Origin of the sequence: Streptomyces sp. NBC_00358, assembly GCF_036099295.1 — a bacterium.
Classification (GTDB): Bacteria; Actinomycetota; Actinomycetes; order Streptomycetales; family Streptomycetaceae; genus Streptomyces.
Map to the genome: position 1 here is coordinate 2,587,625 of NZ_CP107976.1, position 57,078 is coordinate 2,644,702.

At 72.1% G+C, this 57,078-nt stretch carries 46 protein-coding genes (2 of these 46 only partly in view); 18 read left to right on the top strand and 28 right to left on the bottom strand.

Annotated elements, in window-relative coordinates; genetic code table 11:
* Positions 1 to 1,450 carry the 3' portion of a GH92 family glycosyl hydrolase gene (locus OHT01_RS10670; RefSeq protein ID WP_443043381.1) on the top strand. 2,381 nt of this gene lie to the left of the window's left edge, so only the last 1,450 of its 3,831 coding nucleotides appear in the window; its start codon lies off the left edge, out of view; the stop codon is at positions 1,448 to 1,450.
* Between the two features lie 97 nt (positions 1,451 to 1,547).
* Here OHT01_RS10670 and OHT01_RS10675 read toward each other — a convergent pair whose 3' ends face one another.
* Complete coding sequence (locus OHT01_RS10675) at positions 1,548 to 4,826, bottom strand: GH92 family glycosyl hydrolase (RefSeq protein ID WP_328552905.1); 3,279 nt, start codon at positions 4,824 to 4,826, stop codon at positions 1,548 to 1,550.
* A 515-nt stretch (positions 4,827 to 5,341) separates the two neighbouring features.
* Positions 5,342 to 6,451, bottom strand: a complete 1,110-nt coding sequence (locus tag OHT01_RS10680) for a lytic polysaccharide monooxygenase auxiliary activity family 9 protein (RefSeq protein WP_443043382.1) — start codon at positions 6,449 to 6,451, stop codon at positions 5,342 to 5,344.
* A 437-nt stretch (positions 6,452 to 6,888) separates the two neighbouring features.
* Here OHT01_RS10680 and OHT01_RS10685 point away from each other — a divergent pair, with 437 nt between their 5' ends.
* Positions 6,889 to 7,248 (top strand): hypothetical protein, encoded by a 360-nt coding sequence (locus tag OHT01_RS10685; protein WP_328552906.1) that lies wholly within the window; start codon positions 6,889 to 6,891, stop codon positions 7,246 to 7,248.
* A gap of 689 nt (positions 7,249 to 7,937) precedes the next feature.
* Here the strand turns inward: OHT01_RS10685 and OHT01_RS10690 are convergent.
* Both OHT01_RS10690 and acnA read right to left on the bottom strand, forming a co-directional pair.
* A complete protein-coding gene (locus OHT01_RS10690; RefSeq protein WP_328558081.1) occupies positions 7,938 to 9,413 on the bottom strand; it encodes a sensor histidine kinase in 1,476 nt (491 codons plus the stop codon).
* A gap of 699 nt (positions 9,414 to 10,112) precedes the next feature.
* On the bottom strand, positions 10,113 to 12,827 hold the full coding sequence (gene acnA, locus OHT01_RS10695) for an aconitate hydratase AcnA (protein ID WP_328552907.1): 2,715 nt from the start codon (positions 12,825 to 12,827) through the stop codon (positions 10,113 to 10,115).
* A 740-nt stretch (positions 12,828 to 13,567) separates the two neighbouring features.
* Here acnA and OHT01_RS10700 point away from each other — a divergent pair.
* From OHT01_RS10700 to OHT01_RS10710, 3 genes are all read left to right on the top strand, one after another.
* Complete coding sequence (locus tag OHT01_RS10700) at positions 13,568 to 13,762, top strand: DUF4236 domain-containing protein (RefSeq protein ID WP_326784988.1); 195 nt, start codon at positions 13,568 to 13,570, stop codon at positions 13,760 to 13,762.
* A 229-nt stretch (positions 13,763 to 13,991) separates the two neighbouring features.
* Complete coding sequence (locus OHT01_RS10705) at positions 13,992 to 15,521, top strand: helix-turn-helix domain-containing protein (protein ID WP_328552908.1); 1,530 nt, start codon at positions 13,992 to 13,994, stop codon at positions 15,519 to 15,521.
* A 222-nt stretch (positions 15,522 to 15,743) separates the two neighbouring features.
* Positions 15,744 to 16,403, top strand: a complete 660-nt coding sequence (locus OHT01_RS10710) for an MSMEG_1061 family FMN-dependent PPOX-type flavoprotein (RefSeq protein WP_328552909.1) — start codon at positions 15,744 to 15,746, stop codon at positions 16,401 to 16,403.
* Positions 16,404 to 16,723: 320 nt separating this feature from the next.
* Here OHT01_RS10710 and OHT01_RS10715 read toward each other — a convergent pair whose 3' ends face one another.
* The gene (locus OHT01_RS10715) at positions 16,724 to 17,173 is read right to left on the bottom strand and encodes a DUF6299 family protein (RefSeq protein WP_328552910.1); all 450 of its coding nucleotides are present in this window, start codon (positions 17,171 to 17,173) and stop codon (positions 16,724 to 16,726) included.
* Positions 17,174 to 17,424: 251 nt separating this feature from the next.
* Between OHT01_RS10715 and OHT01_RS10720 the strand changes: the two genes are divergently transcribed.
* Positions 17,425 to 17,619 carry a DUF5999 family protein gene (locus tag OHT01_RS10720; protein ID WP_328552911.1) on the top strand — a complete coding sequence of 65 codons (195 nt, stop codon included), beginning with the start codon at positions 17,425 to 17,427 and terminating at the stop codon, positions 17,617 to 17,619.
* 24 nt (positions 17,620 to 17,643) lie between these two features.
* On the opposite strand, the gene OHT01_RS10725 is transcribed toward OHT01_RS10720, so the two are convergent.
* Entirely contained in the window at positions 17,644 to 18,042 is a 399-nt protein-coding gene (locus tag OHT01_RS10725) for a RidA family protein (RefSeq protein ID WP_328552912.1), read from the bottom strand.
* 101 nt (positions 18,043 to 18,143) lie between these two features.
* Positions 18,144 to 19,301, bottom strand: coding sequence for an acyl-CoA dehydrogenase family protein (locus OHT01_RS10730; protein WP_328552913.1), 1,158 nt, complete (start codon positions 19,299 to 19,301; stop codon positions 18,144 to 18,146).
* A 127-nt stretch (positions 19,302 to 19,428) separates the two neighbouring features.
* On the opposite strand from OHT01_RS10730, the gene OHT01_RS10735 reads away from it, so the two are divergent.
* On the top strand, positions 19,429 to 21,276 hold the full coding sequence (locus tag OHT01_RS10735) for an AMP-binding protein (RefSeq protein WP_405915871.1): 1,848 nt from the start codon (positions 19,429 to 19,431) through the stop codon (positions 21,274 to 21,276).
* On the top strand, positions 21,273 to 22,115 hold the full coding sequence (locus OHT01_RS10740; protein WP_328552914.1) for a PaaX family transcriptional regulator: 843 nt from the start codon (positions 21,273 to 21,275) through the stop codon (positions 22,113 to 22,115). The genes OHT01_RS10735 and OHT01_RS10740 overlap by 4 nt, the downstream gene beginning before the upstream one ends.
* A 5-nt stretch (positions 22,116 to 22,120) precedes the next feature.
* Here the strand turns inward: OHT01_RS10740 and OHT01_RS10745 are convergent, their stop codons facing one another.
* Together OHT01_RS10745 and OHT01_RS10750 are read right to left on the bottom strand one after the other, a co-directional pair.
* A complete protein-coding gene (locus OHT01_RS10745; protein WP_328552915.1) occupies positions 22,121 to 24,463 on the bottom strand; it encodes a bifunctional salicylyl-CoA 5-hydroxylase/oxidoreductase in 2,343 nt (780 codons plus the stop codon).
* 7 nt (positions 24,464 to 24,470) lie between these two features.
* Positions 24,471 to 25,298, bottom strand: a complete 828-nt coding sequence (locus tag OHT01_RS10750) for an enoyl-CoA hydratase family protein (protein ID WP_328552916.1) — start codon at positions 25,296 to 25,298, stop codon at positions 24,471 to 24,473.
* Positions 25,299 to 25,836: 538 nt separating this feature from the next.
* On the opposite strand from OHT01_RS10750, the gene OHT01_RS10755 reads away from it, so the two are divergent.
* Positions 25,837 to 26,277: an ATP-binding protein gene (locus OHT01_RS10755; protein WP_328552917.1), complete on the top strand. Its 441-nt coding sequence runs from the start codon at positions 25,837 to 25,839 to the stop codon at positions 26,275 to 26,277.
* Here OHT01_RS10755 and OHT01_RS10760 read toward each other — a convergent pair.
* The 3 genes from OHT01_RS10760 to OHT01_RS10770 form a co-directional block, all read right to left on the bottom strand.
* On the bottom strand, positions 26,234 to 27,703 hold the full coding sequence (locus tag OHT01_RS10760; protein ID WP_328552918.1) for an amino acid permease: 1,470 nt from the start codon (positions 27,701 to 27,703) through the stop codon (positions 26,234 to 26,236). The genes OHT01_RS10755 and OHT01_RS10760 overlap by 44 nt on opposite strands.
* Positions 27,704 to 27,842: 139 nt before the next feature.
* Positions 27,843 to 28,850, bottom strand: coding sequence for an ornithine carbamoyltransferase (argF, locus tag OHT01_RS10765; RefSeq protein WP_328552919.1), 1,008 nt, complete (start codon positions 28,848 to 28,850; stop codon positions 27,843 to 27,845).
* A 98-nt stretch (positions 28,851 to 28,948) separates the two neighbouring features.
* Positions 28,949 to 30,172 (bottom strand): arginine deiminase, encoded by a 1,224-nt coding sequence (locus OHT01_RS10770; protein ID WP_328552920.1) that lies wholly within the window; start codon positions 30,170 to 30,172, stop codon positions 28,949 to 28,951.
* Positions 30,173 to 30,366: 194 nt separating this feature from the next.
* Between OHT01_RS10770 and OHT01_RS10775 the strand changes: the two genes are divergently transcribed.
* Positions 30,367 to 31,446 carry an SPFH domain-containing protein gene (locus OHT01_RS10775; protein WP_328552921.1) on the top strand — a complete coding sequence of 360 codons (1,080 nt, stop codon included), beginning with the start codon at positions 30,367 to 30,369 and terminating at the stop codon, positions 31,444 to 31,446.
* On the top strand, positions 31,443 to 32,336 hold the full coding sequence (locus tag OHT01_RS10780) for a hypothetical protein (protein WP_328552922.1): 894 nt from the start codon (positions 31,443 to 31,445) through the stop codon (positions 32,334 to 32,336). Before OHT01_RS10775 ends, OHT01_RS10780 begins: the two co-directional genes overlap by 4 nt.
* Before the next feature lie 712 nt (positions 32,337 to 33,048).
* On the opposite strand, the gene OHT01_RS10785 is transcribed toward OHT01_RS10780, so the two are convergent.
* The 3 genes from OHT01_RS10785 to OHT01_RS10795 all read right to left on the bottom strand — a co-directional run bounded on the left by OHT01_RS10785 (position 33,049) and on the right by OHT01_RS10795 (position 37,995).
* On the bottom strand, positions 33,049 to 35,592 hold the full coding sequence (locus OHT01_RS10785; protein WP_328552923.1) for a polynucleotide kinase-phosphatase: 2,544 nt from the start codon (positions 35,590 to 35,592) through the stop codon (positions 33,049 to 33,051).
* A complete protein-coding gene (locus OHT01_RS10790; RefSeq protein WP_328552924.1) occupies positions 35,589 to 37,088 on the bottom strand; it encodes a 3' terminal RNA ribose 2'-O-methyltransferase Hen1 in 1,500 nt (499 codons plus the stop codon). The genes OHT01_RS10785 and OHT01_RS10790 overlap by 4 nt, the downstream gene beginning before the upstream one ends.
* A gap of 283 nt (positions 37,089 to 37,371) precedes the next feature.
* Complete coding sequence (locus OHT01_RS10795; RefSeq protein WP_328552925.1) at positions 37,372 to 37,995, bottom strand: TetR/AcrR family transcriptional regulator; 624 nt, start codon at positions 37,993 to 37,995, stop codon at positions 37,372 to 37,374.
* A gap of 142 nt (positions 37,996 to 38,137) precedes the next feature.
* Between OHT01_RS10795 and OHT01_RS10800 the strand changes: the two genes are divergently transcribed.
* Positions 38,138 to 38,845: an SDR family oxidoreductase gene (locus tag OHT01_RS10800; protein ID WP_328552926.1), complete on the top strand. Its 708-nt coding sequence runs from the start codon at positions 38,138 to 38,140 to the stop codon at positions 38,843 to 38,845.
* A 238-nt stretch (positions 38,846 to 39,083) separates the two neighbouring features.
* Entirely contained in the window at positions 39,084 to 40,007 is a 924-nt protein-coding gene (locus OHT01_RS10805; protein WP_328552927.1) for an LLM class F420-dependent oxidoreductase, read from the top strand.
* Positions 40,008 to 40,072: 65 nt separating this feature from the next.
* On the opposite strand, the gene OHT01_RS10810 is transcribed toward OHT01_RS10805, so the two are convergent.
* The 4 genes from OHT01_RS10810 to OHT01_RS10825 form a co-directional block, all read right to left on the bottom strand.
* On the bottom strand, positions 40,073 to 40,552 hold the full coding sequence (locus OHT01_RS10810) for a DUF6099 family protein (protein ID WP_328552928.1): 480 nt from the start codon (positions 40,550 to 40,552) through the stop codon (positions 40,073 to 40,075).
* Positions 40,553 to 40,743: 191 nt separating this feature from the next.
* The gene (locus tag OHT01_RS10815; protein WP_328552929.1) at positions 40,744 to 41,073 is read right to left on the bottom strand and encodes a nucleotide pyrophosphohydrolase; all 330 of its coding nucleotides are present in this window, start codon (positions 41,071 to 41,073) and stop codon (positions 40,744 to 40,746) included.
* Complete coding sequence (locus tag OHT01_RS10820; protein ID WP_328552930.1) at positions 41,070 to 42,227, bottom strand: AAA family ATPase; 1,158 nt, start codon at positions 42,225 to 42,227, stop codon at positions 41,070 to 41,072. Before OHT01_RS10820 ends, OHT01_RS10815 begins: the two co-directional genes overlap by 4 nt.
* A 219-nt stretch (positions 42,228 to 42,446) precedes the next feature.
* On the bottom strand, positions 42,447 to 42,836 hold the full coding sequence (locus tag OHT01_RS10825; RefSeq protein WP_328552931.1) for a cell division protein SepF: 390 nt from the start codon (positions 42,834 to 42,836) through the stop codon (positions 42,447 to 42,449).
* A gap of 176 nt (positions 42,837 to 43,012) precedes the next feature.
* On the opposite strand from OHT01_RS10825, the gene OHT01_RS10830 reads away from it, so the two are divergent.
* The 4 genes from OHT01_RS10830 (at position 43,013) to OHT01_RS10845 (ending at position 46,405) form a co-directional block, all read left to right on the top strand.
* On the top strand, positions 43,013 to 43,432 hold the full coding sequence (locus tag OHT01_RS10830; RefSeq protein WP_328552932.1) for a TOBE domain-containing protein: 420 nt from the start codon (positions 43,013 to 43,015) through the stop codon (positions 43,430 to 43,432).
* Positions 43,433 to 43,597: 165 nt separating this feature from the next.
* Positions 43,598 to 45,274, top strand: coding sequence for a hypothetical protein (locus tag OHT01_RS10835; RefSeq protein ID WP_328558082.1), 1,677 nt, complete (start codon positions 43,598 to 43,600; stop codon positions 45,272 to 45,274).
* A 145-nt stretch (positions 45,275 to 45,419) separates the two neighbouring features.
* On the top strand, positions 45,420 to 45,608 hold the full coding sequence (locus OHT01_RS10840) for an acyl-CoA dehydrogenase family protein (protein ID WP_443043385.1): 189 nt from the start codon (positions 45,420 to 45,422) through the stop codon (positions 45,606 to 45,608).
* Positions 45,609 to 45,613: 5 nt separating this feature from the next.
* Positions 45,614 to 46,405, top strand: coding sequence for an SDR family NAD(P)-dependent oxidoreductase (locus OHT01_RS10845; protein WP_328552933.1), 792 nt, complete (start codon positions 45,614 to 45,616; stop codon positions 46,403 to 46,405).
* A 236-nt stretch (positions 46,406 to 46,641) separates the two neighbouring features.
* On the opposite strand, the gene OHT01_RS10850 is transcribed toward OHT01_RS10845, so the two are convergent.
* From OHT01_RS10850 to OHT01_RS10885, 8 genes are all read right to left on the bottom strand, one after another.
* Entirely contained in the window at positions 46,642 to 47,901 is a 1,260-nt protein-coding gene (locus OHT01_RS10850) for a vWA domain-containing protein (protein ID WP_328552934.1), read from the bottom strand.
* Positions 47,898 to 49,160 (bottom strand): AAA family ATPase, encoded by a 1,263-nt coding sequence (locus OHT01_RS10855; protein ID WP_328552935.1) that lies wholly within the window; start codon positions 49,158 to 49,160, stop codon positions 47,898 to 47,900. The genes OHT01_RS10850 and OHT01_RS10855 overlap by 4 nt, the downstream gene beginning before the upstream one ends.
* 189 nt (positions 49,161 to 49,349) lie before the next feature.
* On the bottom strand, positions 49,350 to 50,777 hold the full coding sequence (locus OHT01_RS10860) for a hypothetical protein (RefSeq protein ID WP_328552936.1): 1,428 nt from the start codon (positions 50,775 to 50,777) through the stop codon (positions 49,350 to 49,352).
* 271 nt (positions 50,778 to 51,048) lie between these two features.
* The gene (locus tag OHT01_RS10865) at positions 51,049 to 52,398 is read right to left on the bottom strand and encodes a hypothetical protein (protein WP_328552937.1); all 1,350 of its coding nucleotides are present in this window, start codon (positions 52,396 to 52,398) and stop codon (positions 51,049 to 51,051) included.
* A gap of 279 nt (positions 52,399 to 52,677) precedes the next feature.
* A complete protein-coding gene (locus tag OHT01_RS10870) occupies positions 52,678 to 53,211 on the bottom strand; it encodes a DUF7144 family membrane protein (protein ID WP_405915886.1) in 534 nt (177 codons plus the stop codon).
* 257 nt (positions 53,212 to 53,468) lie between these two features.
* On the bottom strand, positions 53,469 to 54,530 hold the full coding sequence (locus OHT01_RS10875; protein WP_328552938.1) for an LLM class flavin-dependent oxidoreductase: 1,062 nt from the start codon (positions 54,528 to 54,530) through the stop codon (positions 53,469 to 53,471).
* A complete protein-coding gene (locus OHT01_RS10880) occupies positions 54,530 to 55,054 on the bottom strand; it encodes an SRPBCC family protein (RefSeq protein ID WP_328552939.1) in 525 nt (174 codons plus the stop codon). Before OHT01_RS10880 ends, OHT01_RS10875 begins: the two co-directional genes overlap by 1 nt.
* Before the next feature lie 265 nt (positions 55,055 to 55,319).
* Positions 55,320 to 55,817: a winged helix-turn-helix transcriptional regulator gene (locus OHT01_RS10885; protein WP_328552940.1), complete on the bottom strand. Its 498-nt coding sequence runs from the start codon at positions 55,815 to 55,817 to the stop codon at positions 55,320 to 55,322.
* Positions 55,818 to 55,966: 149 nt separating this feature from the next.
* On the opposite strand from OHT01_RS10885, the gene OHT01_RS10890 reads away from it, so the two are divergent.
* Positions 55,967 to 56,542 (top strand): hypothetical protein, encoded by a 576-nt coding sequence (locus OHT01_RS10890; protein ID WP_328552941.1) that lies wholly within the window; start codon positions 55,967 to 55,969, stop codon positions 56,540 to 56,542.
* 38 nt (positions 56,543 to 56,580) lie between these two features.
* On the opposite strand, the gene OHT01_RS10895 is transcribed toward OHT01_RS10890, so the two are convergent.
* Positions 56,581 to 57,078, bottom strand: partial view of a glycosyl hydrolase gene (locus OHT01_RS10895; RefSeq protein ID WP_328552942.1) — the 3' end only. The gene runs 2,166 nt beyond the window's last position; 498 of the gene's 2,664 nt are visible here — the last part of the coding sequence; its start codon lies off the right edge, out of view — the gene reads right to left on this strand; the stop codon is at positions 56,581 to 56,583.

Genomic DNA, 57,078 nt, shown 5'->3' on the forward strand with positions numbered 1-57,078 from the left:
GGCGTTCGCGGACGCGTACGTCAAGGGTGTCGACTTCGACGCGAAATCGGCGTACGAGGCGGCGCTGAAGAACGCGACGGTCGTCCCCCCGACCTCCGGCGTGGGCCGCAAGGGCATGGCCACCTCCCCCTTCCTCGGCTACACGAGCACCGCCACGGGCGAGGGCCTGTCGTGGGCCATGGAGGGCTACGTCAACGACTACGGCATCGCCGAGATGGGCAAGGCGCTCTACAGGAAGACCGGCGAGAAGCGCTACAAGGAGGAGTCGGACTACTTCCTCAACCGCTCCCAGGACTACGTGAACCTCTTCGACTCCAAGGCCGGCTTCTTCCAGGGCCGGGACGCGAAGGGCGACTGGCGGGTCGACTCCGCGAAGTACGATCCGCGCGTGTGGGGTTACGACTACACGGAGACCGACGGCTGGGGGTACGCCTTCACCGCGCCGCAGGACTCGCGGGGCCTGGCGAACCTCTACGGCGGCCGCAGTGCGCTCGCGCAGAAGCTCGACACGTACTTCGCGACCCCCGAGACCGCCTCGCCGGACACCGTGGGCTCCTACGGCGGGGTCATCCACGAGATGACCGAGGCCCGGGACGTACGGATGGGCCAGTACGGGCACTCCAACCAGGTGGCCCACCACGTGAACTACATGTACGACGCGGCCGGGCAGCCCTGGAAGGCCCAGAAGAACATCCGCGAGGTCCTCTCCCGTCTCTACACCGGCAGCGAGATCGGACAGGGCTACCACGGTGACGAGGACAACGGCGAGCAGTCGGCCTGGTACCTCTTCTCCTCGCTCGGCTTCTACCCGCTGGTGATGGGCAGCGGCGAATACGCCATCGGCTCACCGCTGTTCACGAAGGCGACGGTCCACCTGGAGAACGGCCACGACCTGGTGATCAAGGCGCCGCGGAACAGCACGAGGAACGTGTACGTGCAGGGCGTGCGGTTCAACGGCAAGCGGTGGAACTCGACTTCGCTCCCCCACTCGCTGATCACCCGGGGCGGAGTGCTGGAGTTCGACATGGGCGCCAAGCCGTCCTCGTGGGGCACCGGCCAGGACGCCGCGCCGGTGTCGGTCACCCAGGACGACAAGGTGCCGTCGCCGCGCGCGGACGTTCTCAAGGGGGACGGCGCGCTGTTCGACAACACCTCGGCGACGGACGCCACCGTCACCTCGGTCGACCTGCCGGTCGGCGCCGGCACCGGCACCGAGGGAGTTCAGTACACGCTGACGTCCTCGGACCACACGAAGGCCCCGACCGGGTGGACCCTGCAGGGTTCCTCGGACGGGACGACCTGGACGGACCTCGACAAGCGCTCCGGTGAGTCCTTCCCCTGGGACAGACAGACCCGGGCGTTCACGGTCGCGGACCCGGGCTCGTACAGCCACTACCGTCTCGTCCTCGACGGTGAGTCGACCCTCGCGGAGGTGGAACTGCTGGCCTGAGCTGGGACCCGGACGGAAAGGGGCGGGCCCGGAGGAGACTCCGGGCCCGCCCCGCGTTCATGGGAGGTTCAGATCAGCGGCCCAACGATGCACCGGCTCAAGGGCTCACCGCGAGGGTGAAGACGTGCAGATCGGCGTCGTCCGGGAGGGTGACGCTCCTGATGGTCCTGCCCGCCGGTGCCGTGAAGGGCTTGGTGGCGAAGACGTAGGTGGCCACCGGGTCCTTGTCGGCGCCGGCGACATTGCGGTAGGCGGCCTTGGCGATGGTCTCGTTGCCGTACTGGACGGTGCCGCCCCCGCCGCCGACGGTCCAGTCGGTGAAGGACAGGTCGACGGAGTCGGTGCCGCCGTCGGTGTAGGTGACGGTCGCCCGGGTCTCCTGGTTGCCGTTCACGGCGCTGCCGATGAAGGACAACCGGCTCGCCGGGTCGCTCAGTTCGATGCTCTGCGAGGTCGCCGAGGCGTTGTCGGGGCGGCCGGACGGCGACTTCGGCCAGGTGTAGGCCAGACCGTCGACCGTGCCCCGGCCGCCCGGAGTGAGGCCCGCGTCGGCGAGGGCCTGGCGGGAGTAGCTCCAGCCACCGCCGTCGTAGTCGGCCTCGGAGTGGTCACCCGTGTCGTCGGAGACACCGGTGTTGTCGTAGGCCGCGAGGAGGGAACCCGGGGCCGCGACCGTCAGGGCCACCGGTTGGGCGTACGACGTGTCCGCGGAGGTCACCGTCACCTTGACGTCGTAGAAACCCTGTTCGGCGTCGTCCGCCGCGGTGAGGGCGATCCGCTGGGCGCCGTCGGTCACCGTGCCCTCCGCGGGCGAGGCCGTCACGCCCGCGGGCACGTCCACGTGAAAGCGCACCTCCGGCCCGGCGCCGCCACCGAGGGTCAGGGCGCGGATGTCGAGCGCGGTGCTTGCGCCGGGGGCGAGCGTCGCGGCGGTCGGGCCCACCCCGATCTGGTACGGCTGCTCGCCGGTGCGGAAGGAGGGCGGCGCGTCCTTCTCGGCGCTGCCCCAGGTCGTGTCGGGCGCGGCGGACAGCGTGTAGTCGAGCGTGCCGCCGTCACGGACGAAGGAGGCGGGGAGCCAAGGCCGTTCACTGGTACGGCCGTCGACCCTCAGCGACTGGACGTAGGGGGCGTCCGCCGCCGCGCCCCGGGCCCGGATCGCGATGTCGGCGCCGCCGGGGCGCTCGATCTCGATCCTGGGGAACAGCGGCGAGGCCAGGGTGAGTTCGGCGCGCGAGGGCACCTGGGGGTACATGCCGAGCGCGGAGAAGACGTACCAGGACGACATCTCACCGAGGTCGTCGTTGCCGGGGATGCCGCCCGGCTGCGTCGACCACAGCCCGCTCATCGCCGCACGGACGGTCTCCTGCGCCTTGTAGGGCGCGCCCGCGTAGTCGTACAGGTAAGGCACGTTGACCGAAGGCTCGTTGTCCAGTTCGGACTTGTCTCCGCCGCTGCCGGTGAACGCCCAGCCGCCGTCCGCGTCGTGGAAGAACGTGTCGAGGCGGTCGAGGGCCTTCGCGCGACCGCCCATGGCGGCGAAGAGGCCGGCGGGGTCGTGCTGCACCATCCAGGTGTACTGGGCGGCCGTGCCCTCCACGAAACCGTTGCCGGTCGAAGGGGTGAAGCCGGTGACCCAGCTCCCGTCGGCCTTGCGGTTGGCGATGTAGCCGCCGCCGGGGTCGGCCGCGATGTTGAAGTTGTTCTGCCAGTACTGGGAGCGCTCGGCGAAGTCGGCCGCCGTCCTCTTCTCCCCCGCCGCCTTGGCCAGTTGGGAGATCGCGAAGTCGGCGCCGGACATCTCCAGGGTCTCGGCGGCGCCGCCCCAGGCGTTGGACACGGACGGCATGTAGTGGTGTTCGAGGTACTTGTCGAGCGAGGGGCGCTGTCCGGCCGAGAGCAGCGGTTTGCCCGCCGGGGACAGGTCCTGCTCGGTCGGTACGGTCGCGGCCTTCACCAGGGAGCCGAGCGCGCCGCGCAGGTCGAAGTCCGTGCCGCCGAAGGCGCGGATGCCCGCGAGGGCGGGGGCCGACGGATCGCCGTTCATGACGTGCGTGCCGCTCGCGCCGTGCAGCCAGCGGTCCCAGACTCCCCCGTTCTGCCGGGCGAGTTCGAGCAGCGACTGTGCGATGTCGGAGCCGGTGTCCGGGTCGAGGAGGGTAAGCAGCTGAACCTGGGAGCGGTAGACGTCCCAGCCGGAGAAGGTGCCGTACTGCGCTTCGTGGCCCCGGCCCACGGTGTGCACCTTGTCGTCGGCGCCGCGGTATCTGCGGTCGGCGTCACTGATGACGTTCGGGTGCAGGAGGGCGTGGTAGAGCGCGGTGTAGAAGGTCGTGCGGTCGGTGTCGGTGCCGCCGCCGACACCGATCGCACGGAGCCGCTCGCGCCAGGCACGGTGGGCGGCGCGCTGGACGGAGGCGAAGGAGCGGGAAGGCGGGTTCTCGGCCGCGAGGTTGGCGGCGGCGCCCTCCTGACTGACGTACGAGATACCGACCTTGACGTTCACCGGGTCGGTGCCGGGCGCGAACTCCACATAGCCGCCGGCCCCCTTGCCCGCGACGGGACGGCCGCCCTGCGCGAAGCCTCCGGTGCCGCCGCTCGCCTCGGTGGCCCCCGGGCTCAGCCGGTCGTCCTGCCAGGTGCCGGTGGTCTTGAAGTCGCGGTCGAAGCGTGCGGTGAAGTACAGCGTGTAGTAGGGGCGTTGGCCCTCGGGGTCGAGGTAGCCGCAGAAGTTCCCCGAGGTGACCGAGCCGGAGACCGTGCGGGTCCCGGGGTCGATGCGCACGGTCGAGTCGGTGGACCCGACCTCGGAGTTGGCGGTGCGGATCAGCAGCGAGGCGGGCTTGTCGGCCGGGAAGGTGAAGCGGCCCGAGCCGGTGCGCGCCGTCGCCGTGAGGTCGGCGGTGACACCGGAGGAGAGGCCGACCCGGTAGTGACCGGGCTCGGCCCGCTCGTCGGCGTGCGTGAAGCCGGACGCGTAGACGGCGTCCTTGGTGTCGCTCGCCGGGGAGGAGGTGACCTCACCCGCGTACGGGAAGAACGGGATGTCGCCACTGCCGCCCGCGCATCCCGTTCCGGACATGTGGGTGAGGCTGAAGCCCCGGACGCGTGTGGCGTCGTACTGGTAACCGCCGGGCGCGGCCGTGCGGGTGGCGTCCCCGCGGGTGTTCTCCGGGCTCCAGGAGAGCATGCCGAAGGGGGTGACGGCGCCCGGGAAGACATTGCCGCCGTTCTTGGTGCCGATGAGCGGGTCGACGTACGCGGTGGGGTCCTTGACGAGTTCCGGCGGACCCGACGGGGGTGCGGCGAGCGCCGGAGTGGCGCCGGCCACCGTCAGGGCGACGGCGAGCAGGACGGATGACGGACGGAAACGCATGACGCGGCCCCTCCTCCTTCGGACGGGTCGCGCACCACAGGTCGCACAAGCCGCAGGGACAGTAACGTGCGCCACGGGTACCACGGAAGACCGCCTGCGCCACCGGGACGCGCCCGGCACTCACGCCTATGGCGCCCGGGCGGACCTGCCCGTGCCCCCACCTCGTCCGCACCACCGGAAACGCCCCGGAACGCGAGGGAACGCACCCGTCGCCCGCGCGACGGGGCCGCCCGGCGTTCCGGCTCGGCGGCCCGGTCCGGCACGGCGGCGGGGCACGGCGGCTCGATGGGTAGCACGGCCGGCAGTCCGGTCCGGGTCGAGGTCGGCCGCCAACTGTCTTGACATCGTTGTCCGTTGAGGCGATAGAGTCGGACGCAGACCGTTCGACAACGTTGTCGTGCACGATGGTCGCCACAGGCCGAACCATCCCGGGCGGGGCCTCCCCCGCCCCGTCCGGGCTCGCGGACCGGGCGGGTCCGAACCCACCCACCCGGTCCGCCCCGAGCGTTCCCCGTTCAACCGACCCGGCAGGGCAGGGCCGTCGACGGATCGTCGCCCGAGCCCGAGACGACGTACCCGAAGGTGGTCGTGCCGCCTGGACTCAGTGAGCCGTTCCAGTCGACGTTGTGCACCATCACGTCCTGCCCGCTGTAGGTCGCGTTGCCGTTCCACAGACTGGCGACCGACTGACCGCCCGGCAGCGTCCAGTCGACCATCCAGCCGAGCATCGGCACGGCGCCGGTGTTGGTGACGGTCACCTCGGACTGGTAGCCGCCGGGCCAACTGTTGGTGGTCCTGCGGGTCGCCGAGCAGATGCCGGGGGGCGGTTCGGTCGGGTTGCCGGGATCATGGATGCCCGTGACCTCGCCGTTCCCGCCGTCGAAGACGACGTCGGAGCAGGAGTAGAAGGTCTCCGTGCTGTCGGAGCGCTGCCAGACCATGTAGATGATGTGGCGGCCGGACTTGCCCTCCGGCAGCTTGCCGCTCCAGGAGTAGTTGGCCTCGACCGTGCCCGGAGTGCCGTTGAGCGGCGGGTGGTCGACTGTGAGGAACGGCTGGTCCTCCATGGCGTCCCAGGTGAGCGGCCGGGTCGGGTCGAAGCCGTCCTTGGTGATGTAGACGTAGAACCAACCGGGGTGCGCCGCCCAGGCGTTGTACGCGAAGTCGACGGTCGCGCCCGCGGTGAGGTGGGTCAACGGCCAGTCGGAGCGCGGCAGATCGAAGCCCGTGAAGTTGGGGTTGCCGCCGCTGCACAACTGGCCGTCCGGCACGAATCCCCGGGTGCGCCCGGCGCCGTCCGAGCGCAGCACCGAGAACCAGTTGTAGAACGGCGTGGTCCCACCGACCTGTTGCGCCGCCTTGCAGGCCGGGTTCACCGGCTTGATCTCGCCGGTGTCGGTCAGGCCGTCCTGCCAGCACAGGAACGTACGGCTGCCGGGCTTCATGGGGGTGCCGTGCGCCTCCGCCCGGCCGCCGGTCACGACGATCAGGGCGAGGGCCGGAAGCATGGCCAGCAGGGCGAGCAGTACGAGGAAGGGGGCGGGGGCCGGGTGGCGGCGTCCCGGGAGCCGTAATCGGGGGAACGGCCGACGCGGCCCCGTCGAGGGCGGTTTTGTTAAGTACATGACAATCTGCTCCTTCGCCGGGGTCGTGCGGGATCGGGGCGAGGTGGGAGCGGTACCGGGGGCGGGTTCCGGTCCGCCCTTGTGGGAGCGCTCCCACCTCATGGGGAAATTAGCGCGCATACGAAACCCTGTAAACGTCTGGCGCACGGCGCGCGCCCGTGGCCCCACCCAGCACGTCACGGGTACGGCCCTGGCGCGGGACCGCGTTCCCGGAACCTCGCGGGCTCCCACGCCCTCTAGTTGGGAAAACGGCGCGTGCCAACGGGAGCGCGGGAGGAGGTGGGCCGATGCGGGACTCCGGGGGTGACGGGAGTCGCCGGAGCGGCGGGCTGCGCACGGGACGCTGCGCGCGCACCGGCCGCTTTGGCCGCACCGGCCGCTTTGGCCGCGGTGGCCGCGGTAGCCCCGGTGGCCCCGGTGGCCCCGGTGGCCCCGGGGTGCGTACCGGACGCGGCGGACCCGGCGGTGGCCTCGGCCGCGCCCTGTCGGCGGCCGCGTTCGCGAACCTGCTGATCGGAGGGGTCGGGATCGTTCCCGGCCTGTGCGTGCGGTGGCTGCTGACCCGCTTCCCGTCCGTCCACTGCGACGGCCCCTTCGGCTGCCACCGGGAGACATCCGACAACGCCCTGGGCCTGATCGCCGGCGCGGTGCTGGGCGGCGGCTTCGTCCTCGGCATGGTGCTGGTGGTGGACATCCTGATGCCCTACCAGGAGGGCCGCCCGATGGGCCCCTGGCTCAGCATGACCGCCCTCGTCCCGGCACCGCTCCTGCTGGGGCAGGCGGTGGGGTGGTTCTGAGGCGGGTCGGGGCCGGGGGTCCGGCCCCTGGGTCCGCACGGGGGTCCGCCCCGGGGCCGGGCCGTCGAGCCCGTGGGCCGTCGGCCGGGTGTCGTCGGGACCGGGGAGTGGACGGTGGCTTCGTCTCCGGGGTGGGGGCGGGTGTGTGGTCCCGCGGGGCCGCCGCCGTCTCCGGGCCCGGCGAGGGCCGGAGTCGGGCCGGGGCCGTAGGCCGGGGGCCAGGAGCCGGAGGCCGGGAGTCAGGAGCCGGAGGCCGGGGGCCAGGGGTCGAGGCCGGGAGCCGAAGGCCAGGAGCCGGGGCCGGAGGCCAGGAGCCGGAGGCCGGGGGCCAGGGGTCGAGGCCGGGGCCCGTGGGTCATCGGGCGGACGTCATCGCATCCGAGGGAAGGCGGTGGCCCCCGGGGCGGGGCGCGGGTGCGCGCTCCCGCGGACGCCCCACCGGGCCCGGCGAGAGCACGGGCCTGGTGCCGGGGCCGTGGGTCATCGGCCGGGAGCCGGGGATCGTGGGCCGTCGGCCCGGAAGCCGGGGCCCGTGGGCCCGGGCCGTCGGCCCGGGCCGGGGGGCCGGGGGCCGTCTGCCAGGGCCAGGGCCATCGTCGGGGGCGAGGGCCGAGGAGCGAGGCCCGAGGGTCGTCGGCCCCGGCCCCCGCCCTGGGTCGTCGGCCGTCGGCCGTCGGACGGGTGCCGTCTCAGCCGGGGTGGACGGTGGCTTCCTCTCCGGGGTGGGGGGCGGGTGTGTGGTCCGCCGGGCCCGGAGATGGTGGCGGCTCCACGGGGGGCGCGGGGTGCGCGGCCGGGAGTTCGACGGTGAACTCCGTGCGGCCCGGGGTGCTCTCGGCGTGGATGCGGCCTTGGTGGGCCGTGGTGATCGCGGCGGCGACGGCGAGGCCGAGACCCGAGCCGCCGTGTCCGGGCGAGACACGGGAGCGGGAGGGGTCGGCCCGGCTGAAGGGTTCGAAGACCCTGGGCAGCAGGGCGGGCGGGATGCCGGGGCCGTCGTCGCGGACCCGGATCACCCAGGACGTACCGGTGGCCTCCACCGTGGCGACGACCGTCGTGCCCGCCGGCGTGTGCGCGCGTGCGTTGGCCAGCAGCCGCGACACCGCCTGGCGGAGCCCTGCCTCGTCGCCGGCCACCACGGCCGGGGAGTCCAGGGGCAGGGCCAACTGCCAGGTGTGCTCCTCCCCCGCGGCCCGCGCGTCCCGCACCGCCTCGGCGACCAGCGCCGCCAGGTCCACCTCCGCCGACGGCCAAGGCCGCCCCTCGTCGAGCCGGGCGAGCAGCAGCAGATCCTCGACGAGGCCCGTCATCCGCGCCGACTCGGCGGACACCCGCCGCCAGGCCAGCGCCGCGTCGACCCGCCCGGCGCCCCGGTTCATCAGTTCGGCGAATCCGGCGATGGACGCCAGCGGCGTACGGAGTTCATGGCTCGCGTCGGCGAGGAAGCGGCGCACGCGCTCCTCACCGCGGCGTGCCTCCTCCTCGCCGCGCAGGCGTTCCGCGCGGGAGGTCTGGGCGTGGTCGATCAGCCGGTTGAGCGCGGCGCCGACCTGGCCGGCCTCGCTGCCGGGGTCCGCGTCCTGTTCGGGTACCCGGGGCGGGCCGGTCACCCCGCCGGGCCCGAGCGGCGACCGGGAGACCTCGGCGGCGACGGCCGCCACCCGTTCGAGTGGGCGCAGTTGACGCCGGACGACGACCGCGCAGACGCAGCCCACGACGGTGAGACCCGCGGCCGCCACCACGCCCTCGACCACGACCAGACCACGGATCGTGTCCTGTACGTCGTCCATCGGCAGGGCGGTGAGCACGGGCCGTCCGCCGCCGTCGAGCGCGGTGAACCGGTAGGTGCCGAGCCCGGGAACCGACCGGGTGTGCAGGGTCCCGTCCGGCGCCGCACCGGCGAGCGCGGAGCGCTGGGCCGGGCCGAGTTCACGCGGCGCGCCGGAGCGGGTGACCAACTCGGCCGTGAGGACGGCTCCGCCGCCGTCGAGCCGGGCGGTGATCGTGCCGGTCGGCTGCCCGCGCTCGTCGAGGGACCCGGGGCCCGTCCCCGCGGCCGCCCCGGCCGGCACGGCGCTCCGGCTGCGCTCGGCGGCGTCGCCGACCCGTCGGTCCAAGTCGCCGAGCAGGTGGGCGCGTTGCTCGAGGACCGTGGCGAACCCCATGGTCACGCAGACCGCGAGAAGCGCCAGTACGACGAGGCCGAGAAGCCGCGCGCGCAGGGATCGGACCCCGGCCGATCGGGAGCTGGTGGATCGGGAGCTGGTGAATCGGGAGCTGGTGAATCGGCCGGTGGATAGGGAGCCAGTGGATCGGGGGCCGGTGAATCGGCCGGTGGATCGGAGGCCGGTGGATCGCTTTGGCTGGGGCGTCGGGCAAAGGGGCCGCTTCCGGCGGGACCGTCCGCGCCACCGTGTCCGCGGTGACCGGCGTGCGCCGGGCAGGGTGCTCATCTCCCGTTCTCCGGCGGCCTGACGGCGTACCTGGAGCCGCGCACCGTACGGACCGGGGCCGCCCGCCCGGTGCCGCGTCCACGGCGCGTACGGGCGACGGACGGCAGACCGGCGCGTACCGGATCGTCGTGGACGATCGGCACACGGACACGGACGTGACCGACAAGGAACCCAGATGCGCCATACATGGGGCAATCGTGGCCCGGCCCGCTGGGGGAAGCCTGTGTTCCACCTGAGCAACGCCGATGTCCTGAAGCCGGGTTCGGGGGCGACGGCGTAGGTGACGGCGCAGGCAGCCTCGACGGGCACGGCGGAGGGCCGCACCCCCGTCACCGGGGATGCGGCCCTCACCTGCCTTGGAGCTGCCCTGCCGCTGTGGTCGGGCTGTCCTGCAACTGCCCTACCGGACGCTTAGTTGCGGATCAGGTTGCGCAGCACGTACTGCATGATGCCGCCGTTGCGGTAGTAGTCCGCCTCGCCGGGGGTGTCGATGCGCACGACCGCGTCGAACTCGACGCCGGTGTCGGTGGCGACCTTCACCGTGCGCGGGGTGGTGCCGTTGTTGAGCTCCTCGACACCGGTGAAGGAGAAGGTCTCCTCGCCGGTCAGTCCGAGGGACTCGGCCGTGGCGCCCTCCGGGAACTGGAGCGGCAGCACGCCCATGCCGATGAGGTTCGAGCGGTGGATGCGCTCGTACGACTCGGCGATGACGGCCTTGACGCCGAGGAGCGCGGTGCCCTTGGCGGCCCAGTCGCGGGACGAGCCGGAGCCGTACTCCTTGCCCGCCAGGATGACCAGCGGGATGCCCTGGTCGATGTAGTTGCGCGAGGCGTCGTAGATGAAGGAGACGGGGGCGCCGTCCTTCGTGAAGTCGCGGGTGTAGCCGCCCTCGGTGCCCGGCGCGATCTGGTTGCGCAGGCGGATGTTGGCGAACGTACCGCGGATCATGACCTCGTGGTTGCCGCGGCGCGAGCCGTAGCTGTTGAAGTCACGACGCTCGACACCGTGCTCCGTGAGGTACTTGCCTCCGGGGGTGTCGGCCTTGATCGCACCGGCCGGGGAGATGTGGTCGGTGGTGACCGAGTCGCCGAGCTTGGCGAGGACGCGCGCGCCGGCGATGTCCGAGACCGGGGTGGTCTCCATCGTCATGCCCTCGAAGTAAGGGGGCTTGCGGACGTACGTCGACTGCGGGTCCCACTCGAAGGTGTTGCCCTCGGGGATCGGCAGCGCCTGCCACTGGGCGTCGCCCGCGAAGACGTCCTGGTAGGACTTGTTGAACATGTCCTCGCCGATGGCGTTCGCCACGACGTCGTTGACCTCGGCCTCGGAGGGCCAGATGTCGGCCAGGTAGACCGGCTTGCCCTCGGTGTCGGTGCCGAGCGCGTCGCGGGTGATGTCCACCTTCATGGAACCCGCGAGGGCGTAGGCGACGACCAGCGGCGGGGAGGCCAGGTAGTTCATCTTGACGTCGGGGTTGATACGGCCCTCGAAGTTCCGGTTGCCGGAGAGGACCGAGGTGACCGCGAGGTCGTGGTCGTTGACGGCCTTGGAGACCTCGTCCGGCAGCGGGCCGGAGTTGCCGATGCAGGTGGTGCAGCCGTAGCCGACCAGGTTGAAGCCGACCTTGTCGAGGTAGGGGGTGAGCCCCGCCTTGTCGAAGTAGTCGGTGACGACCTTGGAGCCGGGGGCGAGGGTGGTCTTGACCCACGGCTTGCGGGTCAGACCCTTCTCCACGGCCTTCTTCGCGACGAGCGCGGCGGCGACCATGACGTACGGGTTCGAGGTGTTGGTGCAGGAGGTGATGGCCGCGACCGTCACCGCGCCGTGGTCGATCTCGTAGGTCGAGCCGTCGGGGGCCGTGACCGTGACCGGGTTGGACGGGACGCCGTTGGCGGCGGCCGGGGAGTCGGAGGCCGGGAAGGACTCCTTGCCCGCCTCGTCGTCGTCGGCGACGTAGTTGCGCACGTCGCTCTTGAACTGCTCGGCGGCGTTCGCGAGGACGATGCGGTCCTGCGGGCGCTTCGGGCCGGCGATCGAGGGGACGACCGTGGAGAGGTCGAGCTCCAGCTTCTCGGAGAAGTCGGGCTCGGCGGCCGGGTCGAGCCAGAGGCCCTGCTCCTTGGCGTACGCCTCGACGAGCGCGAGCTGCTGCTCGGAGCGGCCGGTGAGCTTGAGGTACTTGATGGTCTCGCCGTCGATCGGGAAGATCGCGGCGGTGGAGCCGAACTCCGGCGACATGTTGCCGATGGTGGCGCGGTTGGCCAGCGACGTGGCGGCCACACCCTCGCCGTAGAACTCGACGAACTTGCCGACGACACCGTGCTTGCGCAGCATCTCGGTGATGGTCAGCACGAGGTCGGTGGCGGTCGTGCCCGGGGTGAGCTCACCGGTCAGCTTGAAGCCGACGACACGCGGGATCAGCATGGAGACCGGCTGGCCGAGCATCGCGGCCTCGGCCTCGATGCCGCCGACGCCCCAGCCGAGCACGCCCAGGCCGTTGACCATCGTGGTGTGCGAGTCGGTGCCGACGAGGGTGTCCGGGTACGCCTGGCCGTTACGGACCATGACCGTACGGGCCAGGTGCTCGATGTTCACCTGGTGGACGATGCCGGTGCCCGGCGGGACGACCTTGAAGTCGTCGAACGCGGTCTGGCCCCAGCGCAGGAACTGGTAGCGCTCCTTGTTGCGGCCGTACTCCAGCTCGACGTTCTGGCCGAAGGCTTCCTTCGTGCCGAACTTGTCGGCGATGACGGAGTGGTCGATGACCAGCTCGGCCGGGGAGAGCGGGTTGACCTTGGCCGGGTCGCCGCCGAGCTCCTTGACGGCCTCGCGCATGGTGGCGAGGTCGACGACACAGGGCACGCCGGTGAAGTCCTGCATGATCACGCGAGCGGGCGTGAACTGGATCTCCTGGCTCGGCTGCGCCTGGGAGTCCCAGTCACCGATGGACCGGATGTGGTCGGCGGTGATGTTCGCGCCGTCCTCGGTCCGGAGCAGGTTCTCCAGCAGCACCTTCAGGCTGTACGGAAGGCGAGCCGAGCCTTCCACCTTGTCCAGCCGGAAGATCTCGTACGACTCGTCGCCCACCTGCAGCGTGCTGCGGGCGTCGAAGCTGTTCGCCGACACGACAGTCTCCTTCATTGATGTGCGCGTTCCCACCGCATCCTGCCGCCACGACGCCATGGCCGATCCGCTAAGGTAAGGCTAAGTTAGGTAACCCTTACCGCCGGATGGACGACGCAGTGCGACTGCGGTACGCCTCGGCAGATATCTCGATGTCGAGATAACTCTAGTACATGGGGGCGGGCAGGTCATGTCCGGGCGCCCGCATGTCCGGCCGGTGTCGCTTGTACCGGTCGGAGCGCCTTGTCCGAATCGGAGCGGCTCGGCCGACGGGGAGACCCGCAGAGCGGGCGCCATGGAGGGACCCGCACCGACGGGCGCCGCCGGCCGCCAGCGCCCTCAGCCGAAGAAGCGACCGCGTCCGGCACGGCGGCCACCGGCCCACGGCGGTCACCGGCACACGGCGATCACCGGCGTTCAGGCCCGAAGACGCCCGAACCCAGGACACTCGCCCACCCACGCACCTGCCCGCCTGCCCGCCTGCCCGCCTGCCCGCAGACAACGGTCACTCGTCCGGAACGGCGGACACTCCAGGCACCCCGCCCGCAGGCCCCCATTCGCGCGCCCCGAGCCCCAGCCCCAACCCCAGCCCCCATGGACGCAATCCGTCACCCCGGAGATGCAACTCAGCCCATCACGAAGGAAGTTGACACCCCGAAGCCGAGGGCAGGCACATCGGAGCGGTTTCGGGGTACCCGGTGTCCGCCGGGAACGTCCCGGCCCGACCGACGCAGGGGGCACCCATGCCGCTGACCTTCCGCAAGAGCTTCCGCATCCTTCCCGGGCTGCGGCTCAACATCAACCGCAAGTCGTGGTCCATCACCTCGGGCGGGAAGAACGGACCGAGGCGCACGCACAGCAGCACCGGACGCCGGACGACGTCGATGGACCTGCCCGGGCCGTTCGGCTGGCGCAAGACGACCCGTAAGGCAAAGTGACCTAATAGCGACATACGATCTCAGTATCGACGAACCGTCACGGAACCGCCTCTTCACGCCATTCGCCGGCGGTGGCGCGTACTCGCGGAACCTTCCGGCCCGTCGCGAGCGCCACCGCCGGGCGGGCGCGGGCACCCGAACTCCCCCTCGAACAAAGCCTCCTGGACCGGGCCACCCGGAAGGCCGCGCTCCATTTCTCTTTATCTCACATCCGATATACGGTCGCGCCATGGCAGACGACTACCTCGTACGTATCGGCAAGCTCATCCGTGACGCCCGGCAACACCGGGGCTGGACACAGTCGCAGCTTGCCGAGGCGCTCGGCACCAGTCAGAGCGCCGTCAATCGCATCGAGCGCGGCAACCAAAACATCAGCCTTGAGATGATCGCCCGAATCGGTGAGGCGCTGGACAGTGAGATCGTCTCGCTCGGATATGCGGGTCCGATGCATCTGCGCGTGGTCGGCGGGCGTCGTCTGTCCGGCTCGATCGACGTCAAGACCAGCAAGAACGCCTGTGTCGCGCTGCTGTGCGCGACCCTCCTGAACAAGGGGCGCACCGTGCTGCGCCGGGTGGCGCGGATCGAAGAGGTGTACCGCCTGCTGGAGGTCCTCAGCTCGATCGGTGTCCGCACCCGGTGGATCAACGGCGGGGTCGACCTGGAGATCGTGCCGCCGAGCGAGCTGAACATGGAGGCCATCGACGCCGAGGCCGCCATCCGCACGCGGTCCATCATCATGTTCCTCGGCCCGCTGCTGCACCGCCTGGAGGCGTTCAAGCTGCCGTACGCGGGCGGTTGCGACCTCGGCACCCGGACCATCGAGCCGCACATGATCGCGCTGCGCCGGTTCGGCCTCGACATCGCCGCGACCGAGGGGCTCTACCACGCGCGGGTCGACCGGTCCGTCACGCCCGGCCGGCCGATCGTGCTGACCGAGCGCGGGGACACGGTCACCGAGAACGCGCTGCTCGCCGCCGCCCGCCACGACGGCGTCACGGTCATCCGCAACGCGTCCTCCAACTACATGGTCCAGGACCTGTGCTTCTTCCTGGAGGCCCTGGGCGTACGGGTGGAGGGCATCGGCACCACGACGCTCACCGTGCACGGCGTGCCGAACATCGACGTCGACGTGGACTACTCGCCCTCCGAGGACCCGGTCGAGGCGATGAGCCTGCTCGCCGCCGCCGTGGTCACCGAGTCCGAGCTGACGGTGTGCCGGGTGCCGATCGAGTTCCTGGAGATCGAGCTCGCCGTCCTGGAGGAGATGGGCCTCGACCACGACCGTACGCCCGAGTACTTCGCGGACAACGGCCGTACGCGGCTGATCGACCTGACGGTGCGGCCCTCCAAGCTGGAGGCGCCCATCGACAAGATCCACCCGATGCCGTTCCCGGGCCTGAACATCGACAACGTCCCGTTCTTCGCGGCCATCGCAGCCACCGCGCAGGGCCAGACGCTGATCCACGACTGGGTCTACGACAACCGGGCGATCTACCTGACCGACCTCAACCGCCTCGGCGGCCGGCTCCAGCTCCTCGACCCGCACCGGGTGCTCGTCGAGGGCCCGACCCGCTGGCGCGCCGCCGAGATGATGTGCCCGCCCGCGCTGCGGCCCGCCGTGGTCGTCCTGCTCGCGATGATGGCGGCCGACGGCACCTCGGTCCTGCGGAACGTGTACGTCATCAACCGCGGCTACGAGGACCTCGCGGAGCGCCTGAACTCGATCGGCGCGCAGATCGAGATCTTCCGGGACATCTGAGCGACCTTCGCGGGAACACCGCCGCTCCACTTCTCGATCAGGTGTGTACGGGTCGGGAGGTGGTGCGGCGGCTCGCTTTCCGGGTCGGGATCCCGCACCGCCCAAGGACTCCTGACGCATTGAGCCGCGGGGCTGCGGGCTGACCCGCGCTTGATCCTTTCTCCATGTATCCGCTCCCGCCGACCAAGATCGATCGCAGGTCGGCCCCATAGGGTCCAAGGCATGACGACATCCCTTGCCGGCAGTGCCTTCGACTCGCTCCGCCTCGACGCCGTGCCCGACCAGGAGACGCTGCGCCGGGCCTATGAACTCCCCAGTGACGCGGCCGTACGCAAGCAGATGACCGAACTCACCGAACAGACCCAGCGGTTGATCAGATGCTCATCGCTGGTCCTGGTCGCCAGCACGGACGCCGAGGGCAACTGTGACGTTTCCCCGCGCGGCGGCCCCGCCGGGTTCGTCGCCGTCCTGGACGCACGGACGGTGGCGATACCGGACGCGACCGGCAACAAGCGTCTGGACACCCTGCAGAACGTCGTCGCCACCGGACGGGCCGGACTGCTGTTCGTCATCCCGGGGCGCACCACGACGCTCAGGGTGAACGGCCGGGCCTGCGTCTCCACCCGCCCGGAGCTGCTGTCGCAGCTGACCGCCGTGGGCAAGCCGCCGGCCAGTGCGCTGGTGGTGGGGATCGAGGAGGTCTACCCGCACTGCCCCAAGGCGCTCCTGCGCAGCGGGGCCTGGAAGCCGGAGCAGTGGCTGCCCGCGGACGCCCAGCCGGCCTCGGCCGAGGTGACGCTGGCCCAGCTCCGGATGCCGGAACTGACGATCGCCGACATCGAGCAGACGGAGGCGGACTCGCTGAAGTACCGGTACGAGTAACGGGCCGACCAGCGACTGCTGAACCACCGGCTCCGCCGAACCCCGGACCGGTACACCCCAGGATCAATCGCGGGGCATCCGTCTATGGGGAATGGCGTATCAGGGTCAAGGACGACAGCGGGAGTCCGGGACGCCCGCGTCGCTCACTCGGCCCGACCGCGCAGCAGGCGGGTGTTCCTCGGCGGCGAGGATCGTCCCTGCCCGATGCACCTGTCGGCACATCACCTGCACCATGTTCGAATCACCGGACACCCTCTCGGCCTCGTTCCATGACCCGGTGAGGCCGCCGGCCCGGATTGCCGGCGGCCCTCCGCGGTCGATCAGCCCTGCGCGACGGTGATGTCCTGCTCCCGGGTCGCATGGACCGAGGGCAGGGGGAGGCCGGTGGCGCTGATGTCGAACACCGTGGCCTCGACGTGCGCCCGTCCCGGGACGAGGGTTTTGGGCGCGCTCTGCTCCGAGTTGCTCCAGCGGTGCTCCGCGCCGTCGCAGACCGCCGAGGAGCCGCCGATGGGGTGGCTGGCCCTGGGATCGCCCTGGGAGACCGTGGAGGACACGAACACGGGCCCGGCGGCGCCCGTGCAGCGATAGGTGCCCGAGAGGGTGACGGTGCCGTCGGCGGCGACCGTGCCGGTGGGGTCGACGGTCACCTCGTCGGACGGGGCGGTCCGGGCGATGCCGTACGGGGCGGACAGGGCGACGGCGGACGGGGCGAGGAGCAGGAGCAGCGCGGCACCGGCGGCCGTTCCGACGGCCTGGCGAAGTGACATGGAGTACCTCCTGGAGCAGGGGCCTGGAAAGGGCGCTCAACAGGTACCTGTCCGGAGCCCCGAGGGCGGTGATCATCACCCCTTTGGTGGCGAGTTGGCACCGTCCGTCTTGGGGACGTCCGAGAGTTGTCCTCGTGTTGTCACGCTTCACGGCCGGCTGTTCCGATCGGCTCGCCGCGCGCGCATGGTCTCTTCATGAGGGGCGACGACAACGCCGCCGACACTCCTCGCATCCCCTGTGGAGGCGCACCATGTGTTCACACCGGTCCTCGTGCCCGTCCGCGGACACCGCCGCCCCGCACATCGTCTCGGCCCACCCCGAGCAGGGCTGGAACCTCCTGTGCAACGGCGCGATCGTCTTCGACGACAGTGGCGAACTGCTCCCCGACGGGAGCGTGATCGCTCCGCACCGGGTGTTCGTCGGGCGGCTGGCCGTCGCGGCCTGAACTCCGGCCGCTCTCCCCGCGGCCCTACGCCAGCACGGCGAAGCCGTCGAGTTCGACCAGCGCCTGTTCGTCCCACAGGCGCGTGGCGCCGATGACGGCCATCGCGGGGTAGTCGCGGCCCGCCAGCCGGCGCCAGATGCGGCCCAGTTCGGGAGCGTGGACCCGGTAGTCGGCGATGTCCGTGGCGTAGACCGTGACCCGGGCGAGGTCCGACGGTTCTCCGCCCGCGGCGCGCAGCGCGGTCAGCAGGTTGGTCAGCGCCCGCTCGAACTGCAGGGGCAGGGTCTCCCCCACCACCTTCCCGTCCACGTCGAGCGCGGTCTGGCCGGCGAGGAAGACAACCCGGGAGCCGGTGGCCACGACGGCGTGGGAGAACCCCGCGGGCGGGGAGAGTTCGGGCGGGTTGACGCGATCGGCGGTCATTCGCCCCTCGCTTCAGGTGTCTGTCCGGCGGTCATGCGCGCCCCGCTTCTGGTCTCTGTCCGGCGGTCATGCGGACCCCGTTCCCTGTGCTCGGTGGACGGTCACGCGGGCCCCGTTTCCCTCGTCGGCTCGGTCCGCCGGTACAACTCCTTCGCGATGACGGCCCGTTGAACCTCGCTGGCCCCCTCGTAGATGCGCGGCGCGCGCACCTCGCGGTAGAGGTGTTCGAGGAGATGGCCGCGGCGCAGGGCGCGGGCGCCGTGCAGCTGGACGGCCGCGTCGACGACGTACTGGGCCGTCTCGGTCGCGAGCAGCTTCGCCATCGCCGCCCGCCGGGGAACGTCCGATGCCCCCTCGTCGTAGGCCGCCGCGGCCGCGTACACCATGAGGCGGGCCGCCTCGGTGCGCAGCGCCATCTCGGCGACCTGGTGGGCCACGGTCTGGAGGTCCTTCAGCGGGCCGCCGAACGCCTCGCGCCGGGCCGTGTGCGCGAGGGTCGCGTCGAGCGCCGCCTGTGCCATGCCGACGGCGAAGGCTCCGACGCTCGGCCGGAAGAGGTTGAGGGTGTTCATGGCCACCCGGAAGCCCTGGCCGGGTTCGCCGAGGACGTCGTCCGCCGTGACGGGTACGGCGTCGAAGGCGAGTGCGCCGATGGGGTGCGGGGAGAGCATGTCGAGCGGACTGCCGGTGAGGCCGGGGCGGTCGGCCGGGACGAGGAAGGCGGTGACGCCGCGGGCTCCCGCGTCGGGCGCGGTCCGGGCGAAGACGGTGTAGAAGTCGGCCTCGGGGGCGTTGGAGATCCAGCACTTCTCGCCGGTGAGCCGCCAGCCGCCGGTACCGGTACCGGTGCCGTCCTCGTCCGCCCGGAGCGCCAGCGCGGCCGCGTCCGAACCCGCGCCCGGTTCGCTCAGCGCGAAGGCGGCCACGGCGCCGCCGTCCGCGACCCGGGGCAGCCAGTGCTCACGCTGCGCCGCGGTGCCGTACGCGTGGACCGGGTGGGCGCCGAGCCCCTGGAGGGCCAGTGCCGTCTCGGCCTCGGTGCAGACCTGGGCCAGCGACTCGCGCATCAGGCAGAGGTCCAGGGCTCCGGAGGTGAACAGGCGGGAGAGCAGGCCGAGTCGGCCGAGTTCGGCGACCAGCGGACGGTTGACGTGGCCCGGCTCGCCCTTGTCGGCCAGTGGGCGCAGGTGTTGCGCGGCCAGCGTGCGCAGCTCGGCACACCAGGCGATCTGCCCCGGATCAAGCGAGAATGCGGTCATTGCCCGTCCTCTCTCCCCGTCGGACGCCTCCCACACTATCGCGAACCGTTGACTGTCGTCACCAACACGATACGCTCCTTGTGCGAGCCCACCACGACGCCCACCCAGGCAAGGGGGCGAACCCTCCATGGACCCTGTGGACCCTGTGGATCCCGTCGATCCCGCGGGCACCCCGGGGCCGGCACTCTCGGCCCACGTCGACACCTTCCCGCGCGACCATCTCCCGCCCCCCGAACAGTGGCCCGAGCTCCGCTTCGAGCTTCCCGGGCTGCGCTACCCCGACCGGCTGAACTGCGCCGTCGAACTCCTCGCGGACACCGGCCCCCAACGCCCGGCGTTCCGCACCCCGTCCGGCGCCCCGTGGACGTACGGACAACTGCGCGCCCGGGTCGACCGCATCGCCCATGTGCTCACCGGTGAACTGGGCGTCGTCCCGGGCAACCGGGTGCTGCTGCGCGGCCCGACCACCCCGTGGCTGGCCGCCTGCTGGCTGGCGGTGCTGAAGGCGGGCGCGGTCGCCGTCACGGTGCTCGCCCAGCAGCGGCCGCACGAACTCGGCACCATGTGCGGGATCGCCCGGGTGACCCATGCCCTGTGCGACATCCGCTCGGTCGACGACCTGGTCAAGGCGGAGATCCCCGGGCTGCGGGTGACGACGTACGGCGGTGACGCGCCCGACGATCTGCTGCTGCGCATCACCGGCGCTCCCGACGAGCCCTTCGACGCGGTGGACACCGCCGCCGACGACGTGGCGCTGATCGCGTTCACCTCGGGAACCACCGGACGGCCCAAGGGCTGCATGCATTTCCACCGCGATGTGCTGGCGATAGCGGACACCTTCTCGAAGCATGTGCTGCAGCCCCATGAGGACGATGTCTTCGCGGGCAGCCCTCCTCTGGGGTTCACCTTCGGGCTCGGCGGTCTCGTCGTCTTCCCCCTGCGCGCCGGCGCCTGCTCCCTGCTGCTCGAACAGGCGGGCCCCAAGCAGTTGTTGCCCGCGATCGCCGAGCACCGGGTCTCCGTGCTGTTCACCGCGCCGACCGCCTACCGGGCGATGCTGGCGGAACTGGCGGAACCGGACGCGCACGACATCGGGTCGCTGCGGCGCTGCGTCTCCGCGGGCGAGAACCTGCCCGCGGCCACCTGGCGGGACTGGCACGCGCGGACCGGGCTCGGCATCATCAACGGCATCGGCGCCACCGAGCTGCTGCACATCTTCATCTCGGCCGCCGACGGGGACATCCGCCCCGGTACGACGGGGGTACCGGTGCCGGGCTGGCAGGCGCGCGTGGTCGACGCCGACGGGACCCCGGTGCCGGACGGTGAGCCCGGGCTGCTCGCCGTACGCGGACCGGTCGGCTGCCGGTATCTCGCGGACCCCCGGCAGCGGGAGTACGTGCGCGACGGCTGGAACATCACCGGCGACACCTACGTCCGCGACCCCGACGGCTACTTCCGCTACGTGGCCCGCGCCGACGACATGATCATCTCGGCCGGGTACAACATCGCGGGCCCCGAGGTCGAGGACGCGCTGCTGCGGCACCCGGACGTCGTCGAGACGGCGGTCGTCGGGCGGGCCGACGAGGCACGCGGGCAGATCGTGGTGGCCTACACGGTGGTCAAGGAGGGCGCCCGCCGGGACGCCGAGGCGCTGCGCTCCTTCCTCAAGTCCGAGCTGGCACCGTACAAATGCCCCCGCGAGATCGTCTTCCTGGACGCGCTGCCGCGCACCGCCACGGGCAAGCTCCAGCGGTTCCGGCTGCGGGAGGGAACCGGTGCCGACACCGGTGGTGGTTCCGATGCCGATACCGGTGGTGGTTCCGATGCCGATACCGGTGACGGTTCCGGTGGTGGGACCCCTGGTGATTCCGGTGGTGAGGGCCCGTCGGCCGCCGCGTCCGGGGTGCCGGTCCCGGCACCCCAGGGCGACTTGTCCACGGTCGGCGATCCAAGTGATCTTCGCGCACTAGAGTGACCGACGTGTCAGAGCAACACGCCCCCCGGTCCCTCATCGTCACCTTCTACGGCGCGTACGGCCGGTTCACGCCCGGCCCGGTGCCGGTGGCCGAGTTGATCCGGCTCCTCGCCGCGGTCGGTGTCGACGCGCCCTCGGTGCGGTCGTCGGTGTCACGGCTCAAGCGCCGCGGGCTGCTTGAGCCGGCGCGCACCGCGGCGGGCGCGGCCGGATACGCGCTGTCGCCGGACGCGCGGCAGTTGCTCGACGACGGCGACCGCAGGGTGTACGCGTCGGCGCCTCCGGAGGACGAGGGCTGGGTGCTCGCCGTCTTCTCCGTGCCCGAGTCGGAGCGGCAGAAGCGGCATGTCCTGCGCTCGCGGCTCGCCGGGCTCGGTTTCGGCACGGCCGCCCCCGGGGTGTGGCTCGCCCCGGCACGGTTGTACGAGGAGACCCGGCACACCCTGGAACGGCTGCGGCTCGGCCCGTACGTGGAGCTGTTCCGCGGCGAGCATCTGGGGTACGCCGCGACGGCCGACGCGGTGGCGCGCTGGTGGGATCTGGCCGCGATCGCCAAGGAGCACGAGGCGTTCCTCGGCCGGCACGCGCGCGTGCTGCACACGTGGGAGGGGCGCACGGACACCCCGCCCGAAGAGGCCTACCGCGACTATCTGCTCGCCCTCGACTCCTGGCGCCATCTCCCGTACACCGATCCGGGGTTGCCCGCCGCGCTGCTGCCCGGGGACTGGCCCGGCGCCCGCTCGGCCGACGTGTTCCGGGCGCTGCACGAGCGACTTCGGGACGCGGGAGCCCAGTTCGCCGGGGTACCCCCGTGGTCAGGGCGGTCCGGCGCCATGTGATCTCCTCAAGTCCCCAGGGTGAGGCGGGGTTTGGGGGCGTCGGTGCGGCCGGTCTGCGGGGGACGGCTGCCCGCGCGGTAGGGCATCGGCCAGCCGGCGCCGGGCCCCTCGTAGCCCTGTTCGGCCGCCGCGTGCAGCGTCCAGTTGGGATCGTAGAGATGCGGCCTGGCGAGTGCGCACAGGTCCGTACGCCCTGCCAGGATCAGGGAGTTGACGTCGTCCCAGGAGGAGATCGCGCCGACGGCGATCACCGGGAGCCCGGTCTCGTGGCGGATCCGGTCGGCGTACGGCGTCTGGTAGGAACGGCCGTACTCGGGGTGTTCGTCGGCCACGACCTGGCCGGTCGACACGTCGACGGCGTCGGCTCCGTGCGCGGCGAAGGCCCGCGCGATGGCCACCGCGTCGTCCCCGGTGGTGCCGCCTTCCGCCCAGTCGGTGGCGGAGATGCGTACGGTCATGGGCCGTTCCGGCGGCCACACCGCCCGTACCGCGTCGAACACCTCAAGCGGGAAACGCAGCCGCTTCTCCAGTGGTCCGCCGTACGCGTCGGTGCGCAGGTTGGTCAGCGGCGAGAGGAATCCGGAGAGCAAGTAGCCGTGCGCACAGTGCAGTTCGAGGAGGTCGAAGCCGCAGCGGGCGGCGCGCAGGGCGGCCGAGGTGAACTGCTCGCGCAGATCGGTGAGCTGGGCGCGGGACAGCTCGCGGGGGGTCTGGCTGTCCGGCTTGTACGGAAGCGGGGAGGCGGCCACGAGCGGCCAGTTGCCGTCCGGCAGGGGTTCGTCGATGCCCTCCCACATCAGCCGGGTGGAGCCCTTGCGGCCGGCGTGGCCGAGCTGGAGGCCGATCGCGGTGCCCGGCGCCTGCCGGTGCGTGAAGTCGACGATCCGCCGCCAGGAGTCGGCCTGTCGGGCGGTGTAGATGCCCGCGCAGCCCGGTGTGATGCGGCCCTCCGCGCTGACGCACACCATCTCGGTCATCACCAGTCCGGCGCCGCCGAGAGCCCGCGCGCCCAGGTGGACGAGATGGAAGTCGCCGGGGACGCCGTCCACGGCCGAGTACATGTCCATCGGTGATACGACGACGCGGTTGCGCAGGGTCAGGCCGCGCAGCCGCAGCGGGGTGAACATCGGCGGGGTGCCGGGCGGGCAGCGGAACTCCCGCTCGACCGCGGCCACGAAGTGCGGATCGCGCAGCCGCAGGTTGTCGTGGGTGACCCGGCGGCTGCGGGTGAGGAGGTTGAACGCGAACTGCCGGGTGGGCTGGCCGAGATAGCGGCCGAGGTTTTCGAACCAGTCCAGGCTGGCGCGGGCGGCCCGCTGGGTGGAGGCGACGACCGGGCGTCGCTCCTCCTCGTAGGCCGTCAACGCCCTCTCCAGTGAAGGCTGTTCCTCCAGACAGGCGGCCAGTGCGAGCGCGTCCTCGACGGCGAGCTTGGTGCCCGAGCCGATGGAGAAGTGGGCGGTGTGGGCCGCGTCGCCGAGCAGGACCAGATTGCCGTGCGACCAGCGGTCGTTGACGATCGTCCGGAAGTTCGTCCACGCCGACTTGTTGGCGCGCAGCGGGCGTCCGCCGAGGGCGTCCGCGAAGGTCTTGCCGCACCGTTCGACGGACTCCAGCTCGTCGAGGTCCGCGAATCCCGAGGCGCGCCAGACCTCTTCGCGCATCTCGACGATGACGGTGGAGGCGCCGCATTGATCCTGTGGCCCGGAGGGCCTCGTTGAGGGGTGGTGGTCGGGCGACGGGCGGGAGTACGGGTAGCCGTGCAGTTGCATCACGCCGTGTTCGGTCTCGGCGATCTCGAAGCGGAAGGCGTCGAAGGCGAAGTCGGCGGCCAGCCAGATGTAGCGGCAGCGGTGCTCCTCGACGGTCGGCCGGAACACCTCCGCGTGGGCCTCGCGGGCGAGGCTGTGCACTCCGTCGGCGGCGACGACGAGGTCGTACGCCGCCATGAGTTCGTCCACGGGCGGGGCCTCGGCCGTGAAGCGCAGGTCGACGCCCAGCGAACGGCAGCGGTCGTGCAGGATCTCCAGGAGCCGGCGTCGCCCGAGCGCGGCGAAGCCGTGGCCGCCGGAGGTGTGGCACACCCCGCGGTGCACGATGTCGATGTCGTCCCAGCGGACGAACTCGGCCTGGAGCGCCGCGTACACGACCGGGTCGGCGTGCTCGATGCCGCCGAGGGTCTCGTCGGAAAGGACGACGCCGAAACCGAAGGTGTCGTCGGGCGCGTTGCGTTCCCAGAGGGTGATCTCGCGGGCCGGGTCGAGGCGTTTGAGGAGAGCCGCGGCGTAGAGCCCGCCGGGGCCGCCGCCGATCACCGCGACGCGCAGCGCACCGCCGTTCACGCGCATCCCCCTCTCACCGCCCCCGCCACTTCGGGGCCCGCTTCTCCGAGAAGGCCGCGTGGAACTCCGCGTAGTCCTCGCCGTTCATCAGCAGGGCCTGGGTGGCGGCGTCCAGTTCGACGGCGGCGGCGAGCGGCATGTCCAGTTCGGCGGTGAGCAGGGCCTTGGTCTGGGCGTACGCCAGGGCGGGGCCGTCGGCGAGGCGGCGGGCCAGCGCCTGCGCGCCCTCGTCGGCGTGCCCTTCTTCGGTGAGTTCGCTGATCAGGCCGATGCGTTCGGCCTCGGGCGCCCGGACCGGTTCGCCGAGCATCAGCAGCCTGGTCGCGTGGCCGAGCCCGACCACCCGGGGCAGCAGATAGGCCGCGCCCATGTCGCCGCCGGACAGGCCGACGCGGGTGAAGAGGAAGGCGAAGCGGGCGCTGGGGTCGGCCACCCGGAAGTCGGCGGCCAGCGCCAGCACGGCTCCGGCGCCCGCCGCGACCCCGTGCACGGCCGCGATCACCGGGAACGGGCATTCCCGTACGGCCCGGACGACCTGCCCGGTCATCCGGTTGAAGTCGAGGAGCTGGGCGGTGTCCATGGAGAGGGTCGCGCCGATGATCTCGTCGACGTCGCCTCCGGAGCAGAATCCGCGGCCCTCGCCGGCGAGCACCAGGGCCCGGACGGACCGCTCGCGGGACAGCTCGGCGAGCAGGTCGCGCAGGTCGGCGTAGGCGCCGAAGGTGAGCGCGTTGAGTTTCTCGGGGCGGGCCAGTGTGACCGTGGCGACGCCGTCGGTGAGCTCGTACCTCAGATGCTGCCAGTCGGGGGTGCGGGCGGCGGAGCCGGTGAAGGGACTCATGACGGGCGGCCTCCTCGGGCGGGGGGCGACGCGATGCGGCTGTACCACCAAGCTATCACTCATCTGTGACTGTCGTCATGAGTGCGCGATAGAGTGATTCCGGTGTCCTGAATTCGCCGGTCGCATCACCTTTCGGCACACGCCGACCCGCCAGCATTGTCACAGGATGTGATGTGACATGACTCGACGTGATGCCTGCGACTTGTGAAGGGGCTGCCGGGGCTCACGAGGAGGCGGCGCCACCTCGTGAAGGGGCGGTCCCTCGCCGTGGAGGCGGCGGCCCCGCGGCGGCCCGCGGCCCGTCATCACGTCACGGATCATCGATAGCCGTGTAACGGTGGGAGCGGAGGCGGGAGACGGGCCGTTCGTCCGGGTACACAGCCCTGTATCGGACCGAACGTCCCGAAAGAGCAGGGTGACACCCCTGGGGACACAACGGCCGATGTCCCGAGAAAGCCCGCCGAGCGCGTTCGCCCGGTGGAGCCGTACCATTCCTTAGGTTGTAAGCAGGACAGCCTGCTCCACGAACGGACCCGACTTGCACGACACCCCAGCACCCGCCTCCTGGCGCATCGCGCTGCCGCACACCGTCGCGGCCGTGCCCGTCGCCCGTGCGCTGGTCCGCACGGCACTCGCGGAGCGGGAGCACGCGGCCGACAGCGACACCGCCGAGCTGCTCACCGCGGAGCTGGTCGCCAACGCCGTCGAGCACACCGCGGGCGACGGGCCGATAGAGCTGGTCGTCGAGCTGATGCCGACCGGCTGCCGGGTCGAGGTCCACGACCCCGACCCCGTGCCGCCCGTCGACCTCACGCTCCCCCACCCGCCCGGAGAGCCCGACCCGTGGCAGGAGCACGGGCGCGGACTGCTGCTGCTGCGCGCCCTCAGCTCGGCCTGCGGGCACCGCCCCACCGACTCCGGCAAGGCCGTCTGGTTCAGACTGCCTGTGGTTCCCGCTCAGCGGCGTCCGGCGCTGTGACGGCGTCCGCGCCGCCTCCGGCGCGGGTGTCCGTCCGGGCCAGCCGCGAGTTGCGGCGCCCGTAGAGGACGTACACGAGGAATCCGGCCGCGAGGAAGGCGGCGAACTGGATCCAGGTGGTCCAGCCGGTCTCGTACATCAGATAGAGGCAGAAGCCGACACCGAGCAGCGGCACCACGGGGTAGAGCGGTACCCGGAAGGTGCGGGCGAGGCCCGGCTCGCGGCGGCGCAGCGCGATCACCGCGACATTGACGGCGGCCATCACGGCGAGCGTGCCGATGGTGCACAGGTTGACCACGGAGTCCAGGGACGCGAAGGCCGCGGGCAGCGCGAAGACGAGCGCGACGATCAGTGTGCCGGCGACCGGAGTCGAGGTCTTCGGCGAGACCTTCTCGAAGACCCGCGGGACCAGGCCGTCGCGGGACATCGACATCAGGATGCGGGTCTGGCCGTACATCACCGCGAGGACGACCGAGGCGATGGCGACGACCGCGCCGAAGGCGATCACTCCGCCGCCGACGGTGGAGCCGGTGACCTCGTTGACGACGTAGGACAGCGCGGCCGGCCGGCCGCCGACCTTGTCGCCGCCGATGGCCCCGATCGCGGCCAGGGCGACGGCGCAGTAGAGCACCGTGACCAGGCCGAGGCAGACCAGGATGGCGACGGGGATGTCACGGCGGGGGTTCTTGGCCTCCTCGCCGGCCGTGGTGATCGCGTCGAAGCCGATGTACGAGAAGAACGCGGCCGTGGTGCCGGCGCCGATGCCGCCGAGTCCGGCCGGGGAGAACGGCGTGAGGTTGCCGTCCTTGAAGGCGCTGAACCCGATCCCGCAGAACAGCACGAGGACGACGAGCTTCAGCACGGCCATCGCGGCGGTCGCGCGGGCGCTCTCGCGCACACCGCGCACCAGCAGTACCGAGGCCAGCGCGATCACGATGACGGCCGGGAGGTTGATGATCCCGCCGTCGGAGGGGCCGGCGGAGAGCGCGGCGGGCAGCTGCGTACCGGTGAGGCTCGCGAGCAGTTCGTTGACGTACTGGCTCCAGCCGACGGCCACGGCCGACACGGAGACGCCGTACTCCAGGAGCAGGCACCAGCCGACCAGGAAGGCCGTGCCCTCACCGAGTCCGGCGTAGGCGAAGGAGTAGGAGGATCCCGAGACGGGGATCGCGCCGCCCAGCTCGGCGAACGCGAAGGCCGTGAAGACGCAGGTGACGGCGGCCAGGACGAAGGAGACGACCACGGCGGGGCCGGCCTGGGCGACCGAGTCGGAGAGTCCGACGAAGATTCCGGTGCCGACGATGGCACCGACGCCGAAACAGATGAGCTGGAAGAGCCCCATCGTGCGCTTGAGTCCGTTGCCTTCGAGGTCGGCACCGGAGTCGGCGATCAGTTGAGCGGGGGACTTGACGCGTGGAGCGGGCATGCGGGTGGTGCTCGTTTCTGGTGGTGCGGGTGCGACCGTGGGGGTGCCCCCGCCCGACCGCGGTCGGGGATTCGGGGAGGGTCGCGCGGCGGCCCCCGGAAGGGATGGCTCCGGGGCCGCCGGACATCGTACGGAGAAATCAGGCCAGCGTGGCGACCATGATCGCCTTGATCGTGTGCAGCCGGTTCTCGGCCTGGTCGAAGACGACCGAGTGCGCCGACTCGAAGACCTCGTCGGTGACCTCCAGCGAGTCCAGGCCGTAGGTCGCGTGGATGTCCCGGCCGACCTTGGTCCCCAGGTCGTGGAAGGCCGGGAGGCAGTGCAGGAACTTGACGTCCGGGTTGCCGGTCGCGCGCAGCACGTCCATGGTCACGGCGTACGGGGAGAGGGCGCCGATGCGCTCGGCCCACACCTCCTTGGGCTCCCCCATGGAGACCCAGACGTCGGTGGCCACGAAGTCGGCGCCCCGCACGCCCTCGGCGACGTGCTCAGTGAGCGTGATGCGCCCGCCGCTCTTGTCGGCGAGCTCCCGGGCCCGCGCGACGATCCCGTCGGCCGGCCAGTAGGCCCGCGGAGCGACTATCCGCACGTCCATGCCGAGCAGCGCGCCGGTCACCAGGTACGAGTTGCCCATGTTGAAGCGGGCGTCGCCGAGATAGGCGAAGGCGATGTCGGCCACCGGCCTGGCACAGTGCTCGGTCATCGTCAGGACGTCGGCCAGCATCTGGGTGGGGTGCCAGTCGTCGGTGAGGCCGTTGTAGACCGGCACTCCGGCGTGGGCCGCCAGTTCCTCCACCGAGGCCTGGCTGTCGCCGCGGAACTCGATGGCATCGAACATACGGCCGAGCACGCGGGCGGTGTCCTTCACGGACTCCTTGTGGCCGATCTGCGAACCGAACGGGTCCAGATACGTCGTCGACGCGCCCTGGTCCGCGGCCGCGACCTCGAAGGCGCAGCGGGTGCGCGTCGAGGTCTTCTCGAAGATCAGCGCGATGTTCACGCCCGTGAGGTACCGGGTCTCCGCCCCGAGCCTCTTGTCCGCCTTGAGTCCGGCGGCCAGCTCGACCAGGCCGAGGAACTCCTCCTCGGTGAAGTCCAGCTCCTTGAGGAAGTGGCGGCCGGCGAGGGCGGTCGGGACTGTCGCCATGAGGGCGCTCCAAGGATGACGGGGGGCGTGGACGGGGAGGGACGCCTGAAATTCTATACGATGCTCGGCATTTATATGCGGCCTCCCGTTCGACCCCGCTATACCGGGTCCCTTTCCACGGGGCAGCTCATGCAGCGCGGGCCGCCGCGGCCCCGGCCCAGCTCGCTGCCCGGGATCTCGATCACCTCGATACCCTGCTTGCGCAGATGGGTGTTGGTGGTGGAGTTCCGCTCGTAGGCGATGACGACGCCCGGCTCGACGGCGAGGACGTTGCAGCCGTCGTCCCACTGCTCCCGCTCGGCCGCGTGCACGTCCTGGGTGGCGGTCAGGACGCGGATCTCGTTGAGGCCGAGGGCCGCCGCGATGGCGCGGTGCATGTGCTCCGGGGGATGGTCGGTGACCTTCAGCTCCTTGTCCCCCGCGCCCGGCTCGATCGTGTAGGAGCGGAGCATGCCGAGCCCGGCGTACTGCGTGAAGATGTCGCCGTCGACCATCGTCATCACCGTGTCGAGGTGCATGAGCGCCCGCCGCTTGGGCATGTCGAGCGCCACGATCGTGCGCGCCGAGCCCGCCGCGAACAGCTTGTGCGCGAGCATCTCGACGGCCTGCGGCGTCGTCCGCTCACTCATGCCGATGAGCACGGCGCCGTTGCCGATGACGAGGACGTCGCCGCCCTCGATGGTGGAGGGATAGTCCGCCTGCCCCTCCGACCAGAGGTTGAAGCCCTCCTCACGGAAGAGCGGGTGGTGGCGGTAGATCGCCTCGAAGTGCACGGTCTCGCGCTGCCGGGCCGGCCAGCGCATGGCGTTGATGGAGACCCCGTCGTAGATCCAGGCGGAGGTGTCCCGGGTGAAGAGGTGGTTCGGGAGCGGCCGCAGGAGGAAGTCGTCGAGGTCCATGACGTGGAAGCGCACGGAGGTGGGTTCCGCGTGCGCTTCGAGGAACTCGCGCTTGGTCATGCCGCCGACGAGCACGGACGCCAGCTCCTCGGCGGGCAGGGTCTCGAACGCGGCCCGGAGATGGTCGGTGGCGAGCGGGCCGTACTCCTTCTCGTCGAAGACCCGGTCCAGGACGAGCGCTCTGGCCGCCCCGATCGCCACAGTCTCGGCGAGCAGGTCGCCGAAGAGGTGGACGGTGACCCCGCGGTCGCGCAGCACGTCGGCGAACCCGTCGTGTTCCGCGCGCGCCCGGCGCACCCACAGCACGTCGTCGAAGAGGAGCGCGTCCTTGTTGCTGGGGGTGAGCCTTTTGAGCTCAAGATCGGGCCGGTGCAGGATGACGCGGCGCAGCCGCCCGGCCTCGGAGTCGACATGGAATCCCATGCCTCCATCCTGACCATCCTGACCCGTGTTCACCCGTGGATCGCCGGAGCCGCGGCGCATTCATTTCGTCCCCTTGACGATAAGCAGGTCCGACCATTATCGTCTCACTGACGACAATAAGCGCCGCCAAGCGCCGCCGAGCGGCAGCACGCGACGAGGAAGCGCCGGGACCGCCCGGCGCCGAGGGGGTACTCATGGCCGACATCACGCGACGCCTCGGCTGGCGCCATCTGCGCGGGGCGCCCACCGCCCATGTCCGGCACCACCGGTCGGGGCGCCTGCTCCACGACGGCCCCGGACTCAGCTTCTGGTACCGCTCACTCACCGCGGCTCTCTCCGAAGTCCCGGTCGACGACCGCGAGTTGGCGATGACGTTCCACGCGCGTACGTCCGACTTCCAGGATGTCGCGGTGCAGGCGACCGTCACCTACCGGATCAGCGATCCCACCGTCGCGGCCTCCCGCATCGACTTCTCCATAGACCCCGACACCGGCGACTGGCGGGGCACCCCGCTGGAGCAGCTCGGGTCACTGCTGACCGAGACGGCCCAGCAGCACGCCCTCGACGTCCTCGCCCGTACGTCACTGGCGTCCGCCCTGGTCGACGGTGTCGCGGCGGTACGGGAGCGGATCGCCGGCGGCCTCACCGCCGAACCCCGGCTGCCGGCGACCGGCATCGAGGTGGTCGCCGTGCGGGTCGTCGCACTGCGCCCGGAGCCCGAGGTGGAACGGGCCCTGCGCACTCCCGCCCGCGAGCAGATCCAGCAGGACGCGGACAAGGCGACGTACGAACGCCGGGCGGTCGCCGTCGAGCGGGAGCGCGCCATCGCCGAGAACGAACTCGCCAGTCAGATCGAACTCGCCCGGCGCGAGGAGCAGTTGGTCGACCAACGGGGTACGAACGCGCGCCGCGAGGCCGAGGAGCTCGCGGCGGCGGACGCGGTACGCGCCGGGGCGGAGGCGGACCGCACGGTCCGGCTGGCCGAGGCCGAGGCCACCCGGTCGCTGCGGCTCGCCGAGGCGGAGGCCACGCGCAAGGTGCGGCTCGCGGGGGCCGAGGCGCAGGCGGCGCGCGAGGTCGGCGCGGCTCGGGCCGAGGCGCAGGCGGCCTGGCTGCGGGTCCACGGCGACGCCGATGTCGCCACGCTGCACGCGCTGACCGGCACCCGGCTCGCGGAGAACCTGCCGCGGATCGAGAACCTCACCGTCTCGCCGGACGTCCTCACCGGGCTGCTCGCCAAGCTGGGCGGCGGGGCCGCCGGAGACCCGGCGTGAGTCTCGCGCCCCGGGTCGTCCTCGTCCACCGGACCACCGAGTACGAGGAGTTGGTGGCCCGGCACGGCACGCACGGGCAGGCGGCGTTCTTCCTGTCCTCGCGCGGCCGGGACATCGCGGAGGTGGCCGAACGCCACCGGCGGGCCCGTGAGGCACTCGCCGCGGTGGTGTCGGCCATTCCGCTGACCTGGCGTCAGGCGCGCTTGGAGCGGGCGGACTTGGACCGCTTCCTGTTCGCGCCGGAGGACGTGGTGGTCGTGGTCGGACAGGACGGGCTGGTCGCGAACGTCGCCAAGTACCTCATGGGTCAGCCGGTGGTGGGGATCGACGCGGACCCCGGGCGCAATCCGGGTGTGCTGGTGCGGCACCGGCCCCAGGACGCGGGGGCGCTGCTCGCATCGGCGCACGGGGGCAGCGCCGACGAGCTGACCATGGTCGAGGCGGTCGCGGACGACACCCAGCGGCTGGTCGCCCTCAACGAGATCTACCTGGGTGCCGCGGGCCATCAGACGGCCCGGTATCGGCTGGGGCTCGACGAGTACGGGGGTGCCGTCGAGCCCCAGGCCTCCTCCGGGGTGCTGGTGGGGACCGGGACCGGGGCGAGCGGCTGGCTCCGCTCCGTGTGGCAGGAGCGGGGCGGGGGGCTGTCGCTGCCGGGGCCCACGGACGAACGCCTGCTGTGGTTCGTCCGTGAGGCCTGGCCGTCGCCGGCCACGGGTACCTCGCTCGTGGCCGGCGAGCTCACCGCGTCCGGCCGGCTGTCCCTCACCGTGGAGTCGGACCGGCTCATCGCGTTCGGGGACGGGATGGAGGGGGACGCGGTGGAGTTGATGTGGGGGCAGACCGTGCGGGTGGGGGTGGCTGGGGTTCGGCTCCGGCTGGTGGGCTGAGGGGCCTGGCGGCCCCCAGCCACCAGCCTGCGCCGCACCCCGCCGGGCCCCTTGGCCCCTCACCGGGGGCGGTCCCGGCCGGGCCCGCGACCCGGGCGTCGCCGACCCGGGCGTCGCCGACCCGACCGGAGTCCCGCTGCCCCGGGTGGGGCGGGCCGCGTATCCCCGGCCCGGGCCCATGGCCACGGGGCGCGGGCGGGGCTCGTCCGGCTGCGGCGCCGGTGGGGGCTGGGCGCGCAGTTCCCCGCGCCCCTTACCGGGCCCTCCGGGCCCGGCCGGGCCGGCGGTGCCCAGCCCGGGTGCGGAACCGAGGTATCCCCTCGGCCGCGGACGGGTGGGGGCGGGCCGCGCAGTTCCCCGCGCCCCTTACGGGGCCCACCGGACCGTGCACGTCCGCGCGGTGCCCCATGCCCGCGCACCGCGCGCGGGTATCCCCCTCACCGCGGACATGTGGGGGTCGGGCGCGCCGTTCCCCGCGCCCCCTGGGGGGCCCACCGGACCGTGCACGTCCGTGCGGTGCCCCATGCCCAGGCACCGCGCGCGGGTATCACCTTCACCGCGGGCCGGTGGGGGGCGAGCGCGCCGTTCCCCGCGCACCTTGCGGGGCTCCCGCCGGGGCCGGCGACTACCAGTCCCGGTGGGGGCGCGGTTCGGATGTCGGTCCGGTGGGGGCTGGGCGCGCCGTTCTCCGCGCGCCTTCGGGGGCCACCCGCTACAAGCGGGGGTCCACCGGTTCGGATTCCAGGGCCAGGGTGCCGAACACCGCCTCGTGGACTCGCCACAGGGGCTCGCCCTCGGCCAGGCGGTCCAGGGCTTCCAGGCCGAGTGCGTACTCGCGGATGGCGAGGGACCGCTTGTGGTTGAGGAAGCGGCCGCGCAGCCTGGCGAGGTTCTCCGGGCGGGTGTACTCCGGACCGTAGATGATCCGCAGGTACTCCCGCCCCCGGCACTTGATGCCGGGCTGGACCAGTCGCCCGTGACCGCCGCGCACCACCGCGCCGACCGGCTTCACGACCATGCCCTCGCCACCCCTGCCGGTCATCTCCAGCCACCAGTCGACACCGGCCCGCACCGACTCCGGGTCGCCGGTTTCGACGTAGAGCCGCCGCGTGGTGTGCAGCAGCCCGGTCCCGTCGTTCTCCACGAGCCGGTCGATCAGGCCGAGTTGTTCGTCGTGCGGCAGCGCGGCGAGGCTGCGGCCCTGGACGGCCAGGATCTGGAACGGTGCGAGGCGGACCCCTTCGAGGCCGTCCGTAGTCCAGCAGTAGCGGCGGTACGCGTCCGTGAACGCCTGGGCGTCCGCGGCCCGTTCACCCTGGCGCGCCAGCAGGTCACCGACCTCGACGCCCCGCGCCGCCGCCCCTTCGAGCGCGGTCAGCACTCCCGGGAACACCGCGCCGGACGCGGCGCCGACAGCGGCGTACTGACTGCGCAGCAGTCCGGACGCCTTCAGCGACCACGGCATCAACTCGGCGTCGAGCAGTATCCAGTCGGTGTCGAGCTCCTCCCAGAGTCCCGCCTCGGTCGCGGCGGCACGCACCCGGCCGAGGATCTCCTCGGTGACGGCGGCGTCGTCGAAGAAGGGACGGCCGGTACGGGTGTACAGCGACCCCGTCGGACCGTCGACGCCGAACCGCTCACGCGCCGCGCCCGCGTCCCGGCAGACCAGGGCCACCGCCCGCGACCCCATGTGCTTCTCCTCGCACACGACCCGGGCGACCCCGTCCTCCTGGTACTGGGCGAAGGCCTCGGCGGGGTGCTCCAGATAGCCCTCGACGTGCGAGGTCGCGGTCGGCGCCATGGTCGGCGGGAGGTACGGGAGCAGCCGCGGGTCCACCGCGAAGCGGCTCATGACCTCCAGGGCCGCCGCCGCGTTCTCCTCGCGGACGGCCACCCGGCCGGCGTGCCGGGTCTCGACGGCCCGGCGGCCGTGCACGTCAGCGAGGTCCAGCGGACGGCCCTCGTGACCGCCCGGCGCCTCGGTGGCCAGCGGCTTGGCCGGCTCGTACCAGACCCGCTCGGCCGGCACGTCGACGAGCTCGCGCTCCGGCCAGCGCAGCGCGCTGAGCTTGCCGCCGAACACCGCTCCGGTGTCCAGGCAGATGGTGTTGTTGAGCCAGGTGGCCGTGGGTACCGGGGTGTGCCCGTACACGACCGCCGCGCGCCCCCGGTAGTCCTCCGCCCACGGGTAGCGCACGGGCAGCCCGAACTCGTCGGTCTCCCCGGTCGTGTCGCCGTACAGCGCGTGCGAGCGCACCCGGCCCGAGGTACGGCCGTGGTACTTCTCGGGCAGGCCGGCGTGGCAGACGACGAGCCGCCCGCCGTCGAGGACGTAGTGACTGACCAGCCCGTCGACGAACTCCCTTACCGTGGCGCGGAATTCGTCGCTCTCCCGGTCCAACTGCTCGATCGTCTCGGCGAGTCCGTGACTGTGCTGGACGTTGCGGCCCTTGAGCCAGCGGCCGAGCTTGTTCTCGTGGTTGCCGGGCACGCACAGGGCGTTGCCCGAGCCGACCATGGACATCACGCGGCGCAGCACGCCCGGCGAGTCCGGGCCGCGGTCCACGAGGTCGCCGACGAAGACGGCCGTACGGCCCTCGGGGTGCACCCCGTCGACGTAGCCGAGCTTGCCCAGCAGGGTCTCCAGCTCCGAGGCACAGCCGTGGATGTCGCCGACGATGTCGAACGGGCCGCTCAGGTGGGTCAGGTCGTTGAACCGCTTCTCGGTCACCACCGACGCGTTCTCGATGTCCGCGACCCCGCGCAGGACGTGCACCTTGCGGAATCCCTCGCGTTCCAAGTGGCGCAGCGAGCGGCGCAGTTCGCGGGTGTGACGCTGGATGACCCGGCGCGGCATCTCGGCGCGGTCGGTGCGCGCGGCGTTGCGCTCGGCGCACACCTCCTCGGGCACGTCGAGCACGATGGCGATGGGCAGCACGTCGTACTTCCTGGCGAGGTCGATCAGCCCGCGGCGGCTGTCCGCCTGGACGCTGGTCGCGTCGACGACGGTCCGGCGGCCTGCCGCGAGCCGCTTGCCCGCGATGTAGTGCAGGACGTCGAAGGCGTCGCCGCTGGCGCTCTGGTCGTTCTCGTCGTCGGCGACCAGGCCGCGGCAGAAGTCGCTGGAGATGATCTCCGTCGGCTTGAAGTGCCGCCGGGCGAAGGTCGACTTGCCGGAACCCGACGCGCCGATCAGCACCACGAGGGAGAGGTCGGTGACGGGCAGGACTCGCCCCTGGTTCGTCTGCTCGCTCATGCTGCGTTCTCCTCCTTCGCGGTCGGGGTGGCGGTGTCGGTTTCGGTGGCGGTGGCCGTGGCCAGGGTGAAGACGGCCATCTGGGTGGGCGGGCCGACTTCGGGGTCGTCGAGGCCGACGGGGGTGAACTCCACGTCGTAGCCGTGCCGTTCGGCGACCTTGCGGGCCCAGGCGCGGAACTCCGCGCGGGTCCACTCGAAGCGGTGGTCGCCGTGCCGGGAGTGTCCGGCGGGCAGGGTCTCCCAGCGGACGTTGTACTCGACGTTCGGGGTGGTCACCAGGACGGTCCGCGGGCGCGCCGAGCCGAACACGGCGTACTCCAGGGCGGGCAGACGGGGCAGGTCGAGGTGCTCGATCACCTCGCTGAGCACGGCGGCGTCGTACCCCTTGAGCCGGCGGTCGGTGTAGGCGAGCGAGCCCTGGAGGAGCTGGACGCGCGCGGCCTGCCGCTCGCCCATGCGGTCCAGCTTGAGCCGGCGCGAGGCGATGGTGAGCGCGCGCATCGACACATCGACACCGACGATCCCGGTGAACCGGGTGTCCTTGAGCAGCGCCTGCACCAACTGGCCCTGCCCGCAGCCGAGGTCGAGGACCCGGCTCGCGCCGGACGCGTGCAGCGCGGCGAGGATCGCGTCCCTGCGCAGCACGGCGAGCGGCACCGGTTTCTCCTCGGTGTCGGTCTCCTCGTCGACCGCGTTGTCGATCGCCTCGACCTCGGTGTCGTCGGTCTCGGCGAGCCGGACGAGTTCGAGCCGCTCCATGGCCTCCCGGGTCAGCGACCAGCGCCGGGAGAGATAGCGGCTGGTGATCAGCTTGTGCTCCGGGTGGTCCGGCAGCCAGCCCTCGCCCGCCCGCAGCAGCTTGTCGACCTCGTCGGACGACACCCAGTAGTGCTTGGCGTCGTCGAGGACCGGGAGCAGGACGTAGAGGTGACGCAGGGCCTCGGAGAGCGTCAGTCCCTCGGCCTCCAACTCCAGGCGTACGTAACGGGAGTCGCCCCACTCCGGGAAGCGGACGTCGAGCGGCACGGGCTCGGCCGTCACCGTCCAGCCCAGCGGTTCGAAGAGCCCGCGCACGAGGCCGGCGCCGCCTCGCGCGGGCAGCGCGGGCACCTCGACGCGCAGCGGCCGGGTCTCGGCCGGCAGCTCGGGACGAGCGGCGCACTGGCCCTTCATCGCGCTGGAGAAGACGGCGCTCAGCGCCACGGCGAGCAGCGAGGACGCGGCGTACGGGCGGTCGTTGACGTACTGCGCGAGGGCCGCGTCGGGCGCACCGCCGCGGCCCTTGCCCTTGCCCCGCCGGACCAGCGCCACCGCGTCGACCTCTAGCAGCAACGCGGCCGTGCACCGCTCCACGCTCGCCTCGGGGTACAGCACATGTGCCGTTCCGTACGAGGTCGAGAACGTCTGCGCCCTGTCGGGATGCTTGTGCAGCAGGAAGCCGAGATCGGTCGCCGGGCGCTCCGGGGTACCGGTGGTACTGATCGTCAGGAACACGGTGGATCTGCCTCGAAACGTCTTCTGGGCCGCGGAGACCCGGCGAACGACCCGACCCGTGCGCAGCGGAGCGCACCGGCCGGACGCCGGTGGGCCGCGGCGTGGGCGAGCGCGCCTCGGCTGTCGCCGCTCCCGGCTCTGCCCCGGCCCCCGCAGCCGTGGCCACGCCGCGCCGCGGCCGACCGCAGGGGCGACGCCGGTCCTCGGCGCGCCCCCACAACGTACAGCGAACACCGCAGGTGGACCCATGGTTTTTCGCCGCCCGGGAGAGGGTCCGGCGGGGTCAGCCGGAGGTCCCCGGCACCCGGGGCGAGGGCCGTCCGCCCTCGTCGAGGCCCGCGCTGTCGAGCAGGGTGGCGGCGGTCGCGAGGGCGAGGCCGTCGAGGCCCCGGCCCTGCATGACGGCCCGGACGCCCGATCCGTCGAAGACCACGGTCAGTTGGCGTGCGAGGATCTCGGGGTCCGGTGCTCCACCGCGCTCCGCCTCCTGCCGGAAGAACGCGGTCAGCGCGTCCTTGCAGCGGCGGGCCACCAGGCTCGCGGGGTGATCCGGCGCCTTCAGCTCAGCGGTCACGGCCACGAAGGGGCAGCCACGGAAGTCCGGGCGGGCGGCGAGTTCCTCAAGGCGCTCGAAGACGTGCAGGACGCGCTCACGCGGCGGCCGGTCGTCGTCGGGGGGCAGCAGGAACGCCTGGTAGGCGGGCGCGCTGCGTTCCAGGCTCGCCGCCAGTACGCCGTCCTTGCTGTCGAAGAGCTGGTACATCGAGCGCTTGGACACCCCGGCCACCCGGCACAGCGCCTCCACGCCGACACCGACGCCCTCGCGGTAGAAGAGCTCGGCCGCGGCGTCGAGCAGTCGGTCGCGGGTCGAGGAGCCGGCGGTCGCGGTCGATGTCGCCTGTGTCATGGGCCCAGCCTACGTTCTCCGTTTGCGTTTCGGAAACCGATCGGTTTACTGTACGGACAACGCCGGAAACCGATCGGTTTCCAGGTGATCCTCATTCCCCCAGTGGTCCCCACTTCCCGGCGCCCCTCAAGAGGAGAAGCTCATGACCAGCATCGAAGGTTCGGTGGCGCTCGTGACGGGCGGCAGCCGCGGCATCGGCAAGACCCTCGTGGAGGCCCTCTACGAGCGCGGCGCCAAGAAGGTCTACGCGACCGCCCGAGACCCGCGGACCGTCTCCCACCCCGACGCCGTACCACTGGCGCTGGAGGTCACCGACCCGGCCTCGGTCACGGCGGCTGCCGCACAGGCCCAGGACGTCACCCTGCTGATCAACAACGCGGGCGCGACGGCCTCCACGTCCTTCCTCGACTCCCCGATCGAGGACGTGCGACGCGAATTCGACATCAACTTCTTCGGGCCGCTGCTCACCACCCGGGCGTTCGTCCCGGTCCTGGAGCGCAACGGCGGCGGGCACATACTCACCGTCCACTCGGTGCTGTCCTGGGTCACGGTGCCCGGGGCCGACGGCTACAGCGCCGCGAAGGCCGCCCTGTGGTCCCAGAGCAACGCCCTGCGGCTGGAACTCCAGCCACGCGGCATCAAGGTCACCGGACTGCACGTCGGCTACGTCGACACCGAGCTCACCGCGGGCCTCGACGTGCCCAAGGTCTCCGCGCACAGCGTCGCGGAGCAGGCCCTCGACGGCATCGAGACGGACGCCCACGAAGTCCTCGCGGACGCGCTCACCCGCCAGGTCAAGGCCGGCCTCTCCGGCGAGCTGAGCGCGCTGTACCCGCAGCTCGCCGGGTAGCGGCGGCCCGCCGCGGGCTCGTGGGCACCGCCGCCCCCGCCGGGCGCGGGTTCCGCCCGCACCGCCGCCACCACCGGGCCGCTGGCCTCGCAGGCACGGTCGCCCCCGCTCCGCGGGCATCGCCTGCACGGTCGTCCCGCGTTCCGCGGGCATCGCGGGCGCGGCCTGTCCGGGATCGGGACAGGTGTGACAGCGGTTCGGCAGGGGGCGCCCGTTGTGACCGGTGCATGATGGATACATGGATCTTCGAGTCTTCACAGAACCGCAGCAGGGCGCGACCTACGAGACGCTGCTCCGCGTCGCCAAGGCCGCCGAAGACCTCCATTACGGAGCCTTCTTCCGCTCTGATCACTATGTGCACATGGGGTCCGTCGACGGGCTCCCCGGTCCCACCGACGCCTGGATCACCCTGGCCGGCATCGCCCGCGAGACGAAGCGCATCCGGCTGGGCACCCTGATGACCGCCGGAACCTTTCGCCTCCCCGGTGTCCTCGCCATTCAGGTCGCCCAGGTCGACCAGATGTCGGGCGGCCGGGTGGAACTCGGTCTGGGGGCCGGATGGTACGAGGCCGAGCACACGGCGTACGGCATTCCGTTCCCCAAGGAGAAGTTCGGCCGCCTGGAGGAGCAACTGGCCGTCGTCACCGGGCTGTGGGGCACGCCGGTCGGCGAGCGCTTCAGTTTCGACGGGACCTACTACCAGCTCGAGGACTCACCCGCGCTGCCCAAGCCCGCGCAGTCGAAGGTGCCCGTCCTGATCGGCGGCCACGGGGCCAGGCGCACCCCGGCGCTCGCGGCACGCTTCGCCGACGAGTTCAACATTCCCTTCGCCTCGGTCGCGGACACGGAGCAGCAGTTCGGCCGGGTGCGCGCGGCTCTTCAGCAGGCCGGGCGCAAGACCGACGAACTCGTCTACTCCAACGCCCTGGTGGCCTGCGTGGGCCGGACCGACAGCGAGGTGCGGCGACGGGCCGACGCCATCGGCCGCGATGTCGACGAGCTGAAGGCCAACGGGCTCGCGGGCTCCCCCGCGGAGGTCGTCGAGCGGATCGCCGAGTATCAGGCGGTCGGTTCGCAGCGGATGTACCTCCAGATGCTCGACCTCGACGACCTGGACCAACTGGACCTGATCGCCGCCGAGGTGACACCGCAGCTCGACTGAGCGCTTCGACGTCACGGCGGTGGTTCGGGACCGGCGGCGGCAGGGCCCGGTCCCGCGTCCCGCCCCTACCCCGCGGCCGAATCCCGTTCCACCACGCGTTTCTCGTCCCGCACCGCGAGTCGTCTCAGCATCTCCAGGACGCGGTCCCGGGATTCGTCCGCCGCGTCGATCGCCTCCATGCACTGCCAGTAGGTCCCCTCGTCGTCCGCCGCGCAGGCGATGCCGACCAGGGCTATGCCGACCTCGCCCAGGAGGGCACCGAGGCAGAGCAGTGCCTCGCGCGCGTCGCCCAACTCGGTGAGCTGGGCGGCGCGTAAGGCACCGACGCCGAGAGCGTGATCGCCGAGCACCCCGCAGCCACGACCGGCCAGCTCGGTCAGTCCGAGGGCCTCGCCCCGGAGTTCAGGGGGTCCTGACACCGCGAAGCGGCTGCCGATCCCCTGCGCCAGCGAATGCGCCTGCCAGGCTTCCGCCATCACCTCCGGGGTGTCACCGCTCTCCGCCAGTGCACGTCTGCTCGCCACGATGAGCCGCACCGCTTCCATGCGCTGCCCCCGTCTGTCCGACGCGCTCTCACGCGTCCGCCCGAACTCCCTTGTTCACTACCCAGAGTGAAGTCCCTTGAGACGGAAAGCCAGAGGAAGCCCGAAATCTGTGGACACGGAGTCGCATCGGAACAACTGGATAGCTACGGAGAGTGACGGATTCCCCTTTTGGTGACACGGGACGGCCACCCTCAGGGCTCCGGAACGGGAAACCTCCGCTCGTTCCGGTCGATCTTCGCGTCCAGGGCCGCGAGCGGGTCGACGCCCAGCACCTCGCAGAACTGGAGCAGATACGCGAGGACGTCCGCGACCTCGTCGGTGACACGGTGCGCGGTGTCCGGGTCGTCCATGACCCGGGCCGACTCCTCCGGCGTCAACCACTGGAAGATCTCGACGAGTTCGGACGCCTCCACACTCAGGGCGGCGGCCAGGTTCTTGGGGGTGTGGTACGGCTGCCAGTTCCGCGCGGCCGCGAACTCGGCCAGTCTGCGCTGCAGCGTCGCTACGTCCAGTTCACTCACGTCGTCAGGTCTACCACCGTGGCACCGGCCGTCCCGAACGCGTTCGCCCGGTCGCTCACCGCGCCCATCAGCCGGATGTGCCCGCGCTCGCACATCCGCGCCGCGAGCCGCACCAGTTCCCCGGTCTGCCGGGCGTCCAGCCCGCGGTCGAGGCCGTCGGCCAGCACCGTCAGCGACTGGAACGCCGCCGGGACCTCACCCGCCGGGTCGACCTCCAGCACGCCGGGCCCGGTGAGCAGCACCAGGGCCAGCGCGAGATACCTCAACTCGCCGTCCCCGAGCAGCTCCAGCGGCGTACGGACGCCGTCGGTGCGGTCGAGGAGCGCGCGGACGGTGCCGTCGCCGAGCACCTCGGCCAGGACGTCGGCGACCGTACCGGCACAGCCGGCGCGCACCGCGGCGACCAGTTGGGCGTAGCGGTGGCCGCACTCCGAGCGGGTGCGCCACAGAACTTCGGCGAGGTTGTCGCAGCCGCGCAGCAGCCGCCCGGAGCCGAGCGGAACAGGGGCCCGCATGGCGTCCGGGCTCGGATCGCAGACGTAGACGGAGCGCAGCGCGAGCACCATCTGCTCGGCGGCGGCGAGGACTTGGCACTCACCCGCGGTGCGGCCCGCGACGCGCAGCGGCAACAGCGCGGTGCCGAGGCGGTCGTCGGGGAGCGGGACCCGGGTCACCGCGGAGGCACCCCCGGTGTGCCAGGCCGCCTGGACGGACCGGCGGCCCGGGTCCCGCAGGGCCGTCTCCAGCAGGGTCAGCCCGCCCGCCGACAACCGCTCGCCCACGATGCGCAGTTCGGGTTCGGCCTGGACGGCGACGTCGAGCCGGACCGGGCCTTCGGGTCCGTCCACCGTGCAGCCGATACGGAAGCCGCGGCGATGCTGCGCGTCGGGCCTGGACCGCTCCGGCACACAGGTGACCGGGTCCGGGAACACCTCCGGGAGCCCCGCACCGGCACCGAGCCGCGCCAGCGCCTCGTAGGCCCGCAGGACGGCCGTCTTGCCGCTGCCGCTGGGGCCGGTGACGAGAGTGAACGGTCCGAGCGGGAGCCGGACGCGGCGATGGGTGGCGAAGGCGGCGAGCCGCAGCTCGGTGACGCCCGGACGGACCGGGCGCGCCTCCGCCGCCGTGGGGGCTTCCGGCGAGGACAGGGTCATATGCGGACGGTAGGCCTCCACCGCGAGGCGAATCGTTACTCCCGGGGGACCTTCCTACGATCGGGGGACGAAAGCGCCCTTCCCGGGGCAGGAACCCCCCGGGTGCCCGGAGCCCGGCTCGGCTCCGCGCCCGGCTCGACCCGGCGTCCGGCACGGCTCGCCGCCTTCGCCGCCGATCGCCGCGCACCGCGCCGCACCGCGCCCCACCGCGCCCCACCGTCAGAGTCCGGGGACTCCCACCCCCTCCATCAGCCCCCGCACCTCGGTCCCCGGGGGCGTCAGCAGGAACACGTTCCGGTCGACCCGGTGCATGCCGCTGGCGAGACCGAAGACCACGCCCGTACTGAAGTCCAGGACCCGCTTGGCGACATCGGTCTCCGCGCCCGTCAGGTCGAGGAGGACCGGGACGCCGGACATCAGCGTCTCGGCGACGTCGCGGGCGTCCGCGAAGACATTGACCCTCAGGACCACGAAGCGGCGCCGCGTCTCGGTCTCGGCCTCGGGAATCGACCGGTGGCGGACCGCCGAGGGCCATGCGTCCCGGCCGCGCAGCGGAACGACCTGGGCGAGCCCTTCCCACTGTTCATCGGTGACGTCGCGGCCGGTCATCGAACCACCCCGTCCTGGCTCGCACTCGTTGTCTGCACCGGGCAATTCTTACGCATGGTCACCCGTTCGGCCCAACAGCGACACGGTCCACGACCCGGACGGGGAGACGGCGGGTACGGCAAGCTACGCATATCTGTCCATATTCATCACGCCGCACAGCAATCGAGGCCACCCCCATGAGCCTGAGCATCCGCAACCAACTCCCCGGCACCGTCACATCCGTCACCCCGGGTGAGGTCATGGCGACCGTGAAGGTCCGGCTCGACGCCGGTCAGGAGATCACCGCGGCCGTCACCCTGGAGGCGGTACGGGACCTCGGCCTGAATTCCGGCTCCACGGTGCGGGCCCTGATCAAATCGACCGAGGTGTCCCTGGCGACCGGTCCGGTCACCGGTCTGAGCATCCGCAACCAACTGCCGGGCACGGTCACCGACGTCGCCTCCGGCGGGGCCATGGCCCGGGTGAAGGTGCGGGTCGCGGGCGGCGAGCTGACCTCCGCCGTCACCAGGGACGCGGTGGCCGAACTGGGCCTGGCCGCGGGCACCGAGGTCGTCGCGCTCATCAAGTCGACCGAGGTGTCGCTGTCCAACGCCTGACGCTCCGGACGGTGACGAGTGCTCTTACTTGCCTCATACCGGACTCTTCACGTCCCGTCGAGCGTCGCTCACCAGCGGGAATTAGCGTCTTACGGCGTGTACTCGGCAGAAATCAAGCCGGCGCCCACCCGCCGGCCGACCCCGACGAAGGTCTCGCCCGGCGGGCTGTCCGCGCGGTGGAACCCGGACGAGGCGCCCGCGCAGTGGCACCGCGTCCTGACCCTGCTCGCCGACGTCAGCCTCTTCATCGGCATGCGCCCGCTGTGGTCGCAGGCCGCGAGCCACCGGCTGCTCGTGGCCGCCGTCGTCTCGCTCTGCTACGCCTCGATCCTGGCGACGGGCGTGCTGACCCTCGTGGTCCGCCGGGGCCGCTCGCTGGCGCGGCTCGACCTCTGCGTCCTCGTGACCGCGGTGACGCTCGTCGTCTGCGGACTGGTCATGAACCACCAGGGCAGCGACGAGTCGGTCCTCACCACCCAGGCCGCCCACGAGTTCCTGGCCGGCCACCAGGTCTACGACCGGCCGTGGCCCTGGCTCTTCGGCCACGGCGTCGCCCTCACCGCGACGATGAACGGCGGCTACGACTTCACGTACGGCTATCCGCCGCTCGCCCTGATGCTCACCGCGCCCCTGCTCTGGATCGGACACGGCTCGACCCCCGCCACCATGGTCGGCACCGGGGCCGTGATCACGGGCGCGGTCGTCATGTGGCGGATGCTGCCGGTGCCGTGGCGGTCCGCGGCGACGCTGGTCTGCCTCGGCCTCGGACTGCTGCCGACGTACGCGCGGCTCGGGTATCCGGCGATCCTCGCCTGCGCCCTGCTCATCCCCGTGGTGATCGGCTGGCCGCGGCTGGGGGGCGGCGGCCGGGGCGACATCGTGCGGGCGGCCTGCCTCGGGGCGGCCTGCGCGGCGCAGCAACTCCCGTGGTTCCTGGCGCCGTTCCTGCTGGCCGGGGTGTACGCGCTGCGCCGCGGCGATCTCGGCCCGCGCGCCGCGGCCCGCGCGGTGGGACGCATCGTGGGCGTCGCCGCCACCACCTGGCTGCTGATCAACGCGTACTTCATCGTGAGCGAGCCACGCGCCTGGCTCTCCGGCATCGCGCTCCCCCTCACCCAGGACGCGGACATCCACGGGCAGGGCCTGGTCGACATCTCGCTGTACTTCACCGACGGCAGCGACCGTCTCGCCTGGTACGCCCACGCGAGTCTGCTGCTGGCGGCCGCCCTGCTCGCGCTGTTCGTGCTGTTCGTACGGCGGCTGGGGCCGGCGGCGACCGTGCTGCCCTGGTGCGCCTTCTACGTGGCGACCCGCTCGCAGGACGGCTACTACCTGCTGATGACACCGCTGTGGGTGGCCGCCGCGATCACCGCGCCGTGGCAGTCCTTCAGGACCGCGTGGCAGCCGCGGCCCGCCTTCCTGCGCGGCCTGCACCGGCGCGGGGCCCAGCTCGCCGCGGTCGCCCTGCTGCTGGCCCCGACGGCGGCGGCGGTGAGCCTGGCGGCCACCGGGTCACCGCCGCTGCGCATGCAGGTCGCCGACGCGCGCCGCGGCGCCCACACGGTGACCCGCCTCGTCGTCGACGTCACCAATCTCGGCGCCGCGTCCCTGAGTCCGCACTTCACGGTGACCACGGGCCAGGGCATGAGCCGCTACTGGTCGGTGGTGTCCGGCCCGGCCACGCTGGCCGGGCACGCCTTCGGACGGTACGAACTCCGGCCCCCCGACGGCGCGTTCACTCTCCCGCGGGCGGGTGTCCGTATGCGGCTGCGAGCCGTGTCGGCGTCGCCGATGACCCTGTCGAGTACGGACCTGCACTTCACGACGACAACCCGGCCCTGAGCCCTCCGCCGCCCCTCCTCTCCTCTTCTCCCCGCCCTCCTGTCCGGTCCGCCCGGCTCCCCCGGCCTTCGGCGGGGTGCCTTTGCCGGGGGCCGCCCGGCTCGGTGAGGAGGGCACCACCTTCCGGAACGCGAGCCTCGCCGCGATGGCCGAAACCTTCCGCGCCGAGACACGGGCGCGTGCGGCGGATCCGTGCCCGCAACTGTTCGGCGGGTACGGATCCATGCTGGAATACCCCATCGCCCGGCTCCACGCCGACGCGCGCGTCACCCGGCTCCACGTCGGGACCAGCGAGGTCATGAAGGTCATCGTCGCCGAATCCCTGGGACTGTGATGCCGATGCCGAAGACGTCCGATTTCTCACACCGTGAGGGTGTCGCGTTCGTCGCGGGCGGCACCGGCGGTATCGGCGCGGCGATCGTACGGATGCTCGCCGAGCGGGGCAGCGACGTGGCGTTCACGTATCGCTCCAACAAGGCAGCCGCCGACGCGCTCGCGGCGGAGATCACCGAGCGGTTCGCGGACCAGGGCCGCCATGTGACGCCCCTGCGGCTCGACTTGACGGAGGAGGAGGCCGTCGCCGCCGCCGTGTCCGAGACGGCCGGGGCGCTCGGCGGACTGCACACCCTCGTCCACGCGGCGGGCCCGCATGTACCCATGGTGCACCTGAGCAAGGTCGCGCCCAGCCGGTTCCGCGCCCAACTCGACGCGGACGCGGGCGCGTTCTTCAACCTGGTGCATCCCGCGCTGCCCCTGCTGCGGGAGAGCCGGGGCAGCGTCGTCGCCGTCACCACCGTGGCCACCCGCCGGTTCCCCGTCCGCGACGGGCTCTCCTCGGGCCCCAAGGGCGCGGTCGAGGCGGTCGCCCGCGCCCTGGCCGCCGAGGAGGGGCGCTACGGCGTCCGGGTGAACTGCGTCGGGCCCGGCATGCTGACCGACGGCATCGCCGCCCGCCTGATCAGTTCCGGTGAACTCGACGACAGGACCCTGGAGATCACCCGCCGCAACATCCCGCTGGGCCGTTTCGGCACCGCGCGGGATGTCGCCGAGGCCGTCGCGTTCCTGGCCTCGGACCGCGCGGGCTTCATCACCGGGCAGGCGCTGGGGGTCGACGGCGGGTACAGCGTGTAGCGCCCCCGACGGGCCGTGGGCCCCGAGGACCTGTCTGCCCGGACGGTCGTACGACCGGATTCGCGCCCCCTCCCGACGGCCGTACGGCAAGAATCCCCCCCGCCCGACGGTCGTACGGCCGGAATCCCGTCCCCCTCCAGGTCCGGGTACGACCGGAAGCCCGCCCCCTCCCGGTCGGCGTACGACCGGAATCGCGCCCCCTCGCGGTCCCGGCGCCGACCCGGCCCGGCCCGGCCTCACCTGACCGAGGGAGCCGACCCGATCTCGACGACGCGGGCCCAGGTAGGCGGCAGGTCGGGCACGTAGTCGGGATCGTCCTCGTTCCATGAGCCGTCCGACCGCCCGCGCGGAAAGAGACCCACGACCGTCCGGCACGGGGGCCGCGCATCCGGCCAGGGGGTCTGCCCGTCCGTCAGGACCACGACGACGTCGGGGTGCGGCCGTCGCCGGAGCGCCGCGGCGAACCCCGAGCGCAGGTCCGTACCGCCGCCGCCCACCAGCCGTATGCCCTCGGCCCGGCACACGGGGTCCGCGATCCGGGCCGCCGAGTCGCAGGACACCACGCTGATCAGGTCACGACGGCCGCCCACGGCACGGGAGATGGCGGTGACCTCCAGGAGCGCGCTGCCCAGTTCCGCGTCGCTGACGGACCCGGAGGTGTCGATGACCACCGAGACCCGGGGCGGTCTGCGGCGCAGGCTCGGCAGGACGACGCCGGGCACTCCGGCGGAGCGCCGCGACGGCCGACCGTAGCTGTAGTCCTCAACCGCGCCGGGCGCCGAGGCCGCGGAGCGCACCGCGGCCCCCAGCAACTCCCGCCACGGCTGCGGCGGATGGAAGGCCTCCTCCGCCCACCGCTCCCAGCCGGCCGGGGTCTTCCCGGGGCGGCCCTTGATGCCCTGCGCGACCCGGAACCGCACCATGTCACGTTCCTGCGCATTGAGGCCGCGCGCCCCGTCCGGCCCCAGGTCCCACTCCCGTAGGCGTCCGTCGGCGCCGCTGCCGCAGTCCAGCCAGGCCAGGCTCTGCGTACGCGGCCCCAGTCGGAACCGGCGGAGATAGTCCTCCATGAGTTCCCCCGGGGGCAGGTGCAGGAGCTCCGGCGTGACGGCACCCTCGGGCCGGACGAGCCCCTCGCCGAACGCGTCGTCGTTGATCTCGCAGTCCGCGGCGATGTTCATCCGCAGCCGTTCCCCCGGACCGGTGAGTCCGCGCTCGCGGGCGACCCGTTCACTGCGGCCGTGATGGTCGCGGAGCAGATGCGACACCTCGTGCACCCAGACACCGGCCAGGTCCTCGACGGACATACGGTCCACGAACCCCGGGGAGACATAGCACCGCCAGTAGGGGTCGACGGCCATCGTCGGCACCCATCTCGACTCGACGGTGTGCAGGGCGAACAGGGCCGTCGCCAGGTAGGGCCTGACCCGAGCGGCGTGCAGCCGGGCCGCGAAGAGCTTTTCGAGGTCCAGGGCCCTCGGCGCGTCCGCCGTCATCGTCCCGCCCTCGTGGCGACGGCGGCGCGGGCGGCCGCGTCGTCCGCCCGCCGGGACAGGGTCACCGCTCCGGCCAGCCGCTCGATGGACGCGGGGACGTCCCAGTCCTCCCGGCGCAGCGTGGCGAGCGTGGTCGCGGGCACGACCACCAGGTCCGGGGCGCCGGTGTCCAGCGCCCGGACCAGCAGGGCCCAGGCCGCGTCCCAGCGTGCCTTCTCCGGCCGCTCACGCACCGCGGCCACCACACCGTCGAGGACGGCCTGGCGCAGATCTCCCCGCTCGGGCAGGACGGCGGCCGCCGGGTCGGCGAGCAGGGTCTCGGGGTCGGGCAGGTCCATCCGGTCCAGGCTCGCCAGCAGCTCCAGCCCCGGGCCGTCCCCGACCGTGCCCCTGACCAGCAGGGAGAGCACTTCGCGGGAGGATCCGGCGGCGGTCGCGAAGGCGATCAGGCTCAGGGTCATGTCCCAGCTCCGCGGTGAGGGCCAGGCGCCGCCGCGGCGGGTCTCGCTGCTGGGCAGCCGGTGCACGAGTCCGGGACGGGCGGCGAGGAGCCCGCACACCGCGCGGCGGGCGAAGTCCACGGACTGACGCAGTTTCCGCGCGTCGAGCCGCGGCAGGGTCGCACGCGGCCAGGTGCCGCCGAGTCCGCGCAGGACGACCTCGTGGTCGTGGACCCACTGGAGGTGGACGAACCGGTTGGCCAGCGGCGGGCTCAGTTCCCAGCCGTCGGCCGCCGAGGAGCGCGGGTTCGCAGCGGCCACGATCCGTACGCCGGAGGGCAGTTGGAGGGTGCCGATGCGCCGCTCCAGGACGAGCCGGAGCAGGGCGGCCTGAACTGCCGGTGGCGCGGTGGACAGTTCATCCAGGAACAGCAGTCCCCGGCCCGCGCGGACGAGTCGTACGGCCCAGTCCGGCGGGGCCATGGGCACGCCCTGTTCTGCGGGATCGTCGCCGAGGACGGGCAGCCCCGAGAAGTCGGACGGTTCGTGGACGCTGGCGATCACCGTGGTCAGCGGCAGATCAAGGGTCTCGGCGAGCCGGGTCAGTGCCGCCGTCTTGCCGATCCCCGGCTCGCCCCACAGGAGTACGGGCAGGTCGGCGGCGACGGCGAGGGTCAGAGCCTCCAGTTGGCTGTCGGGGCGCGGCTCCGTGTCGGTGTCGCGGAGCAGGCTGGACAGCGCGTCGGCGACACCGAGTTGATCGATGTGAACGGGGTCGAGGAGTGTGTCGGGTTCGGCGGACGGGGTGCGTGTGGACATGTCTGATCACCTTTGGGTTCGTGGCGGGACCGCCCGGACGCGGAGTCGGGGACTCTCGGGGCGGTCAACTGGCTGTCAGCGAAGGGCGAAGGATGCGAGGCGCGCGGAGGGCGCAGGATGTGGGCGCGAACGGTGCTTGATGTAAAGCCGAGTTGATGGAGAGTCAGCTCTCGTTGGGACGACGGACGTTCAGCGGTCCGTCGTGTCGCGCGGACGGGAGCGGTGACTACGGGGGCGGGCGGGCCCCGGGCGAAGGCGGTCGGGTCCGGGACCGGTCAGGCCCGCCCTGAACAGGCCGTAGGTGACGCGCCGCAGCGCGGCCGCCCTGAGTTCGTCCCGCAGGGGGCCGCTGCGCAGCACCGCCTCGGGACCCAGCAGCCCCTCGACGACGGCCAGCGCACCGGCGGTGTCGCCGTGGCGCAGCCGTTCGCGGACGCCGGAGAGAGCGTGCGGCCGACGGTGCGTCTCGTCGATGGCCTGGAGGCAGGGCAGCGGCGTACCGGTGAGCGCGACCAGCAGTTCCTCCCGGCGGATCTCGGCCGGGTCGTGGTCCAGGGGGGCCAGTACGCCGTCGACCAGGGCGATCCGGTGCCGGGCTCCCCGGCAGTCCACGAAGCGTGGCTGTCCCGGCGGGTCCCCGGTCCCGGTGGACACGGCAGCGGTGTGCTCCGGTACCAGGGCCGGGGCGACCAGCGGGTGCAGCCGCCCGGCCTCGATCGCGCCGGCGCGGACCAGTGCCAGGTCGGGCAGTACCCACGTCGCGGCGTCGGGCAGGACCGGCACCGCGAGGGCACTTCCCTCGGCGGGCGTCGCGGCGCTCCGCAGCGTGGGCGGGCCGGCACCGGCCGGGTCCGCGACGAGTTCCAGGAAGAGCCGGTGCCCGGCCCCCAGCCGCACGGCGACCGCGCCGGTCGTCCGCCCCTCGTCGTGGAGCAGAACCGCCGCCTCGGCCGCCCACCGGTCGACGGCACAGCCGAGGTCCTGGGACACGGACCCCGGTGGATCCGGGTCCACGCGGCGTTCGTCGCCCGGCGGGCCGTCGGCACCGGAACGGACCCGCAGCTCACCGGTCCTGCGCGCGTCCCACAGATGGCGATGCAGGTCGAGGCGGTGGCGCCGGCTGGGACGGGGGTGCGGATGACGGCGGGCTCCGGTGTCGAAGGAGAACCCGTCGCGGGATCGGCCGGGGGACCCGTCCCACAGGGCGAGGCTGATCCGCTGGCCGCCGTCCGCCCAGGCCGGCGGGGTGCGGACCACGAGGTGCACCGGATGTACGCCATCCCGCCCCGCACGGTCGTACCGCGCCAGCGTAATGGTGAGGCCAGGGCGCAGCAGCCCGTCGGGGGCGATTCTCGGCAGGTGCCAGCGCAACAGGTCGGGAGCCAAGTGGCGTAGATCGGCCCGGACTTGGGCCGCGAGTTCGCGACCGTGGGTGCGTGCCAGAGAACGCGGATCGAGATCGAGGTCGAAACCTGCGGCGGCACACGCACCCGCCCAGTCCCCGCAACGGCGGCGGGCGGTCGCTGTCTCGATCATCGTGGGCGGCACGGCGAATTCCCGCACGCGCGGCCAGAAGGAGAGGAGGAGGGAATCCTCGTACGCGGTTCGAGTGAGCATCAGCACTCACCTTGCGCGGACGGGTCCCCCGTTCTGATTTCGGAGGGAGTCGTCATCGCCGGGAGCATAGCCCGAGGCCGACTATCTGTCAGGTGCCTTTTCCCCGGCCGCGGGGACGGCCGATCCGGCGCCCACGCGCCGCTCTCCCTAGAGCTCACGCGGCAGCCCGTGCCGGCCGTCGAAGTATTGGTCGACCCCCTCGGCGGAGGCCGAGGGGGTCGAGGGGGCCCGAGGGGGTCGAGCGCGACAGCGGTGGCGGCTGCGGGCCCGGTCAGGCCGGGCTGTGGAACGGTGGTCCCGTCGGTGGTCCCGCAGCCGGTCCGTCGATGGTGCCGGTCAGATGCGGGGTCCCGTCGTCGTCGAGGAACTCGACCACCGCCAGGGCCAGCAGGGCCAGCACCGCGATCCAGATGGTGACGGCGGCCGTGGGATAGCTCCAGACCAGCAGGATGACGACGGCGACCGCGACCACGGTCCAGTTCAGCCACGTCCTGACCCGGTGGACCCACGCTCCGACCGCTCCCAGGTCGAACCCCGTCGCCGTACGGACCGCGCCGATACCGCCGGTCCAGGCGGCCAGGACCCGCGAGGCCGCCCGGCCGCTGCCCGTCAGCCAGGCCGCCAGGGCCACGACGATGCCGAGGGTGATCACCATGCGTACCGACGTCCGCAGGTAGCGCACCAGGGTGTCGAAGACCGACCCCGCGGCGGCCTGGGAGACGTCCGCCGGCAGACCGTCGAGATAGAGCGCCCGGAAGATCCAGAGCGCGATCCCGAGGACGGCGGCCCCGGCTGCCACGAGGAGTGCCGCCGTGACGAGGGCACGGCGCCTGCGTACGGCGAGCAGCACACCGCCGGCCGCCAGCAGGAGGGTGAGCACCGGCAGCCAGAACCCGACGAGTTCGAGCAGCCGGTAGATCTTCTTGGCCTTGCCGATGGACTTGGAGCTCATCACCGTGAAGTCGGTGTGCACCTCGGGGATCTTCGCGGCGACGCCGAGTCCCCTGTCGACGAGCGACTGCTTGACCTTGTCGATGACGGGCGCGAGGTCGATGACGACGGCGTCGTTGGTGAGTTTCACCGCTCCGCCGCCGCTTCCGGTCAACGCCTTGTCGACGGCTGAGTGGGCCTTCCTGTTCAGCTCGGTCCACAGGGTGGCGAACGCGTCGCTGCTGACGAACTTCAGGGCCACGCTGTGCACGAAGTCGGTGAGCCCGCTGGTGATCGGACCACTCAGCGGACCGAGTGCCTTGGTCAGCCGGGGCCGGTCGGCGGGCGCGACCGACTCGAGCAGCGTCTTGACGTCGACACGCTGCATCACCGCTTTGGTCACCCGGTTCGCGACGGCGTTCTGGACGTCCGGGTCCGAGGCGAGCGGCTTCATGGTGGCCACATACCGGTCGGTGTTCCCGATCAGATCACTCGTCCAGGCCGACACGGCGCTCAACGGGGTGAGCAGGGCCGCCAGGATGACCAGCACGACCGCGAAGGAGGACCGGACGCGGTGATGCTCGACCCTCGGCCGGGTCCGCTCCAGTTCGGCGACCCGGGCCCGCAGCTCGGCGATCTCCCGCGGGTCGCCGCCGTTCAGGCCGCCACCGCTCACGTCGCCGGTACTCACGTCGCCTCCGGATCGCTGATCGTGGCGACCAGGGCCGGGTGACCTGCCCGCGTCCGGTCGATCACGTCATCCATGGCACGTCTCGTTCCGCTCGGTCCAGTGCGTGGGGTCGGTCCAGTGCGTGGGGTACGACGGCATACGACAGCCCTCTTCTCGGCGGCCCTTCTCGGCGGCCTTCTTGGCGGCCCTTCTCGATAGCCCTGTTCTCGGCGGCGGCTCGCTCGACGGCGGGATGAAGCGGCGCGTCGGCGCGGCTGCCGGGCGTCCGGCCGCAGCGCGTCAGCGCGGCTGACGGGCGTCGGGCCGGTACGAGGCGAGGGCCCAGATGACGAAGACATCGATGGCGATCAGAATGACCGACCAGATCGGCGCGTACGGCAGGAACATGAACTGGAAGAGCATGCTCAGCGCGGCCAGCACGATACCGGTGATACGGGCCCACTTGGCGTCCTTGAGAATCCCCCAGCCGGTGACGACGGCGATCGCGCCGAGGATCAGCAGGATCCAGCCCCAGCCGGTGAGGTTGATGCGGTAGACGTAGTCGTTCACGCGCGCGTACACATCGTCCTTGGCTATCGCGGAGATGCCCTGGAGTATGTTGAGGCCGCCGTTCACCAGCAGCAGGACGCCCGCGAAGGTGACGCCGCCGGCCGCCCAGCCGCTGTTGCCCGTGGGCGGCGGTCCCATGCCTCCCGCGGCGGGCGCGGCTCCGGACCACTGGTCTCCCCACAGCGGCATGTCGCCGCCGCTCGGCTGGGCGCCCGTGCCACCGCCGGGCGGGGGCCCCGGAGGCTGCGAAGAGTCCTGGCTCATGCTCGACCACCTCTGTGCGCTGTCGGCCGCTGGCCGTCCCCGTGCAGGAAGCACCGGGGAGTTCGAGCGTCCGCCCACCTCCCCCTCCCCCGCCACGGGGGCTCCGCCGACCGGGTGACGGCCCGTTTCCGCCCGGCCTGCCCCACAAGCGCCGCCGGGTCCTCAGGCTGCCGCCGAATCGCCCTCCACCGCCGGGCCGCCGTCCACCTCCGCATCACCGTCCAACGCCGCAACGCCGTCCATCACCGAGTCACCGTCTACCGCCGAGCCGTCGGCCACTCGGCGGATACGAGGTCCAGTGCCCGCCCCAGGGTCGTGAGCCGTTCGTCGAGGGTCTCGCCTGCGGGGTAGAGGCGGACCGTGTCGACCCCGGCGGCGCGCCAGACGCGGAGCCGTTCGCGGACCATGTCCTCGGTGCCGATCAGGGTGGTGCCGAGAACCATCTCGTCGGTCACGAGCCCCGCGGCGCCGTCCCGGTCCCCGGACTGCCAGCGCTCATGGATCTCGGCGGCGATCTCCGCCCAACCCTGCCTGCTGTAGGCGGCGTTGTAGAAGTTGGTGGTGGCGGAGCCCATCCCGCCCAGGCTGAAGGCGAGTTCCTTCTTCCGGCCCGCGACCATGGCGCGCAGCGCGTCCTCGTCCTCGGCGAAGGCGACTTCGGCGCCCTGGCAGACATCGAGGTCGGCGCGGGTCCGGCCGCCCGCCGCGAGACCCGCGTCCAGGTGGTCGAAGTACGCCTCCTTGGCGCCCTCGGGTACGAAGCTGGTGCCGAGCCAGCCGTCCGCGACCTCCCCCGTCAGCCGCAGCATCTTCGGCGAGAGAGTGGCGAGATAGACGGGCAGGTCGTGCTCGGCTCGCATGGACATCCGCATGGGCCGCGCCTCGCCGCCGGGCAGCGGGATCGTGAACTCCCGTCCCTCGTACGAGAGTTTCTCCCCGGCGGCCGCCTGCCGGACGATCTCCACGGTCTCCCGCATCCGGGACAGCGGGCGCGCGAACGGTACGCCGTGCAGTCCCTCGATCACCTGGGGGCCGGACGGACCGAGGCCGAGCAGGAAGCGCCCGCCGGAGATGTTGGAGAGCGTGATCGCGGCGCGGGCGATGGCCGCCGGGGTGCGGGTCCCGAGCTGGATGATCCCCGAGCCGAGCAGCATCCGCTCGGTCCGCGCCGCCAAGTAGCCCAGCGGGGAAGGGGCTTCGGAGCCCCAGGCCTCCGCCACCCAGCAGATGTCCATCCCCAGCTTCTCGGCCTCGACCACGAAGTCGACGGTCTCCCGCCAGTCGCCCGTCGACGCCTCGATCGTCGTGGAGGTACGCATCACGCACCCGCCCCTTCCGCGCTCTCGGCGAGCTTCCCGATCGCGGCGACGGTGTCCGTCATGCTCCGCTCGAACTCCCGCAGCCGTACGAACACGATCTTCTGCTCCTTCTCCGGCATCCGGTCGATCGCGAAGGAGAGACCCGACCGGCCGGGCCCCATCCGCATCCACTGGGTCAGCTCCGTGCCGCCGTCCGCCTCCTTCAGGTCGAACCGCCAGACCGCGCTGGGGTGTTCGGGGTCTCCCACCGCCCAGGCGAACCTCCGAAGCGGCTCGCACTCCACCACGTACGAGGTGGTCTCCCACTCCCCCAGCGACTCGTGCCTGCTGCGCCCCACGAACCGGGCTCCGACGGCCGGTCCCGTCGCGCCGTCCAGCCACTCCACCGACTGGAGCTCGGCGCTCAGCTCCGGCATCAGAGCGACGTCGGACACGAGCTCCCACACCCGCCACGGCGGAGCGTCGATCCGTACCCGCACATCGACCGTCGGCTGGTCCGCGTAGCGCGCGCCCGTCCACTCCATGAGTCTCCGACCTTCCTCTCGCCTCCAGGGAACCCCTCAGGCAGGGCTCTGACCTTGAGAGTTGCGTAGATAGACTTACCTGTCAAGGAAAACCGCTCGCGGCACGCGGGCCGAGAGCGGAAGCCGAACGACGGCCGGAGGGATGCCGGACGGTGTCCGTGCAGCCGGCGGACGACGGCCGGACGGCGGCCGTGCGGAAGCCGGACCAGCCGGGACCCGTCCGTACCCGCCGGGACCCGTCCGTACCACCCGGCGCCAGGCGGGATCAGGCGGTGAAGCGCTTGCGGATGTCCGGGCGCTCGGCGAGGTGCGGCGGATAGCCGGGGCCGAGCCGCGGATGGGTGTCCTCGGCCGTCATCGGCTCACCGCAGTCGGCGCACACCACCGCGGCCTCGCTCCGGTGCCCGCAGCGGTCGTGGTGGAAGACGACCGGCGGCCCCTGCTCACCGCTGAGCCAGCGGTTGCCCCAGCTGTTCATAGCGGCCAGAACACCGAAGAAGTCCCGGCCCATCTCGGTGAGCACGTAGTCGTACCGCACGGGGTCCGTCTGATAGGCTCGCTTCTCCATGAGCCCTTCGTCGACGAGCCGACGGAGCCGGTCGGTCAGCGTGTTGCGCGCGATACCGAGCTCCTGCTGGAACGCGTCGAACCGCTTGATCCCGTAGAACGCCTCCCGCAGCACGAGCGGCGTCCACCAGTCGCCGAGCAGATCCATCGTGCGCGCGATGGAACACGGCCAGTTCGCAAAAGAAGTCCGCCTCACACGCCCAGCATACGAGGGTCTCGGAAATGGACCCAGCAGCTCGCGGCGGTACGGGCGTCCCGCACCCGCGTCCTTCTCCGGATTGAGCGCCCTCCTCGGCGACGACGGGTCATGCTGGTGGTCGTACGAGCGGGCCGGGAGGTACGGACATGCGGTGGTGGGCCGGAGGGTGGGTGGTCGCCGGAGTGCTCGTCCTGGCGGCCTGCGGCGCGGCGACAGGTGGTGGATCGGGGGACGGACCGTCCGGCGGCCGATCGGCGAGATCGCCGGGGCCGTCGTCGGGTGCGCCGACGCGCGCCTCCGGAGCCCCGTCCTCGGCCGCGCCGGCGAGCCCGGCCGGGCACGGCCCGGCCACGTCCGCCGTCCCGCCCTCCGCCTCCCCGGGGACCTGCGCCGCGGGCCGTACGAAGGTCGGCGTCACCCCCGGTGACGCGCCGGGACGGCACCTGTGCGTACGGCCCGGCACCGTCCTGTCCCTGGTCCTCGCTCCGCGTGACGACGACAAGCGGTGGACGGGCGCCCGGAGTTCCGCGCCGGTCTTCGTCCTCGTGTCCGGGTGGAAGGTGGCGGCGGACGGCACCGCGCGGGCCTCGGTGCGCTGCGCGGGGACAAGGGGAGGCACGGCGGACGTCACCGTGTCGGCGAAGGCGCCGGATGTGGCCGGCGCGCCGCGCGTCGCCTTCACCCTGCGCGTGACGGTGGTGCCCTACACGACGCGGGGGTGACCCCGGAGAACCGGGATCACCCCCGCGGCTCGGCCGCGTCAGCCGCAGTCGCGCACCTTGATCGTGTAGATGCCTCGGCCGTGCGTGGCCGCGTACAGGGTGGCGCCGTCCGGGCTCAGCTTCAGCTGGAGCACGGCGACCGCCGGGAGCTGTCCGACGCGCTGCCACTTCGTACGGCCCGGCGCCCGGTACACCACGCCCAGATCGGTGGCGACGGCGAGACCGCCGTTCGGTGTGACGACGGCGGAGTTGGCCGGTACGTCGGGGAGGTCGGCGGAGATGTCCTTCCAGGTGGTTCCGCCGTCGGTCGACTCGAAGACGTGGCCGACTCCCGCGCCGGGTCCCTCGGTCCAGTGCCGGGAGAAGCCGTTGACCTCAAGGAACACGTGGTCGGCGTTCTTCGGGTCCACGGCGAAGCCGCTGAGGTAGCGGTTGGGCACCGCGCCGTCCGCACCGGTGGCCGGCAGGCTGATGTCGTGCCAGCCGGTACCGTCCGCGTTGCCGACGGAGATGCCGCGTGCGAAGCCCTGGTTGTT

Excerpts from the sequence above, each read along its gene's own strand:
- OHT01_RS10875 (WP_328552938.1), bottom strand. The coding sequence starts at position 54,530 with ATGCGTACCTCCACGACGATCGAGGCGTCGACGGGCGACTGGCGGGAG.
- OHT01_RS10795 (WP_328552925.1), bottom strand. The coding sequence starts at position 37,995 with ATGACACAGGCGACATCGACCGCGACCGCCGGCTCCTCGACCCGCGAC.
- OHT01_RS10785 (WP_328552923.1), bottom strand. The coding sequence starts at position 35,592 with ATGAGCGAGCAGACGAACCAGGGGCGAGTCCTGCCCGTCACCGACCTC.
- OHT01_RS10700 (WP_326784988.1), top strand. The coding sequence starts at position 13,568 with ATGCCGCTGACCTTCCGCAAGAGCTTCCGCATCCTTCCCGGGCTGCGG.
- OHT01_RS10880 (WP_328552939.1), bottom strand. The coding sequence starts at position 55,054 with ATGGAGTGGACGGGCGCGCGCTACGCGGACCAGCCGACGGTCGATGTG.
- OHT01_RS10680 (WP_443043382.1), bottom strand. The coding sequence starts at position 6,451 with ATGTACTTAACAAAACCGCCCTCGACGGGGCCGCGTCGGCCGTTCCCC.
- OHT01_RS10750 (WP_328552916.1), bottom strand. The coding sequence starts at position 25,298 with ATGAGTCCCTTCACCGGCTCCGCCGCCCGCACCCCCGACTGGCAGCAT.
- OHT01_RS10830 (WP_328552932.1), top strand. The coding sequence starts at position 43,013 with ATGAGCCTGAGCATCCGCAACCAACTCCCCGGCACCGTCACATCCGTC.
- OHT01_RS10860 (WP_328552936.1), bottom strand. The coding sequence starts at position 50,777 with ATGCTCACTCGAACCGCGTACGAGGATTCCCTCCTCCTCTCCTTCTGG.
- OHT01_RS10710 (WP_328552909.1), top strand. The coding sequence starts at position 15,744 with ATGACGACATCCCTTGCCGGCAGTGCCTTCGACTCGCTCCGCCTCGAC.
- OHT01_RS10735 (WP_405915871.1), top strand. The coding sequence starts at position 19,429 with ATGGACCCTGTGGACCCTGTGGATCCCGTCGATCCCGCGGGCACCCCG.
- OHT01_RS10840 (WP_443043385.1), top strand. The coding sequence starts at position 45,420 with ATGGCCGAAACCTTCCGCGCCGAGACACGGGCGCGTGCGGCGGATCCG.
- OHT01_RS10810 (WP_328552928.1), bottom strand. The coding sequence starts at position 40,552 with ATGGAAGCGGTGCGGCTCATCGTGGCGAGCAGACGTGCACTGGCGGAG.
- OHT01_RS10720 (WP_328552911.1), top strand. The coding sequence starts at position 17,425 with ATGTGTTCACACCGGTCCTCGTGCCCGTCCGCGGACACCGCCGCCCCG.
- OHT01_RS10725 (WP_328552912.1), bottom strand. The coding sequence starts at position 18,042 with ATGACCGCCGATCGCGTCAACCCGCCCGAACTCTCCCCGCCCGCGGGG.
- OHT01_RS10845 (WP_328552933.1), top strand. The coding sequence starts at position 45,614 with ATGCCGAAGACGTCCGATTTCTCACACCGTGAGGGTGTCGCGTTCGTC.
- argF (WP_328552919.1), bottom strand. The coding sequence starts at position 28,850 with ATGGCGACAGTCCCGACCGCCCTCGCCGGCCGCCACTTCCTCAAGGAG.
- OHT01_RS10890 (WP_328552941.1), top strand. The coding sequence starts at position 55,967 with ATGCGGTGGTGGGCCGGAGGGTGGGTGGTCGCCGGAGTGCTCGTCCTG.
- OHT01_RS10850 (WP_328552934.1), bottom strand. The coding sequence starts at position 47,901 with ATGACGGCGGACGCGCCGAGGGCCCTGGACCTCGAAAAGCTCTTCGCG.
- OHT01_RS10730 (WP_328552913.1), bottom strand. The coding sequence starts at position 19,301 with ATGACCGCATTCTCGCTTGATCCGGGGCAGATCGCCTGGTGTGCCGAG.
- OHT01_RS10805 (WP_328552927.1), top strand. The coding sequence starts at position 39,084 with ATGGATCTTCGAGTCTTCACAGAACCGCAGCAGGGCGCGACCTACGAG.
- OHT01_RS10820 (WP_328552930.1), bottom strand. The coding sequence starts at position 42,227 with ATGACCCTGTCCTCGCCGGAAGCCCCCACGGCGGCGGAGGCGCGCCCG.
- OHT01_RS10745 (WP_328552915.1), bottom strand. The coding sequence starts at position 24,463 with ATGCGCGTGAACGGCGGTGCGCTGCGCGTCGCGGTGATCGGCGGCGGC.
- OHT01_RS10760 (WP_328552918.1), bottom strand. The coding sequence starts at position 27,703 with ATGCCCGCTCCACGCGTCAAGTCCCCCGCTCAACTGATCGCCGACTCC.
- OHT01_RS10775 (WP_328552921.1), top strand. The coding sequence starts at position 30,367 with ATGGCCGACATCACGCGACGCCTCGGCTGGCGCCATCTGCGCGGGGCG.
- OHT01_RS10715 (WP_328552910.1), bottom strand. The coding sequence starts at position 17,173 with ATGTCACTTCGCCAGGCCGTCGGAACGGCCGCCGGTGCCGCGCTGCTC.
- OHT01_RS10825 (WP_328552931.1), bottom strand. The coding sequence starts at position 42,836 with ATGACCGGCCGCGACGTCACCGATGAACAGTGGGAAGGGCTCGCCCAG.
- OHT01_RS10800 (WP_328552926.1), top strand. The coding sequence starts at position 38,138 with ATGACCAGCATCGAAGGTTCGGTGGCGCTCGTGACGGGCGGCAGCCGC.
- OHT01_RS10855 (WP_328552935.1), bottom strand. The coding sequence starts at position 49,160 with ATGTCCACACGCACCCCGTCCGCCGAACCCGACACACTCCTCGACCCC.
- OHT01_RS10690 (WP_328558081.1), bottom strand. The coding sequence starts at position 9,413 with ATGGGGTTCGCCACGGTCCTCGAGCAACGCGCCCACCTGCTCGGCGAC.
- OHT01_RS10675 (WP_328552905.1), bottom strand. The coding sequence starts at position 4,826 with ATGCGTTTCCGTCCGTCATCCGTCCTGCTCGCCGTCGCCCTGACGGTG.
- OHT01_RS10870 (WP_405915886.1), bottom strand. The coding sequence starts at position 53,211 with ATGAGCCAGGACTCTTCGCAGCCTCCGGGGCCCCCGCCCGGCGGTGGC.
- OHT01_RS10770 (WP_328552920.1), bottom strand. The coding sequence starts at position 30,172 with ATGGGATTCCATGTCGACTCCGAGGCCGGGCGGCTGCGCCGCGTCATC.
- OHT01_RS10705 (WP_328552908.1), top strand. The coding sequence starts at position 13,992 with ATGGCAGACGACTACCTCGTACGTATCGGCAAGCTCATCCGTGACGCC.